We start from the raw sequence: 57,671 nt of genomic DNA, 5'->3' as shown, positions 1-57,671 counted from the left end.
TTCCTCGCCCTCTTCACCTTCAAGTTCTTCGCCTTCGACTTCCGAAGGCTCCTGAACCCGCTCCAGGCCGACCAGAGTTTCATCCTTGGCCAGTTTGATCAGCGTCACACCTTGAGTGTTACGGCCCAGGCTCGACACTTCGTCGACACGGGTACGTACCAAAGTGCCCTGATCGGAGATCAGCATGATTTCTTCGCCGTCGAGCACCTGCACCGCGCCGACCAGACGGCCGTTACGCTCGTTGCTGACCATGGCGATTACGCCCTGGCCGCCACGCTTGTACTCAGGGAACTCGGTGATCGCGGTGCGCTTGCCATAACCACGCTCGGAAGCGGTGAGGATCTGGCTGCCTTCTTCCGGGATCAGCATGGAAATCAGCTTCTGCCCTTCCGGCAGACGCATGCCGCGCACGCCGCGAGCGGTACGGCCCATGGCACGCACGTCGGACTCTTTGAAGCGCGTTACCTTGCCGCCGTCGGAGAACAGCATCACTTCGCGTTCGCCATCGGTAATGGCTGCGGAGATCAGCACGTCGCCTTCATCCAGCTCCAGCGCGATCAGACCGACACTGCGCTGACGGCTGAAGGATTCCAGCGGGGTCTTCTTCACGGTGCCGTTGGCGGTGGCCATGAAGATGTAGTGACCTTCGGTGTATTCCTCGACCGGCAGCATGGTGGTGATGTATTCACCGTCATCCAGCGGCAACAGGTTGACCAACGGACGACCACGGGCGGCGCGGGATGCTTCCGGAATTTCGTAGGTCTTGAGCCAGTACACCTTGCCCTTGCTCGAGAACAGCAGCAGCGTGGTGTGGCTGTTGGCGACCAGCAGGTGAGCAATGTAGTCCTCGTCCTTGACACCGGTGGCCGACTTGCCTTTACCGCCACGACGCTGAGCCTGATACGCAGCCAGTGGCTGGGTCTTGGCGTAGCCACCGTGGGAGATGGTCACGACGCGCTCTTCTTCCGGGATCATGTCGCCCAGGGTCAGGTCGAGACGGGCATCGAGAATTTCGGTGCGGCGCACGTCACCGTATTCGGCGCGGATCACTTCCAGCTCTTCGCGGATCACTTCCATCAGGCGCACGGCGCTGTTGAGGATGCGGATCAGCTCGCCGATCTGGTTGAGGATCTCTTGATACTCGGCCAGCAGCTTCTCGTGCTCCAGACCGGTCAGACGGTGCAGGCGCAGTTCGAGAATCGCTTGTGCCTGTTCTGGCGACAGGAAGTATTTGCCTTCGCGCAGGCCGTATTGCGGATCGAGGTTTTCCGGACGGCACGAATCGGCACCGGCGCGTTCAACCATCGCAACAACCGCCGAGGACTCCCAAGGCGTACTGATCAACGCTTCCTTGGCTTCGGACGGGGTTGGCGAGGCTTTGATCAGGGCGATCACCGGGTCGATGTTCGACAGCGCAACGGCCTGGCCTTCGAGAATATGACCACGCTCGCGCGCCTTGCGCAGTTCGAACACGGTACGGCGGGTAACCACTTCGCGACGGTGACGGACGAAGGCTTCCAGCAGATCCTTGAGGTTAAGGATGCGTGGACGGCCGTCGATCAGCGCAACGATGTTGATACCGAACACCGATTGCAGCTGGGTCTGGGCGTAGAGGTTGTTGAGGATCACCTCAGGCACTTCGCCGCGACGCAGCTCGATCACGACGCGCATACCGTCCTTGTCGGACTCGTCGCGCAGCTCGGTGATGCCTTCGAGCTTCTTCTCTTTGACCAGTTCGGCGATCTTCTCGATCAGACGCGCCTTGTTCAACTGGTACGGCAGTTCGGTGATCACGATCTGCTGGCGGCCACCGACCTTGTCGATGTCTTCGATGATCGAGCGGGCACGCATGTAAATGCGCCCGCGACCGGTGCGGTAGGCTTCGATGATGCCGGCGCGACCGTTGATGATCGCCGCGGTCGGGAAGTCCGGACCGGGGATGTATTGCATCAGCTCATCGACGCTCAGCTCGGGGTTGTCGATGAGGGCCAGGCAACCGTCGATGACTTCACCGAGGTTGTGCGGCGGGATGTTTGTCGCCATGCCCACGGCGATACCGCTGGAACCGTTGACCAGCAGGTTCGGTACGCGGGTCGGCATGACCGCCGGGATCAGTTCGGTGCCGTCGTAGTTCGGCACCCAGTCCACGGTTTCCTTGTGCAGGTCAGCCAGCAGCTCGTGCGCCAGCTTGGTCATGCGCACTTCGGTGTATCGCATGGCGGCAGCGTTGTCGCCGTCGACCGAACCGAAGTTGCCCTGGCCGTCGACCAGCAGGTAGCGCAGGGAGAAAGGCTGGGCCATACGTACGATGGTGTCGTACACGGCAGTGTCACCGTGCGGGTGATACTTACCGATCACGTCGCCGACGACACGGGCAGATTTCTTGTACGGCTTGTTGTAGTCGTTGCCCAGCTCGCTCATCGCGAACAGTACGCGACGGTGCACGGGCTTGAGGCCATCGCGCGCATCCGGCAGTGCACGGCCGACGATCACGCTCATTGCGTAGTCGAGGTAGGACTGTTTCAGCTCGTCTTCGATATTGACCGGGAGGATTTCTTTGGCCAGTTCGCCCATGAGAAGCCTGATTCCTTTTTCTGGTGAAACTTCGTCATATCCATGTGGGAGCAACGAAGCTCGTCGGGGCCGGCCGAGTGCCATGCGCCGACTTACGACAAATCAACATTGGATCGCGGATTTGCGCAGTAAAGACAGCTCCGTGGAGCCGCCTCGGAAAACGCCGGATGTTATCACAAGAGCCGCCACGCACCTATCCCCCAGATGCGCATGGAGCATAGTTAGTTGACCGATGACAGGCTTGAGGGGGACGACAGAGGCTCAGAGCTTCTTCGAATGTGAAAACCGGGGCTGAATTAGCGATGTTTATTGACAATAACCGCCTCTTTGCTGGCACACACACCTGTAGGAGCTGCCGAAGGCTGCGATCTTTTGATCTTCGCTCCTTAAAAGCAAAGTCAAAAGATCGCAGCCTTCGGCAGCTCCTACCCTGAGCATGCTGACCTTAATGCAGGCGCTTGCGGCACATCAGCTGGGCCATCTTCGCGGTGTCCGGGCGTTCAACGATGCCTTTCTCGGTGACGATCGCGTCGATCAGATCCGCGGGCGTCACGTCAAACACCGGGTTGAACGCTTCCACGTCGGCACCGACGCGTTTGCCGCCAACTTCCAGCAGTTCGGCGCCATCACGCTCTTCAATCGGGATGTCATCGCCACTGGCCAGATGCATGTCGATGGTCGAACTCGGCGCCACCACCATGAAGCGCACGCCGTGGTGCATGGCATTCACCGCCAATTGATAGGTGCCGATCTTGTTCGCCACGTCGCCATTGGCGGTAATGCGGTCAGCGCCGACGATCACCCAGGTCACGCCTTTGGTCTTCATGATGTGCGCAGCGGCGGAGTCGGCGTTCAGCGTCACCGGGATGCCTTCGTTGGCCAGTTCCCACGCGGTCAGGCGCGAGCCCTGCAGCCACGGCCGGGTTTCGTCGGCGTAGACGCGCTCAACCATGCCTTCTATATAAGCGGCGCGAATCACCCCCAGCGCGGTGCCGAAACCACCGGTGGCCAGCGCGCCGGTATTGCAGTGGGTGAGGATCGCCTGAGCATTGCCCTGATGCTTGCGGATCAGATCGACGCCCAGTTGCGCCATGGTCAGATTGGCTTCGCGATCGCTTTCATGAATGGCGATGGCTTCGGCTTCCAGGGCCGCCAGCGGGTCGGCATTGCTTTTAAGGCGATCGAGCCGATCGTGCATGCGCCCCAGCGCCCAGAACAGATTGACGGCGGTCGGACGGGAATCGGCCAGCAGGGCGAAATCCTCCTCCAGCGCCGCGTACCAGTCGCCGCCCTCGGCAATCCGCGCCCGCGCCGCGAGGACAATACCGTACGCCGCACTGATGCCGATGGCCGGCGCGCCACGCACGACCATCGAGCGAATAGCCTCGGCCACGCCGGCGGCGCTGGTGTAGGCGATCCAGGTTTCCTCGAACGGCAAAATACGCTGATCCAGCAGGTGCAGCGCGCCATCACGCCAATCGATGGCCTTCACTTTCTCCGCAGCCAACAGTCGATCGCGCATCCCACACCCCGCACTCATGAACAAAAGCCGCCGATTATAGCGATCCCCCCGCGAAGACGCTCGGGTATACTTCGCCATCCTTTACAAAAGCACTGGAACCGACCCACGATGCCGAAACCTGCCATTGCGCTCGACCTGTTATTGCTGCCGACCTGGCTGGTCCCCGTCGAACCTGCAGGCGTGGTGCTCAAGGAGCACGGCCTGGGCATCCGTGACGGTCGCATCGTGTTTATCGGCCCGCGCGCCGAAGCATTGAAGTGTAACGCCAGCGAAATTCGTGAGTTGCCCGACGTACTGCTCGCCCCCGGCCTGATCAACGCCCACGGCCACGCAGCGATGACGCTGTTCCGTGGCCTGGCCGACGACCTGCCGCTGATGACCTGGCTGGAAGACCATATCTGGCCGGCCGAGGGCAAATGGGTCGATGAAGACTTCGTCCGCGACGGCACCGATCTGGCGATCGCCGAGCAGATCAAGGGCGGCATCAGCTGCTTCTCGGACATGTACTTCTTCCCGAAAGTCGCCAGCGAGCGCGTGCACAACAGCGGCATCCGCGCGCAGATCGCCATTCCGATCCTCGATTTCCCGATCCCCGGTGCCAGCAGCGCCGACGAAGCCATTCGTCAGGGCGTCGAACTGTTCGGCGACCTCAAGCATCACGAGCGCATCAAAATCACCTTCGGCCCGCATGCACCCTACACCGTCGGCGATGAGAACCTGGAAAAAATCAGGGTGATCGCCGAGGAGCTGGACGCCTCGATCCACATGCATGTGCACGAAACCGCATTCGAAGTGCAGCAGGCCGTTGAGCAAACCGGTGAACGGCCACTGGCGCGCCTCGGTCGCCTTGGCCTGCTCGGCCCGCGCTTCCAGGCCGTGCACATGACCCAGATCAGCGATGACGACCTCACGCTGCTGGTAGAAAGCAACAGCAGCGTGATCCACTGCCCGGAATCCAACCTCAAATTGGCCAGCGGTTTCTGCCCGGTCGAGCGTTTGTGGCAGGCTGGGGTCAATGTGGCCGTCGGCACCGATGGCGCGGCGAGCAACAATGACCTCGACCTGCTCGGCGAAACCCGCACGGCAGCCCTGCTGGCCAAAGCCGTCGCCGGTTCCGCCACGGCGCTGGATGCCCATCGCGCCTTGCGCATGGCCACCTTGAATGGCGCGCGTGCACTGGGAATCGAGGCGCAAGTCGGCTCGCTGGAGATCGGCAAGGCCGCGGACATCGTCGCTTTCGACCTGTCCGGCCTGGCGCAGCAACCGGTCTATGACCCGGTATCGCAGCTGATCTATGCCACCGGTCGCGATTGCGTCAAACACCTGTGGGTGGCCGGCAAACAACTGCTCGACGATCGTCGCCTGACCCGCATGGACGAACAACAGTTGGGCGAAACCGCTCGCCACTGGGGCCAGCGCATCAGCGGCCACACCGAATCGTAAACACCGCGGCGCAATATCCGCGGCTACAGCCCTTTTCAGGTTTTTCGAGGAATTGAACATGAGCAACGTCGACCACGCCGAAATCGCCAAATTCGAGGCACTGGCCCATCGCTGGTGGGACCGTGAAAGCGAATTCAAGCCGCTGCACGATATCAACCCGTTGCGGGTCAACTGGATCGACGAACGGGTCAATCTGGCCGGCAAGAAAGTCCTCGACGTCGGCTGCGGCGGCGGCATTCTCAGCGAAGCCATGGCTCAGCGCGGCGCCACCGTGATGGGTATCGACATGGGCGAAGCGCCGCTGGCGGTCGCGCAACTGCATCAGCTGGAATCCGGGGTCAACGTCGAATACCGGCAGATCACCGCCGAAGCCTTGGCCGAAGAAATGCCCGAGCAGTTCGACGTAGTCACCTGTCTGGAAATGCTCGAGCACGTGCCGGATCCATCCTCGGTGATCCGCGCCTGTTTCCGCATGGTCAAGCCGGGCGGCCAGGTGTTCTTCTCGACCATCAACCGCAACCCGAAGGCGTATCTGTTCGCGATCATCGGCGCCGAATACATCATGAAGCTGCTGCCGCGCGGCACTCACGATTTCAAGAAATTCATCCGCCCTTCCGAGCTGGGTGCCTGGAGCCGCATGGCCGGCCTGACCGTCAAGGACATCATCGGTCTGACCTACAACCCGCTGACCAAGCATTACAAACTGGCCAGCGACGTTGACGTCAATTACATGATCCAGACCCTGCGCGAGGAATAAGCCGATGGCCATCAGAGCGGTACTTTTCGACATGGACGGCACCCTGCTCGACACAGCGCCGGACTTCATCGCCATCTGCCAGGCGATGCGCGCCGATCGCGGTTTGCCGCCGATCAATGACAAGCACATCCGCGACGAGATTTCCGGCGGCGCCAAGGCAATGGTCGCGGTAACTTTCTCGATGGACCCGGAATCGCCGGGTTTCGAAGAGCTGCGTCTGGAGTTTCTCGAGCGCTACCTGGTTGGTTGTGCGGTGCACAGCAAGCTGTTCGACGGCATGCCTGAGCTGCTGGCCGACATCGAGAAAGCCAACCTGATCTGGGGCGTGGTCACCAACAAACCGGTGCGCTTTGCCGAGCCGATCATGCAGCGCCTGGGCCTTGCCGAGCGCTCGGCGCTGCTGATCTGCCCGGATCACGTGAAGAACAGCAAGCCGGATCCGGAGCCGTTGATCCTTGCGTGCAAGATGCTTGATCTGGATCCGTCGACCGTGCTGTTTATCGGCGATGATCTGCGCGATATCGAATCGGGCCGCGATGCCGGCACCAAGACAGCTGCGGTGACCTACGGCTATATCCACCCGGACGATAACCCACGGCATTGGGGCGCGGATGTGGTGGTGGATCATCCGCTGGAGTTGCGCAAGGTGCTCGATAGCGCGCTTTGCAGTTGCTGATCAAAATCAAAAGATCGCAGCCTGCGGCAGCTCCTACAGGAGAATGCATGCCCATGCAGGAGCTGCCGAAGGCTCGGGCCGCGTTCGGACGATCTTTTAATGGATTGTGAGGTTTTTATGTTTGATTACACCGCTCGCCCCGAATTGCTCAAGGATCGGGTCATTCTGGTCACCGGTGCCGGGCGCGGTATCGGTGCGGCTGCGGCGAAGACCTATGCGGCCCACGGCGCAACCGTGTTGCTGCTGGGCAAGACCGAAGCCAACCTGACCGAGGTCTACGATCAGATCGAGGCCGCCGGCCATCCGCAACCGGCGGTGATCCCGTTCAACCTCGAGACCGCCCTGCCCCATCAGTACGATGAGCTGGCGGCGATGATCGAAAACGAGTTCGGTCATCTCGATGGCCTGCTGCACAACGCGTCGATCATCGGCCCGCGCACGCCGATCGAACAATTGTCGGGCGAGAATTTCATGCGCGTCATGCAGGTCAACGTCAATGCGATGTTCATGCTGACCAGCACCCTGCTGCCGCTGCTCAAGCTGTCCCAGGACGCCTCGGTGGTGTTCACTTCCAGCAGCGTCGGTCGCAAGGGCCGTGCCTATTGGGGCGCCTACGGTGTGTCGAAATTCGCCACCGAAGGCCTGATGCAAACCCTGGCCGATGAAGTCGAAGGCGTCGCGCCAGTGCGCTCCAACAGCATTAACCCGGGCGGTACGCGGACCAGCATGCGTGCGCAGGCGTATCCGGGGGAAAACCCGCTGAACAACCCGACACCGCAAGAGATCATGCCGGTGTATCTGTATCTGATGGGCCCCGACAGCGCGGGCGTTAACGGCCAGGCTTTCAACGCGCAATAACGCCATACGTCGCATTTGTTGCCGCGACAGATAGCTGTCGCGGCAAGCCATTGCCGCCTGCAAGTGTCATGAATCCGCCATTTCTCCAGCGCGGCGGCTCATGTCGAGTCCGCAACTCCTTGATTCGACAAGCATTAAATTAAATCGAACCGAATGGCACGGGTTTCGCTCTAAATTTGCTCAAAACATGCCGTGTGATGGCCATGGGGCAACGCCGATTTCGATAGCTGACTGATCGTCTTGCGGCAGACTAAACTTACGCCAAACGTCCTACGGGACTGATGGATCAGTACGACGCGCAGCCCATAGCCGCTCTCACCCAGCCTGTAAGACAGACTTACTGCTTAGGGGCTCACGCCATATGAAATCTCCTTCCCAGACCCATGCAATTGACTTTGACAGTGCAAAATTGCAGCGCCTGGGCTTCGGTCAATTACCGGCGCTGATCGAGCGCCCGACCAGCCTGGCACAACTGCGCCAGCAAATGAGCCTGCAACTGCAAACCAGCCTTGAGCCACAGCGCATCCTTGGCCTGTTCTTCCGTGAAGTCCAACGGCTGGTGCCGCTGGATGCTTTGAGCTATGTGCATCAGGCCAGCGATCTGCGCCTGGAGTTCGGCGCCCGCGGCCATCACTCGGTCAGCTATACCCTCAGCCACGAAGGCGAGCAGATGGGCGAGCTGGTCTTCCGACGCAATCAGCGTTTCAACGCGCAGGAACAGGGCGACCTCGAGTCGCTGCTGTCCTGCCTGTTGTATCCGATGCGCAATGCCCTGCTCTACCGCGCCGCGACCCAGAGTGCGCTGCGAGACCCACTGACCGGTGCGGGCAACCGCGTGGCCATGGAGCAGACCTTGCAACGCGAAATCGATATGTCTCGCCGCCATGTGCAGCCGCTGTCGGTACTGATGCTCGACATCGACCACTTCAAACGGGTCAATGACGAACACGGCCACGGCGCCGGCGATGACGTGCTCAGAGCCATTGCGGCGTCCATCAAGGCGCAGTTGCGCAACGTCGATATGGTGTTCCGTTATGGTGGCGAGGAGTTTCTGATTCTACTGTCCAACACCGGCCGGGAAGCGGCGGCGATGGTGGGCGAGCGTTTGCGTCAGGCCACGCAGTCAGAGGAGTATTTTGCCGATGGCCAGTTGATCGAGCTGACCGTAAGCCTGGGGTGCTCGACCTTGTTGCCGGGTGAGTCGGCTGACAGCTTGCTGCGCAGGGCCGACAGTGCGTTATATGTCGCCAAGCGCGAGGGGCGAAACCGACTGGCGATGGCCGGCTGATGCTTGCGCACAGCAACAAACAACTGTAGGAGTGAGCCTGCTCGCGATTCGGTGGGTCAGACAACGAATCCGTCGACTGATACACCGCTATCGCGTGCAGGCTCACTCCTACAGGATTACTCGTGGTTTCGCAGATCAGCTTTCGACTACGGTCCGGCGCTCGCGGTTGACCAGCAACCGCTCCGATGTCTCCAGCTGCATGCACCGTTCCAGGAACAGGTACATGTAGTCATAACTCTTGCAGATCGCTTGACGCAGTTCGGCCTGCAAGGCCTTGCTCGGATTCAGCCCGGCCAGGGTGCAGATGATTTCCAGCGCTTCCCACGGGTGGGCATCGTCGTACTGGGCATGCATCTTGAGCCACTTCATCGCGCGTTTTCGGTCCTCTTCGGGGAACGCCGCGGCATAGACCCCGGTCGAGCAGACCACCGCTGACCACTCTCCAGTCGCCCCCTCAATCGCATAGTTGGTCGCAGCAATTGCCACGATCAGCGGATCCGCCGAGCTGGTGTGCCAGCACCAATGACTGAGCGCGTGCAGCTCCGGCGGCACTTGCTGGGCCTGGAGATCTTCCAGGCTGACACCATGAGCGCGGCTCCAGTGCATCCAGTAGTCGGCGTGATTGAGTTCGACACGAATATTGCGCATCAGCCAGCGCCGCGCCATGTCCTCGCCGGGATGGCGGGCGAAGCGGGTCTTGGTGAGGTTCTGCGCCATATACAAGGCAAACTGCTCGACCACCGGCCAGCCCCCGATCAGGTACTGGCGCATGGTTTTCGCGCTGAGTTTGTTGTCACGCATGCGCTGGTAAAGTTCATGTTCGACTACCCGGCGCTTGCTCTCGCTGCAATCCCCGATGAGCTGTTGAGCCCAGACAGGATAACTTGCGGCTTCCATGAGGGGTCCGGTTCGGTTGAATGTGTCGATCACTGTTCGGCTCCTTTTGATTTGTGATGGCAAGGATCGGCGAGAGACTTCAACGGAACGTGCCAGGCGCTTTGAACAACAACGGCTGCGGCCTAGCAGGGCGACTTTGCAAACTGTCACAGGTAAACAACTGCGGACGCTCAATCACATAACCCTGAGCGTAATCCACACCGATTTCAAGCAACGCCTGTTCGATCTGGATAGTTTCAACAAACTCGGCAATCGTCTGCTTACCCATAACATGACCGATGTGATTGATCACTTCGACCATTGCCCGATTTATCGGGTCGTCCAACATATCCTTTACGAAACTCCCGTCGATCTTCAGGAAGTCTACAGGCAAATGTTTCAAGTAAGCGAATGAAGACATTCCGGCGCAAAAATCATCTAAGGAAAAGTGGCAACCTAAGCCCTTGAGTTCATTGATAAAACGAATTGCACTGCCAAGATTTGCAATTGCACTGGTTTCAGTAATTTCAAAACAAATCATTTCAGGCGGTATGGCGTAGTTAACAAACTGTTCTCGCAGAAAGTGCAAAAACGCGTCATCTCCTATAGTAATGCCTGACAGATTAATCGCACACATCGCCAAAGGAAGTTCATGTTTCTGCTCAATACACTGAGCAATAACCTTGAATACGTTCTGCACTACCCAGCGATCTAACTGAGTCATCAAACCATAACGTTCTGCTGCCGGAATGAAACTGTCGGGCAGAATCATTCGTCCGGACTCATCATGCAGTCGCAAGAGAATTTCGATGTGCCCGGCCTGCCCATCGTGGGGTTTGAGCGGTGCGATTTGCTGGGCATAAAGGCAAAAGCGGTTTTCCTCCAATGCCATGTGCAGACGCTGCACCCAGGCCATTTCGCCGAAGCGCACCGACAGCTCGGAGTCGTCCGCGTGGTAGACCTGAACCCGATTGCGGCCCTTCTCCTTGGCCATGTAGCAAGCCATGTCTGCCGCACGCAGCGAAGCTTCAAGGGAAGCAGGATTTTGCGCCACATGGACCAGGCCAATACTGACCGTGGTCAGGAACGGCCGCCCTTTCCAGACAAAATGCAGGTTCTGCACAGTCTGGCGCAGGCTTTCGGCGATTTTCTCCGCCATCTCCGGCGGGCAGTTCTCCAGCAGAATACCGAACTCGTCGCCGCCCAGCCGCGCGAGGGTGTCGCCCTCGCGCAAGCCCGATTGCAACAGTGTGCAGATATGCCGCAGCAACTCGTCGCCCGCCGCGTGGCCACAGGTGTCGTTGACCAGTTTGAACTGATCCAGATCAAGGAACATCAACGCATGCCGACCGGGCTGACGCGTCAGGTTGTGCAAAGCCTGCTCGAGGCGATATTCGAACTCGCGGCGGTTGGCCAGCCCCGTCAACGCATCGTGAGTCGCCTGCCAGGACAGATTGGCGATGTACTGCCGCTCCTGGGTCATGTCGTGCAGCACCAGCACAGTGCCGCTGACATTACCGGCATTGCGGATCGGCGCCCCGACCAGGGTCACCGACAAGGTGCTGCCGTCCAGGCGCTGGATCAGCTTGGAATGTTCACTGCCGCCGCTGAGCTTGCCGCTGAGAATGTGCTCGATCAACGTCAGCCCTTCGGTCTGGGCATTCTCGTCGAGCAGGTTGAACAGCGCCGACAATGGCAAGCCCGCCGCCTGCTCGGCCTTCCAGTGAGTCATGGCCTCGGCGGCCGGGTTCATGTAGTCGATGGCGCCGTTGACGTCGGTGGTGATCACGCCATCGCCAATCGACTGCAGCGTGATGTGCGCGCGATCCTTTTCCAGTTGCAGCGCCAGGGCAAACTCATGTCTTTGCCTGAGCAGTTTGTGGGTGCGCCACAGCGCCAGCGCGATCAGGCCCAGTGCCGTGGCGAGGTTGGTGAACAGCAAGATCCGCATGATCACCCGCGAACCTTCGCCCAGGGCATCGCTGAATCCCCTGGCAGCCGGGGTCACCGCGTCGTTGATGGCGAAGATCTGTGCCTTCCAGCGCCGCACATCGCCAGGGCTTGCCTGGTTCTGCGTGATACCCAGGTGCATCTCCTGCGCCACTTCATGCAGACGGTCCAGATAGGCATCGCCTACGGTCCAGCGGTCGATCGCGATTTGCAGGTAACTGAAATGGCGAAAATTGAGATACAGCCAGATCAGGCTGGAGACGTCGTCCGGGTGGTTGCCCCCTTTGAGAATGCCCTCGCGCGCCGCTTGCAGATCCGGTGGCTGGCGATCCAGCGCCAGACGCAACTCATGCCCGCCCTGAGGTACGGCAATCGCCGTCAGGTACTGACGGTAGATCGTCTCGTCACGGCTGTCAGCGTAGAGATTCAGATAATAGATGGCGTCCTTTTGTCCTTTGGACCAAAGGCTTTCGCCGGCCACGTAGCCACGAACGGCCGAAAGCACGTAAAGGCTTACGCCGCCCAGTAATGCCTGGAACACCACGACAGCAATAAAGGGCCAGACGATACCCAACAACCGTGGTGTTCCCAGAGTCTGCTTTTGCTTCATGAGATTCCTTGCATGAGCACTGCCCGCTCGCCATCCGGACGAATTCGCTATGACGAGACTAGGTGCGGTTCTCGTTCAAGGCAAGGCGCGGTTTTACACCGCACGCAGAACGTCTGACAGGTTCACAGGGGTTTCGATCAGTGCTGTTGCAAGTTGCCGTAAAGCTTGGCGTACAGACCGCCATCGGCGATCAGTTGGCGATGGTCGCCGTCCTCGGCGATCTGCCCGCCATCGAAGACCAGCACCCGGTCTGCCTGCTTCACTGCCGACAGGCGATGGGCAATGATCAGCGTGGTGCGACCATTGAGAAACTTCGCCATGGCCTGGTGCAGGTTGTACTCGGTGGCCGCATCGAGGGCCGAGGTGGCTTCGTCGAGAATCACCACTTTCGGTTCGGCGAGAATCATCCGCGCAATCGCCAGACGCTGGCGCTGACCACCGGAAAGGCGCACGCCGGAACGACCGACGATACTGTCGAGGCCATCGGGCAGCGCCCGAATGGTCGTTGCCATCTGCGCAATTTCCAATGCATGCCAGCACGCTTCGTCGCTGCGAATCCGGCCCATGGTCAGGTTGGCGCGTACGCTGTCGTTGAACAGCGCCGGATGCTGCAGCACCACCGCGACGTTCTCGCGCACCGTTTCCAGGCCAATTTCCTGCTGGGTCGAACCACCGAAGCGAATGGTCCCGGCCATTGGCGTGTACAGGCCCAACAGCAGTTGCACCAAGGTGCTTTTACCGCCGCCGCTGGCGCCGACAATCGCGACTTTTTCACCGGGCAGGATCGACAGGTTCATCTGGTCCAGCACCAGCTCATCGGCATAACCGAAGCTCAGGCCTTGCACCTCGATGCCGACAGTGTCGCGCCCCTTGAACGGGTCGACGCCGCCGGGATATTGCGGTTCGTCGGCGCGCGCCAGCAGTTCATTGATTCGCGCCAGCGCACCGCCCGCTGCGTAGTAGGCGTATTGCAGATTGAGCAGTTGTTCGACCGGGCCGATCATGAACCACAGATAACTGAACACCGCGAGCATCTGCCCGATCGACAGGTCGGAAAACAGCACCGTCAGCATTGCCGCCGCGCGGAAGATGTCGATGCCGAACTGGAACAGCAAGCCGCTGGCGCGGTTCGAGGCATCGGTTTTCCACTGCGAGTTGACCGCGTAGTTGCGTACCTCCTGCGCACGCAACCCGAGGCGCCCAAGGAAATATCCCTGGCGGTTACCGGCACGCACTTCCTGGATCGCATCGAGGGTTTCGCTCAACGCCTGAGTGAAGCGCGACGTGCTGTCGTTCTCGAGCTTCTTCAGGTGCTTGACCCGTTTGCCCAACTGCACCGTGGCGTAAATCACCAGTGGGTTGAACAGCAGAATCAGTAGCGCCAGCTTCCAGTGCATCCACATCAGAATGCTAGCGGTGCCGACCAGGGTCAGCATCGCCACGAGGAAGCGGCTGAGGGTTTCGCCGACGAACTTGTCGAGGGTATCCAGATCGGTGACCAGATGCGTGGTCACCGTACCGCTGCCCAGGCTCTCGTACTCACCCAGGGAAATGCGCTTGAGCCGCTCGATCAGGCGCACGCGGATGCGGTAGACGATGTCCTTGGCCAGCCGTGCAAACAGCCGCGACTGCATAACGCCAAAACACAGAGCGCTGCAACGCAGAGTCAGGGTAACCACCAGCATCAGGCCGATATAACCCGCGGCCTGCTGCCACATGCTCGGCAGAAAATGGTTCATGACTTTCAGCGCCGCGTCGCCATGGCCGAGCAGGACTTCGTCCACCAGCAACGGCAACAGCAACGGGATCGGCACGCTGCAGAGCGTGGCGAGTACGGCCACGCCGTTGGCGATCCACAGAGACTTTTTGTGATGCAGTGCCAGACGCCGGACTTCAGCCCAGCTCAGCCGGTCGACACGCGCTACGGCTGGCGTGTCTTCGGCCAGCTCAGACACAGGCGGCACGCTCCAGCCAGCGGCCGAGCAGTGGCGAGAGTTCGCTGAGCGGTTGATAGCCGTTGGTCAGCAGCGCCAGTTGGCCGTTGCGCTCGGCCAGCAGCGTCGGGAAGCCGGCAATGCCCAAGTCCTGCACCCACGTGAAATCGGCCTGGGTGGCTTTGTGCTGATCGGCATGATCGAACAACGCGGCGAATTCGATACGCGGCACGCCGGCCTGCTCCGCCAGTTCGACCAGCACGCTGGCCTGGGTGACATCGCGACCTTGCGCGTAAAACGCCTGCTGAATCAGACCGACCAGCGTCCACGCGCAATCCGGCGCCAGACTGCGCGCGGTAACAATGGCGCGGCAGGCAGGCTCGGTGTCGTAGACAAAACCGTCGGGCAACGCGCCGTCGAATCTGAACGGCTGGCCGGTGGCCTCTGCGACCGCTTGCCAATGTTCAAGAATATAGCGCCGCGTGGTCGGCTCCAGCGCCGAACCGCTGCCGGTGCGCAAACCGCCAACCACCAGATGCAACTCGACCCCGGCGGCCTGCGCCTGCTCGACCAGTGCCTTGGCCACCGGAGCAAACCCCCAGCACCACGAACACATCGGATCCATCACATAGAGCAGGCGCGCAGACATGGTTAAGCCTCGGTGGATGCTTGCTTATAGTTGTAGCCGATCGGGTGCGGCTGGTTGCGCGCCTTGGCCAGTTCGATCTGTTTTTGCCGATCGATGGCGCTGCGCCGGGTCTTCTCGCTGAGCTTGTCCCAGCAATGCGGGCAACTGATGCCGGGCACGTAATGCTCAGAGGCGCGATCTTCGACGCTGACCGGCGTGCGGCAGGCATGACATTGATCGTAGTCGCCTTCCGTCAGGTCGTGACGCACGGTCACGCGGTTGTCGAAGACAAAGCAGTCACCGCGCCACTTGGTCTGTTCCTGCGGCACCTCTTCGAGGTACTTCAGGATGCCGCCCTTGAGGTGGTAAACCTCTTCGAAACCCTCGCCCAGCATATAGCTCGAGGCTTTTTCACAGCGAATGCCGCCGGTGCAGAACATCGCGACCTTCTTGTGCACGGCCGGGTCGAAGTGTTCTTTGATGTAGTCGGGAAACTCGCGAAAACTGGTGGTTTTCGGATCGATGGCGCCTTCGAAGGTGCCGATCGCCACTTCGTAATCGTTGCGCGTGTCGATCAGCAGCACTTCCGGATCGCTGATCAGTGCGTTCCAGTCTTGCGGCTCGACGTAGGTGCCGACCTTCTTGTTCGGGTCAACGCCTTCGACGCCCAACGTCACGATTTCTTTCTTCAGCTTGACCTTGGTGCGGTAGAACGGCTGCTCGTCGCAGTACGATTCCTTGTGGTCGATGTCGACCATGCGTGGATCGTTTTTCAGCCAGGCGAGCAGGCCGTCGATCCCTTCGCGGGTGCCGGAAACCGTGCCGTTGATGCCTTCTTCGGCGATCAGCAGGGTGCCTTTGATGCCGTTGTCGACCATCGCTTGCAGCAGGGGCTCGCGCAGGTTGACGTAATCTTCGAGGGTGACGAACTTGTACAGTGCCGCCACGACAATCGGTTGTGTCATGGGTATTTCTCCAGGTGGCTACCCTCGCAAAGGGTGAACCGGATTCAAAAAAAACGCGCCGGCTAAGCGGCGCGTTGCGGATTCTAGCAAAAAAGATCGCAGCCTGCGGCAGCTCCTACAGGGGAACGCATTCCAAAGCAGGAGCTGCCGAAGGCTGCGATCTTTTGATCTTAATGTTTGCTACCGCCTGCACAGGTCGGCGACGCCGGAGCGCCATCGATCTCTGCCCATTCCTGCGGGGTGTAGGTATGCAGCGCCAACGCATGGAACTCGCCCATCAGCTCGCCAAGCGTGCCATAGACCTTCTGGTGGCGCTTGACCCGGTTCAGGCCTTCGAACTGTGCGCTGACCACCACAGCCTTGTAGTGGGTCTGTAACCCACGGCTGTGCATGTGGCTTTCGTCCAGCACTTGCAGGTGTTCAGGCTGTAACAGGCCCAGCGTCGATTCGATGCGTTGTTGCATGGTCATCACGAACTCCGCTTACTTCTTCTTGGCCGGCGCAGCAGCGCCTTTCGGGTCCAGCTCTTTGGTCATGTCGTCGAGCAGCTTGTTGACCACTGGCACCGCGCTTTCCAGTTTGCCTTGGGTCATCTGCGCCGATTGCTGCGTCAGCTGCGGCATTTTTTCCAGGACTTTCTTGCCCAGTGGCGACTGGTAGAAAGCCACCAGATCTTTCAGCTCGGATTCGCTGAAGTTGCTGGTGTAGAGCTTGACCATGTCGGGCTTGAGCTTGTTCCAGCCGATGGCCTGGTCGAGAGCGGCGTTGGCCTTGGCCTGGTAGGTTTCCAGGACGGCTTTCTTGGACTCAGGGGCTTTGGTCTGTTCAAAGCGCTGGGCGAACATTTGCTGCACTTGCATGTACACCGGGGTGCCCAGCTTGTCAGCGTGGGCCAGCGTCAGGAAAGCTTCGGCACTGGCGTTGTGGCTGGCGGTATCGGCAAGCACCTGGCCGCTGGCGCAAACCAGTGCAACCGCGGTACAGATGGCGCGAAGACGAGTCATCGAGTTTCCTTTTAAGCAAAGCGAGGTCAAACCCCAAGGGCGACCATTCTGCGCCTAACAATCGCTGTGGCTCAACCCCCGACCCTTGCCGCGCTTGATTGGCGGGGCTTTGCGGTCAACAATCGAGCCGATGGAACCACCCGGGCCGACGCCGGCCTAAATTGCGCCAACAGACCAACAGGAGTGAGCACGATGAGCCGTATCGAAACCGACAGCCTGGGCCAGATCGAAGTCCCGGACGACGCTTACTGGGGTGCTCAGACGCAACGCTCGCTGATCAACTTCGCCATTGGTCAGGAGCGCATGCCGCTTCCGGTACTGCATGCCCTGGCGCTGATCAAGAAAGCCGCGGCGCGAGTCAACGACCGCAACGGCGACCTGCCCGCCGACATCGCCCGCCTGATCGAACAGGCCGCCGATGAAGTCCTTGCCGGCGAGCATGACGACCAGTTCCCGCTGGTGGTCTGGCAGACCGGCAGCGGCACCCAGAGCAACATGAACGTCAACGAAGTGATCGCCGGTCGCGCCAATGAACTGGCCGGCAACCCGCGCGGCGGCAAGGCGCCGGTGCACCCCAACGATCACGTCAACCGCTCGCAAAGCTCCAATGACTGCTTCCCCACCGCCATGAGCATCGCCACCGCCAAAGCGGTGCAGGAACAACTGCTGCCGGCGATTGCCGAGCTGTCCGGCGGCCTGGCCGAACTGGCGGCGCGGCATATGAAACTGGTGAAAACCGGGCGCACGCACATGATGGACGCGACGCCGATCACCTTCGGTCAGGAACTGTCCGGGTTCATCGCGCAACTGGATTACGCCGAGCGCGCCATTCGCGCCGCGCTGCCGGCAGTTTGCGAACTGGCTCAGGGCGGCACCGCGGTCGGCACCGGGCTGAATTCGCCGCACGGTTTTGGCGAAGCGATTGCCGCAGAACTCGCGGCACTGTCCGGCCTGCCGTTCGTCACCGCGCCGAACAAATTTGCTGCACTGGCCGGTCACGAGCCGCTCGTCACCTTGTCCGGCGCCTTGAAAACCCTCGCCGTGGCGCTGATGAAAATCGCCAACGACCTGCGTCTGCTTGGCTCCGGTCCCCGCGCGGGTTTCGCCGAAGTGAAGCTGCCGGCCAACGAGCCGGGCAGCTCGATCATGCCCGGCAAGGTCAACCCGACCCAGTGCGAAGCGCTGTCGATGCTCGCCTGTCAGGTGCTCGGCAACGACGTGGCGATCGGTTTTGCCGCCAGTCAGGGTCACTTGCAATTGAACGTGTTCAAACCGGTGATCATCCATAACCTGCTGCAATCGATCCGCCTGCTGGGCGATGGCTGCAGCAACTTCCAGCAGCACTGCATCGCCGGGATGGAGCCGGACGCCGAAGTGATGGCCAAACACCTGGAACGCGGGCTGATGCTGGTGACGGCGCTGAACCCGCACATTGGTTACGACAAGTCGGCGGAGATCGCCAAGAAGGCCTACGGCGAAGGGCTGACCTTGCGTGAAGCGGCGTTGCAGCTGGGTTATCTGACCGATGAAGAGTTTGATGCGTGGGTGCGGCCGGAGAACATGATCGAGGCGGGTGCCAAGGGCTAAAAGCAAAAAGATCGCAGCCTTCGGCAGCTCCTACAGGGGAACCGCATTCCAACTGTAGGAGCTGCCGCAGGCTGCGATCTTTTGATCTTCAGGCCATGCGCATCCGCCGCGCTCTGAGCCCGGCAATCAACGAAGGCCCCAATGCCACCAGCGCCGAACCCAGCACCACCAGCACCGCCCCGCCATAGCCCAGCGCATTGATCTGCTCGGCATGCACGTAGTCCGGCCATACCCGCGCCGCGATCGCCACCGCTGCAAACGTCACCAGCGGCGTAATCGCCAGCGTCGCGCTGACCCTCGACGCTTCCCAGTGCGCCAGCGCCTCGGCAAACGCGCCATAGGCGATCAGCGTATTCATGCAGCACGCCAGCAGGAGCCAACCCTGCAGCGGGCTCAGTTGCAGCGCTTCGAGCGGATGCACCCAAGGCGTCAGCAACAACCCGCAGAACAGGTAGATCACCATCATCACCTGCAACGAATTCCACACCGTCAGCAATTGCTTCTGGCCCAGCGCATAGAAGGTCCAGACCGTTGACGCGAGCAATACCAGCAACACGCCTGCGGTGTAATCGGACAGCGAGGTCAGCAACTCGACCAGCCGTTGATTGAAGAACAGGCCAAAGCCGATCAGCAGCACCAGCAAGCCGATGCCCTGGCCGATGCTGAAACGCTCCTTGAACACGAACAGACTGGCGATCAACAACATGATCGGGCCCATCTGCACCACCAGTTGCGCGGTGCCGGGGCTGAGCAGGTTGAGGCCCATCAGGTACAGCACGTAATTGCCGACCAGGCCGAGCACAGCCATCAACACCAGCCAGCCGCCCCTTGGGCCGAGCACTTTGCGACTTGGCAGGCGTCTGACCGACGCCAGATAGATGAACAGACAGCCGCCAGAGACCATCAGGCGAAACCAGGTCACCGTGACCGGGTCCATCACCATCAGCACCTGCTTGAGTTTGATCGGCAGGATGCCCCACAGAAACGCAGTCAGCAGCGCCAGGAACAGTCCGTATACCCAACGCCCCGATGAAATGTGCATGCGAACCCCAAAAGCCTGCTGACAAGAGCGTTCATTCTAGGCTGGCAACTGCGCACAACACAGGCACAGTTGTGCAGAGGCCGCAAATGCAACTGTGCAGGTCGCAGCAAAGGATTGACGCGCCGCCGTTGATCGGCTGAACAGGCGCGACAAGTGCTTCAGGCTTAAGCTGGTTGCAGACTTTTCAACGCATTGATCAGGGAGACCGACATGTACGCCATGCGCGCCGAGGACAGCGCCCCCGCCACCCGTTTTCGCAGCGATCGCGTATGCCGGGTCAATGGCGAACTGTATTTCAGCACCCGGGAAAATACCCTTGAGGGGCCGTTTGACGAGAAGGTGATTGAGCGGGAGATTCAGGCATATATAGCGCGGATGCAGCGGCAGGATTCCAATCGGACAACCGGTTGATGCCATCGCGAGCAGGCTCACTCCTACATTTGGAACGCGTTCTCCTGTAGGAGTGAGCCTGCTCGCGATAGCGGTAGATCAATCAACGCATCTGTCAGGGCTTAGCGCACCGCCTCAAACAACCCGCTCGCCCCCATCCCGCCACCCACGCACATGGTGACGATGCCGTAACGCAGGTTACGTCGCTGCAGCTCACGCACCAGATGCCCGACCTGGCGCGACCCGGTCATGCCGAACGGATGGCCGATAGAGATCGAGCCGCCATTGACGTTGTATTTCTCGTTGTCGATTTCCAGCCGGTCCCGGCTGTACAGGCACTGCGAAGCGAACGCCTCGTTCAACTCCCACAGATCGATATCTGCCACCTGCAAGCCTTTGGCCTTGAGCAGTTTCGGCACCGAGAACACCGGGCCGATGCCCATTTCGTCCGGCTCGCAACCGGCCACGGTGAAACCGCGGAAGAACGCCTTCGGCTTGAGCCCCAGCTCCAATGCCTTGTCCAGGCTCATCACCAGCGTCATCGAGGCGCCGTCGGACAGTTGCGATGAATTGCCCGCCGTCACCGAACCGTCGTCGGCGAATACCGGTTTCAACCCGGCGAGACTTTCGTAAGTGGTGTCCGGGCGGTTGCAGTCGTCGCGCTCGACCACGCCGTCGACAATCTGCACTTCACCGCTGTTTTTGTCCTCGACGCGGTATTTCACCGCCATCGGCACGATTTCATCATCGAACAAACCGGCAGCCTGGGCCTGGGCGGTGCGCACCTGGCTTTGCAGCGCGTAGCGATCCTGCGCTTCGCGGCTGACGCCGTAACGCCGCGCCACCACTTCGGCGGTCTGGCCCATGGTGTAGTAGATGCCGGGAGTCTGTTGCTTGAGCAGCGGGTTGATCAGGTGATCGGTGTTGACGCTTTTCAGCGTGAGACTGATCGACTCGACCCCGCCGGCAACGATGATGTCGCTGCAACCGGAGGCGATCTGGTTGGCGGCAATTGCGATCGCTTGCAAGCCCGACGAGCAGAAACGGTTGAGGGTCATGCCGGCAACGCCAGTACCCAGACGCGAGAGCACCGCGACGTTGCGCCCGATGTTGTAGCCCTGTGCACCTTCGTTGGAGCCGGCGCCAACAATGCAGTCCTCGACGCTGGCCGGGTCGATGTCGTTGCGCGACAGCAGCGCATTGACGCAATGGGCCGCCATGTCATCGGGACGGGTCTGGTTGAACTTGCCGCGAAAGGATTTGGCCAGGCCGGTCCGCACGCTGTCGACGATCACCACTTCACGCATGGCATACCTCATTGTTGTTGTCGGTTGAGAGTGGACTGAGCATAAGTCCACCTTCTTGCCGACCGCGAGGATCATTCACCCGGCGTATGCGCGGCCATCGCTTCAGTCCTTGTGCTTCTTGGCCTTCTTGTCGGATTTCTCGAAGGCGTCTTCCAGTGCGCGGTTGATCGTGCGCAGCACCTTGACCCGCGCCCAACGCTTGTCATTGGCCTCGACCAGCGTCCAGGGCGCGATTTCGGTGCTGGTGCGGTCAACCATGTCGCCGACCGCCGCGCGATAGGCGTCCCACTTTTCCCGGTTGCGCCAGTCGTCTTCGGTAATCTTGAAACGCTTGAAGGAAATCTCTTCGCGCTGCTGAAAGCGCTCCATCTGCGTGTCCTTGTCGATGGCCAGCCAGAACTTGACGACGATGACTCCGGCATCGGCCAGTTGCTCTTCGAAGTCGTTGATTTCGCCGTAGGCGCGCAGCCAGTCGGCCGGTGTGCAAAAGCCTTCGATGCGCTCGACCAGCACCCGCCCGTACCACGAACGATCAAACACGGTGAACTTGCCCCGCGCCGGAATGTGCCGCCAGAACCGCCACAGATACGGTTGCGCGCGCTCTTCTTCGGTTGGCGCGGCAATCGGCACGATGCTGTACTGGCGCGGGTCGAGCGCGGCCGCGACCCGGCGAATTGCCCCGCCCTTGCCGGCCGCGTCGTTGCCTTCGAACACTGCGACCAGCGCATGGCGACGCATGCGTTTATCGCGCATCAGCCCGGACAGGCGCGCTTGCTCGGTGATCAGTTGTTCTTCGTAATCTTTCTTGTCCAGACGCTGGTTGAGGTCGAGGCTGTCGAGCAGGTTCAACTGGTCGACCGGCGTGCCCAGCGGCGCGGCACTGACCTCACGGGGATTGACCTCGGCACGCTTGAGCGCACTTTGCAGGCCTTCGAGGAGAATCTTGCCCACCGCCAGGCTGCGGTAGTTGGCATCGGCGCCTTCGATGATGTGCCACGGCGCGTAATCACGGCTGGTGCGGCGCAATACGCGCTCGCCGTATTTGACGAATTTGTCGTAGGTCTGCGACTGCTGCCAGTCCAGCGGACTGATGCGCCAGCTGTGCAACGGATCGTCGGCCAGTGATTTGAGCCGCACTTTCATCTGTTTTTTGGACAGGTGAAACCAGAATTTGAAGATCAGTGCGCCTTCATCGCAGAGCATTTTTTCCAGACGCTCGGCACCGGCGATGGCCTGATCCAGACGCGGATCCTTGAACAGCCCATGCACCCTGCCCTGCAACATCTGGCTGTACCAGTTGCCGAAGAAAATCCCCATACGGCCCTTGGCCGGCAGCATTCGCCAGTAACGCCAGGCGGGTGGCCGCGCCAGTTCCTCATCGGTTTGCTGATCGAAGGTACGCACTTCGATCAGGCGCGGATCCATCCATTCGTTGAGCAGCTTGACCGTCTCGCCCTTGCCTGCCCCTTCGATGCCGTTGATCAGGATGATCACCGGAAAGCGCTTTTGCTGCTGCAACTCGAACTGCGCTTCAAGCAAGGCTTCGCGCAATGCGGGAACAGCCGCATCAAAGGTGTCTTTGTCGATGGCGTGACCGATTTCAGCGGATTCAAACATGGGGACGGCTCCTTCCAGGGTTCAGCAAGACTAGCGGATGATTGCAGCACCTGAACAGCTCGCAGCCTTCGGCAGCTCCTACATTTGCAATGCGTTTCCCTGTAGGAGCTGCCAAAGGCTGCGAGCTTTTGGACTTTTTCCTGACACGCCCGAATTCTGCGTTGCGCTGGATCAGGCGCCCCGCACGCGATCGGCTAGAATGGCCGCCTTGTGATTGCCGAGCCCGCCATGAAAGCCGAAATGCCCCACGCCCAACTCGACTGGGACGACCACGGACGCCCGCGTTCGCGGGTGTTCGATGACGTGTACTTTTCCGACCAGTCAGGGCTGGAGGAAACCCGCTATGTGTTCCTGGAACAGAACCGACTCGCTGAGCGTTTCGCCGCGCTGCCGGCTGGCGGACGCCTGGTCATTGGTGAGACCGGCTTCGGCACCGGGCTGAATTTTCTTTGCGCCTGGCAGCTGTTCGAGCTACACGCCGTGGCCGGCGCACGCTTGCATTTTGTCAGCGTCGAGAAGTACCCGCTGGCGCCTGCGGACCTGCAACGAGCCCTGGCCCTGTGGCCGGAACTCAAGACCCTGGCCGATCAATTGCTCAAGCAATACGTGGCGATCCATCAAGGCTTTCAGCGCATCACTCTGGCCAACGGTCGTGTCACGCTGACCTTGCTGATTGGCGATGCACTGGAGCAACTGCCGCAACTCGATGCGCAGATCGACGCGTGGTTTCTCGACGGCTTTGCCCCGGCGAAAAACCCGGAGATGTGGACGGCGCGACTGTTCGCCGAACTCGCACGTCTGGCCGCGCCGGGCTCGACTATAAGCACGTTCACCAGCACCGGTTGGGTACGGCGTCTGCTCAATGCTGCCGGGTTCAAGATGAAGCGCACGCCGGGCATCGGCCACAAATGGGAGATACTGCGTGGCGAGTTTCTCGGCTGGCCCGCCGAGGTGCCTGCGCCGGTCCCGGCCAAACCCTGGTTCGCCCGCCCTGCGGCCCTGCACGCCGAGCGCCGGGCGTTGGTGATCGGCGCCGGGCTGGCCGGCTGCGCGACGGCATCCAGCCTCGCGGCTCGCGGCTGGCAAGTGAGCCTGCTGGAGCGCCATGATGCAGTGGCGCAGGAAGCCTCGGGCAATCCGCAAGGCGTGCTGTATCTGAAGTTGTCTGCCCATGGCACGGCGTTGTCACAATTGATCGTCAGCGGCTTCGGTTACACCCGGCGCTTGCTGGAAACCCTGCAGCGGGGCACCGACTGGGATGATTGCGGCGTGCTGCAACTGGCGTTCAATGCCAGGGAAGCCGAGCGTCATGCGCAACTGGCGGCGGCGTTCCCCGAAGATCTTCTGCTGTGGCTGGACCAGCCTCAAGCGCAGGCGCGCGCCGGTGTCGGTGTCGCCCATGGCGGTCTGTTCTATCCCGAGGGTGGCTGGGTTCATCCGCCGGCGCTGTGTCAGGCCCAGGCCGCCCACGCCAACATTGAGTTGCTCAGCCATCACCAAGCGCTGGAACTGCGTAAAGTCGCTGACCAGTGGCAAGCCTTCGCTGGCGCGCGCCTGCTCGCCAGCGCGCCGGTTGTCGTACTGGCCGGCGCTGCCGAGATCAAACACTTTGCCCAGAGCGCCGAGTTGCCGCTCAAACGCATTCGCGGACAGATCACGCGCCTGGCCGAAACCGCAGAAAGTCGTGCATTGGCCACCGTGGTGTGCGCCGAAGGTTACGTCGCCCCGGCGCGCGTGGGCGAACATACGTTGGGCGCCAGTTTCGCCTTCAACAGCGACGATCTGACGCCGACGATTGCCGAGCATGAAGGCAACCTCGCCATGCTCGAAGAGATTTCCAGCGATCTGGTCGCACGCCTGAACATCAGCGAGCAGTCCCTCGACAGCCTTCAGGGCCGCGCCGCGTTCCGTTGCACCAGTCCGGATTACCTGCCGATTGTCGGCCCGCTCGCCGACCGCGCAGCCTTTGTCCAGACCTACGCGGCATTGAGCAAGGACGCCCGACAAGTGCCTGACCTCCCCTGTCCGTGGCTCGATGGTTTGTACGTCAACAGCGGCCACGGCTCGCGCGGGTTGATCACCGCGCCACTGTCGGGCGAACTGCTGGCCGCGTGGCTGGACAACGAGCCGTTGCCGCTGCCACGCAGCGTGGCCGAAGCCTGTCACCCCAACCGCTTTGCGTTGCGTCAGTTGATTCGCGGCAAGTGAACATCACACCTGCGGCATCGCGCAGAGGCCCAGGTCCATCAGGCGGATCGACTCGTCCGTCAGGCGCTCGAACAGTGCGTCTTGCGCCTGCTCCTTTTCAAGTTTGAGGGCGTCCCATTGACTCACATAGTCAGCACTGGCCAATGTATCCGCCTTCTCCTCCAGCGCGCTCATGCGCGGTGCAAACGATTGGTCAATCAGCGAGAACTTGCGCGCAAACGTGCGTTTCAGGTAGTCGCGCCAGAACGTTTGCTGCTGCATGAATTTCAGCCACTGGGGGGAGAGTTCAGCCGTATTGATCCGCAGTTTCGCCGTATCCAGATCAGCGGCGGTTACGCCACTCTGCGGTTCGAACAGCATGTTCTGCGGCTGGCCGGGCAGGTCCAGCTCCTGCGCCAGCCCGATGCGATAAGCCAGGTTCACCTCTAACGGATCGGATTTCGCAACCTTGGCATGTTCGTGGGCAATCGTGTTCAATTGGTCCAGCCGGAACAGCCCGCGACCGAGGTTGAGCAGTGGTTTGGCAGTGACATTGCCGCCGGCTCCCCTGGTGACACGATCAACGTGCACGGCCACTTCAAGATGACTGAAATTGACCGCTGCGGTGTCATCGCAATTGACCTCGTTGGCGGCCAGGTCGAGCAACTGATCACAGAGCTCGCCATCAGCCTCTGCCGCCTTCAATACCACCCAGACCCGTCGCTGCACGTCAGCTCTGACCTTCGTCGCGTCGACGGTATCGCCCAGTTGGGCTAGCAAATGAAACAAGCCTTCGGCACGCTTATCGTCACGAAACGCCTCCCAGATTCGCGTCTGCGTTGCCCATTCTTCACCGGTGTTCTTGGTGAGCCATAGCGAGCGTGCAGTTTGTTCGTTGAGCCGGGGAATGTCCTCTTCGAGATACCCCATTCCTATACCGACATTGTTGCGATAGTTGGCCAGATACGTTTTGCTGGTTTCAGTAAAGGGATTGAGCCCCAGGTCGAGCGCCTGTGTGAATCGTCGCGGTTTCTGAAACAGCCAACGGGGCAGCTCCTTGATTTTGTTTTTGCGCATATCCATCCATTCGATATGGGCGCAATTGTTCAGACCTTCAGGTAATTCGGTTATGCCCGTATCACGCAGCAGTAACTGACGCAGGTTGCTCATTCGACTCACATCCGGGGTGGCGCCCAACGGGTTGTGGTTCAGATTCAGATACCACAGCGTGCGCAGGCTGTTGAGCTTCGCCAGTGTGTGCTCGGTCAACTTCAGCTGATTGCCCTCCAGGCTCAAGAATTTGAGCCGGGGCATATGCGACAGCACCTCAGGCAGTCGGGTGATGACATTTTCGTCGAGTTCCAGCGACTCGAGCTGTTTGAAGGATTTGAGGAAGTACACCACATCATCGCCTTGCGCCATTTTGCGCATCGACAGGTGCTGCACGTGCGCGAAGCTCAGGTCAGATGAAAAGGTCGGCAGCTTGCCGATGCGCATGCCATTGAGGTTGAGGGTACAGACCGATTTGCCTTGTTCGTCCTTGATCCAGTGAAACCGTCGAAAGCTCTCCTCGATCCTCTCGGCGACCATCTTGCGGCTCTGCCGAGCTTCGGCCGGATCGCCTCCCATCGCCTTCAAAGCAACGTCATCCTCGCTCCAGATAAAAAGAACATCACGCAGGATTTTCAAATCCTGACGCAAGGCTTTGAGCCGGGTCGCCCGGCTCAGCGGATCATTGCCCAGCTCATCGAGCAATTGACTGGCCTGCGCGTCGTCCAGGCGTGGGTAGAGTTTGCGCACTGTGCGCAGCAACCTGCGAGGATGGTTCGTCGCGGGGGCCTGATCGCCTTGCACACAGGCCGGCTCGACGACCAGCGGTTCCGGCGTGCCGCCGAGCAATGTTCGCGCCGCGGCCGGGCGATCGTCGAGGGCCGCATCGAGCAGCTTTGTGCGCAAGCGTTGCGCGCTGGCCGGCCCGGCATCGGCAAACCCGGCCATTGTCCGCTGGCGTGACGGTATCGCCTTGAGGATGGCGCAATACAAGGCACCGGGTTGCGACTCCACCTTGCCAAGGGATTTTTTGTCGCCGCCAAACGCTTCATAACCATGCGTGGACTTCACCAGATAGCCGGTATTTTCGGCGGTCGCCGACGTATCGCCGATGGCTTGCAGTAGCGGCCCGGTCACTGCCTTGTCGCGCACCTCCAGACGCAGTTGTTTATCCCAGCCGCTCAAACGCGGCAGCAAGTCAATGGCCAGCTTGTCAGTATCGGCATTCGCCAGCCACGGCCAGTGCAAGCCTGTCAACGCGCGATCGAGCCGCACCTGGGCGGCGCTCGCCCGCACTCGCTGCCCCAGCCGCAACGGCACGCGCCCGGTCGTGCGCAGGTGCAGCCGCTCGACACTCGGCGCGCGATCGATCAGCCGTTGTCCAAGGCGCGCCGGGATGTCGGCGAAGACCTGGCGCAATTTCAGCAGTTCCTGAGCCTCGCTCTGGTCGTACCGTTGATACATGCGCTCGAACGCCGCACGGTAATCGGACTGCAACGCCGCACCCACCTTCTTGGCCAGCGCGGCCTCTTGCGTGCCTTGCGCAGGTTTGCCGCCAAGCAGGGCATCGACTTCCTGCGAGTCCAGGCCATCGATCACCGTTTGCAGCAACCGGCCCCGGGCCAATTGCTCACGGGTCACTACCAGGCTGAGTGTTTCGTCGAGTGTGCGGGTCGTCGGGTAAGTCGCTTCGACGACGCCGTCCTCCCCGGTGACCTCGATGTATCGATCGGTCGGCCAGCCGGGCAGTCCCGGCAAGGCGTGCATTTGCTCCTCGGTAGCCTGGCCGGAATGGGTCTTGCCTTTTAGCAGCTCGCTCGTCAGCTCGCGTAACTGGCGCCCGATGCGTACACGCTCGACGGTTTCGCGCAGTCGCACGGGAAGTTTCAGATTGTCGTTGAACGTGTCGAGCAACGCCTGCTGCGAGGTGTCGCTGAGCCGGCGCATCATGTCCAGGTCACTGTCGACAAATTCGTGCAAGTGCGGATCGATGCGCTTGAGTGCATAGGCGCTACTGCCCCACTCTTCGGGTTCTTCTGCAGGAAGTCGCCAGCCACCTTCGACATGGCGGCTCAGTTCGGGAGCATAAGCCTGGGCACGTTCGGGGTGATCCAGGTGCAAGCGCCTGGCGTCGGGATCAAAGCGGCCGGCCAGCAGACGATTGTCCACACGAGCGATGGTCTTGTTACCAATCCTGTACAACTCTTTGGAGCTGGCATCGATGGTGAAACCGCCAGGGAGGATATGCTCATACCGGGTGAGATCGTTTTTCCACAGGCGCGGCTTGCCGGCCCGATTGAGCACTGCACTGAACTGTCCGAAAAATTCCGGGTGCGCGCGCAGCAATTTGCTGCCCAGTGTGCCCAGCACTTTTTGACCGCCGGCAAAGACGCCCATCAAGGCGATATTCTCGACCACGCTGAGCAGATGCGACAGGGCTTGCTGGTGATCATCACGCTGCCAGTCCTCAACGCCCTCGTACACTTCGCCCAGCAATTGCCCCACCGCCACGCCCATCATCAGTTGCCCCAGCACCGGCACGAACAACCCGGCCACCGAGGCAATGCTCACGCCGCGCTGCACGAAGTCCAGCAGGCGCTTGCGGCGCGTCTCTTCATCGATATCGGCAGTCGGTACCGCCAGTTTACGGGCGTCAATCTGCAGTTTGCCGACATGGCTTTGCACCATGAAGTCGAACAGCGGCACGCTGATCGGCCACTGTCTGACAACGCCGAGATCGTCCTTTTCAGCGAATGTCTTGAAGAAATCGGCCTTGTCATCTTCGTCGAGACTGCGGGCGAAGTAGTCCTGATAAACCGGAGTTTTCAGTTGTTGCGCGAGGTAGCGCTTGAACGCATTGAAACTGGGGTATTCGTAGACCGCCCGCGCAGGTTCACCGGGCATGTACACCATGCATCCGTCCTCAGGATGCTTCTCCACGGAGCGTTTGGAGAATACGACGACGCCCCACACGCAGCTGTCGAGGATCTTGATGCCCTGCATGATCAGCGGGATTTTGTCATAGCGCAGGCTGTGCGCCGGCGCCACGCCGTCGGCCATCATCAGATCCTGCAGCATGCGCAAGCCTGCCGCGGTGATATCGCCCTTGAGCGCGGCCAGATGCGCATCCAGTTCCAACAGCGATTGTTTCAATACAGTGATATTGCGGGTCATGGCACTGGTCGCCACGACTTTGCCGCTCTCGTCACGCAGACCGAACACTTGTTGCAGATGCTCCTGGTATTTCTTGCCCAGATCAAGCTGGCGGCAAAACGCGGCGAACGCCGCCGGAGTCAAGCCGCTGACGCCCTGCGGCGCGCTTTTCACACTCACCAGACTGCCCTCGGGAAACGCGTCAGCCTGCTCTTCGTCTTCGGTGAAGTTCTGCATGGCCGCCTCCAAGAGGGTTTGCGAGGCATGTTTGACGAGGTCAATCCCGGCCTCATCGGTCGGAGTCGCGTCGCAGCCACAATCAACTCCCGGCAGACTGACCACATCCACTTCTACGTCATAAAGCGCCGGCCATTGTTTGCTCAGCGCGGCGTTGAGCTCGCTGATGCAGAAGTCGTGCAACGGTTTCAGCCGGGTTCGATCCTTATCGACCTCAAGCTGCCGGGCGTGCAGTTCACGGTTGATTTCATCCAGCCTGGCCAGGCTGGTGGCCGACGCCTTGAGCAAATACGCCGGAAGGCTTTTTTCCAGGGTCTGGGCGGTATCGAGGTCGCCGGTCGCGTCGAACAGGGTGCTCAGGATGGTTCCTTGGGCCTGAGCGGATTTGTTGTCTTGGGCGAGCATGGCAATAGTCCTTTATTGCGATTGAGCCTTTGACGTTAGCGCTGTGGCAGAGCAGTTAACAACGCAAAATCCTGGGGTGATTCAAGGCCAATCAAGCACTTTTTGTCATGCATAAAATAGCCCTGCACCACCCGGCGAACATAAGTCCTGCCAGTGAAGGGTTTACTTCGAAAAACGTCCCGACAGGCGCAAACCGTGCGCCTTTCAGCGACTGCTCATCACTGTCGGGCAGCAGGCGGCCTGGCTTGCTTATAACTTATCGATCTAAAACTCCACTTACCGAGGCGGGTCAGTTTCTGAGTACCGGCACTTTTCGCGCGGTACGGCTTGACCCCTCCCCAACGGAAAACCGGTAAGGACCCTATGTGCGGATTAGCTGGCGAGCTACGTTTTGATCAACAACCTGCAGACCTTGCAGCGATCGAGAGAATCACCCATCACCTTGCCCCTCGCGGTCCCGACGCGTGGGGCTTCCATGCCCAAGGGCCAATTGCCCTGGGCCATCGTCGCCTGAAAATCATGGACCTGTCGGATGGCTCGGCGCAGCCGATGATCGACAGTCATCTGGGCCTGTCCCTGGCCTTCAACGGCGCCATTTACAACTTCCCTGAACTGCGCGAAGAGCTTGAAGCGCTGGGCTATGCCTTCCATTCCGGTGGCGACACTGAAGTGCTGCTCAAGGGCTACCACGCCTGGGGCGAGGCGCTGCTGCCGAAGCTCAACGGCATGTTCGCCTTTGCCATTTGGGAGCGCGATGCCCAGCGTCTGTTCATCGCCCGCGATCGTCTCGGCGTGAAGCCGTTGTACTTGTCGCGCACCGGCCAGCGTTTGCGTTTCGCTTCGGCACTGCCGGCGCTGCTCAAGGGCGGCGACATCAACCCGATCCTCGATCCGGTGGCGCTCAATCATTACCTGAATTTCCATGCGGTGGTTCCCGCGCCGCGGACGCTGTTGGCTGGTATCGAAAAACTGCCGCCAGCGACTTGGTTGCGCGTCGAAGCCGATGGTCGCACCGAGCAGAAAACCTGGTGGACCCTGCCCTACGGCCCACACGAAGACGAGAAAAACCTCAACCTCGAAGACTGGGTCGATCGCGTGCTCGACAGCACTCGCGAAGCGGTGGCGATTCGTCAGCGTGCAGCGGTGGATGTCGGCGTGTTGCTTTCGGGCGGTGTCGATTCGAGCATGCTGGTCGGCCTGTTGCGCGAAGTCGGTGTAGAGAATCTGTCGACCTTCTCCATCGGTTTCCAGGACGCCGGTGGCGAGCGCGGCGACGAATTCCAGTATTCCGACCTGATCGCCAAGCACTACGGCACGCGCCACCACCAATTGCGCATCGACGAAAAAGAAATCATCGAGCAACTGCCCGCCGCGTTCCGCGCGATGAGCGAGCCGATGGTCAGCCATGACTGCATTGCCTTCTATCTGTTGTCCCGCGAAGTGGCCAGGCACTGCAAAGTGGTGCAGAGCGGCCAGGGTGCCGACGAGTTGTTCGCCGGTTATCACTGGTATCCGCAAGTCGACGGCGCGGCCGATCCGTATGCGGCCTACCGCGAAGCGTTTTTCGACCGCAGCTACGACGATTATGCGGCGACAGTCCAGCCGAAATGGCTGGTCGACCACGATGCGGCCGGCGACTTCGTCAAGCAACACTTTGCCCGGCCCGGCGCCGATGCCGCCGTGGACAAAGCCCTGCGTCTGGACAGCACGGTGATGCTGGTCGACGACCCGGTCAAACGCGTCGACAACATGACCATGGCCTGGGGTCTGGAAGCGCGTACACCGTTTCTCGACTATCGGCTGGTCGAACTGTCAGCCCGCGTACCGGGCAAATTCAAGCTGCCCGATGGTGGCAAACAAGTGCTCAAGGAAGCCGCGCGTCGAGTCATCCCAAGCGAAGTGATTGACCGCAAGAAAGGTTATTTCCCGGTGCCGGGTCTCAAGCATTTGCAGGGCGACACGCTCAATTGGGTGCGTGAGCTGCTGCTTGATCCGAGTCAGGATCGCGGCCTGTTCAACCCGAGCATGCTCGACAAGCTTTTGACTGATCCGCAAGGCCAGCTGACCCCGTTGCGCGGTTCGAAACTGTGGCAACTGGCGGCCCTGAACCTGTGGCTCAGTGAACAAGGAATCTGATTGATGAAACCCCATGCCACGTCCATCAACCAACGCCTGTTGCGTGGTCAGTCCCCCTCGTACGAACGCTTGCAGGCGCGGCTGGCCGAGGATGGCAGCGAGCCTGCCACCGCACCGATTGCCGTGCATTGCGGCTGGGGCCGCCTGTTGATCGGTCACACGTTTCCCGACCCGGCCTCGCTCGCGCAGGAGCTGCTCAATGAGCAGCCCGGTGAGCGCGATATCGCCCTGTACGTCGCCGCCCCGCAGCAGATTCTCGGCCTGGAACCGACCCAGCTGTTTCTCGACCCCTCTGACACCCTGCGCCTGTGGTTCAGCGATTACCGTCAGGCCACCCGGGTTTTTCGCGGCTTTCGCATTCGCCGTGCGCAGAGCGAGACCGACTGGCAAGGCATCAACCGTCTGTATCAGGCGCGCGGCATGCTGCCGATCGACCCGGAACTGCTCACGCCACATCATCAGGGCGGTCCGGTGTACTGGCTGGCTGAAGATGAGGACAGCGGCGCGGTGATTGGCAGTGTCATGGGCCTCAATCATCAGAACGCATTCAACGACCCCGAACACGGCAGCAGCCTGTGGTGCCTGGCCGTCGACCCGCACTGCTCGCGCCCGGGCGTTGGGGAAGTGCTGGTGCGGCATCTGGTGGAGCATTTCATGAGTCGCGGCCTGGCGTATCTGGATCTGTCGGTGTTGCATGACAACCGCCAGGCGAAAAACCTCTACGCCAAACTGGGTTTTCGCAACCTGCCGACCTTCGCGATCAAGCGCAAGAACGGCATCAACCAGCCGCTGTTTCTCGGCCCGGGGCCGGAGGCGCAGTTCAACCCCTACGCGCGGATCATCGTCGAAGAAGCGCATCGACGCGGTATCGACGTGCAGGTGGATGACGCTGACGCCGGGTTGTTCACTCTCAGCCATGGCGGTCGGCGTGTACGTTGCCGCGAATCGCTGAGCGACCTGACCAGTGCCATCAGCATGACCTTGTGCCAGGACAAAAGCCTGACCCACAAAGTCCTGAAAGCCGCTGGGCTGAAACTGCCGGCGCAGCAACTGGCCGGCAATGCCGACGACAATCTGGCCTTCCTCGACGAGCATCAACGGGTGGTGGTCAAACCCCTTGACGGTGAACAGGGCCAAGGCGTAGCGGTGGATTTGCGTACTATCGAAGAGGTGCAGCAAGCCATTGAAACCGCCCGGCAATTTGATAGCCGCGTGCTGCTGGAAAGCTTTCACGAGGGCCTCGATCTGCGCATCGTGGTGATCGGTTTTGAAGTGGTCGCGGCGGCGATCCGGCGTCCCGCGGAAGTGGTCGGCGACGGCCAGCATTCGATCGGTGCGCTGATCGAAGCGCAGAGCCGTCGTCGGCAAGCGGCCACCAGCGGCGAAAGCAAGATTCCGCTGGACCACGAAACCCAGCGCACTCTGCATGCTGCCGGTTATGACTACAGCAGCATCCTGCCGGCCGGCGAGCATCTGTTCGTGCGGCGCACAGCCAATCTGCACACCGGCGGTACCCTGGAAGACGTGACGGCGATTCTCCATCCGACTCTGGTCGACGCGGCGGTGCGTGCGGCGCGAGCGCTGGACATTCCAATGGTCGGCCTCGATCTGATGGTGCCGGCGGCGGATCAACCCGAGTACGTATTCATCGAAGCCAACGAACGCGCCGGCCTGGCCAATCACGAACCGCAGCCGACGGCGGAGCGCTTTGTCGATCTGTTGTTTCCGCATAGTCAGCCGGCTGTCTCTTGATTATGCAGCGCCTCCACTGACGCCTTCGCGAGCAAGCTCGCTCCCACAGGGGAATGCATTCCAAATGTGGGAGCGAGCTTGCTCGCGAAGGGGTTGCATCAGGCGCCACAAATCTTTCTCTCATCGAAACCATCGGTGTGCTCAACCCATCAGGAGTTTCCATGACCATGACTACACAAATCCCTGAGCCGGATCTGGCTTACCTACAAAAAGTCCTGCTGGAAATGCTCGCCATTCCCAGCCCTACCGGCTTCACCGACACCATCGTGCGCTACGTCGCCGAGCGTCTGGAAGAGCTGGGCATTCCGTTCGAAATGACCCGGCGCGGCACCATTCGCGCCACATTGAAGGGCAAAAAAAGCAGCCCTGACCGCGCCGTCTCTGCGCACCTGGACACCATCGGCGCCGCCGTGCGCGCGGTCAAAGACAACGGTCGCCTGACCCTCGCCCCGGTCGGTTGCTGGTCGAGCCGCTTTGCCGAGGGCAGCCGGGTCAGCCTGTTTACCGATACCGGGGTGATTCGCGGCAGTGTGTTGCCACTGATGGCCTCAGGGCATGCGTTCAATACCCAAGTTGATGAGATGCCGATCAGTTGGGATCACGTCGAGCTGCGTCTGGACGCCTACTGCGCGACCAAGGCCGACTGCGAATCGCTGGGCATCAGTGTCGGTGACGTGGTGGCCTTCGATCCGCTGCCGGAGTTCACCGAAAGCGGCCATATCAGTGCGCGCCATCTCGATGACAAGGCAGGTGTCGCTGCCCTGCTCGCCGCACTCAAGGCAATCGTCGACAGCGGCCAGGAACTGAACATTGACTGTCATCCGCTGTTCACCATCACCGAGGAAACCGGTAGTGGCGCGGCGGCAGCATTGCCGTGGGACGTCAGCGAATTTGTCGGCATCGACATCGCGCCCGTAGCGCCCGGCCAGCATTCCAGCGAACACGCGGTAAGCGTGGCGATGCAGGATTCCGGCGGGCCTTACGACTATCACCTGTCGCGGCATCTGTTGCGTCTGGCCGGTGAGCACGAGCTGCCGGTGCGCCGCGACATGTTCCGCTATTACTTCAGCGACGCGCACTCGGCGGTCACCGCCGGCCACGACATTCGCACCGCCCTGCTCGCCTTCGGCTGTGATGCGACCCACGGCTACGAACGCACGCACATCGACAGCCTGGCGGCGCTCAGTCGATTGCTCGGCGCGTACATCCTGAGCCCGCCGGTATTCGCCAGCGACGCGGCGCCGGCCAAAGCCTCACTGGATCGCTTCAGCCATCAGATCGAACATGACACGCAGATGGAAAGCGAAACACGAGTGCCGCCGGTGGACAGTCTGGTGGGGCAGCGCTCAGACAGTTAAATCTTCGGTGATTACATAACCGCCTTTGCGAGCAGGCTCGCTCCCACAGGGGATCGCATTCAAATGTGGGAGCGAGCCTGCTCGCGAATTGGCCGGCACAACCAACACAGGACTGGCAGGCAAAACCCATTCCCCGTAGCATCCCGACATTGATTTGACCGAGGTGCCCATGCTCATTCCCCACGACCAGCTCGAAGTCGACACCCTCACTCGCCTGATCGAGGATTTCGTTACCCGCGATGGTACCGACAACGGTGACGACACGCCGCTGGAAACCCGCGTGCTGCGCGTACGCCAGGCACTGACCAAGGGCCAGGCTTTGATCGTGTTCGACCCGGAAAGCGAACAATGCCAGTTGATGCTCAAGCACGACGTCCCCAAGCATCTGTTCGACTGAAAGCGTCAGCCAGCCTTCGCGGCAGCTTCCTTGCGCTTGATCCGCTCATAGACCTCCGCACGGTGCACATGGACCTTCTTCGGCGCCTCGACGCCGAAGCGCACGCTGGAGCCGTTCACTGACAGAACACGCAGGGTGATGTCGTCACCGATTGAGATCAACTCACCGACCACACGGCTGAGTACAAGCATGGGATTCATCCTTCAGGACTGGCAAACCCTGAAGATGCGCGGCTTACAGCCGCTTCACAATGCATGACGTGCAAATCAGTCTTGCCCTACAGCCTCCCACACCTCAAGCCTTCAGACACTTCGCACAAAATCATCAGGCGGTGGAAAAGCGCGGTCCGAACAGAATCACACTGGCGCCGATCACGCACAGCGCCATGCCGATCCAGTCCGAGCCCAACGGGCGCACCCGTTCGACCACTGCCAGCCAGCCGATCGAGGCGACGATGTAGATTCCGCCATAAGCGGCATAGGCGCGGCCTGCGTAAGCTGCTTCGACACGGGTGAGCAACAGTGCGAACACCGTCAGGCTGAGCAAGGCCGGGATGACCCATAAAGCACTCTTGCCCTGACGCAGCCACATATAGAAGGCAAAACAGCCGGCGATTTCAAACAGCGCCGCAAGGAAGAACCACAGGTAATTGAGCATGGAGGCGTCTCGACAGGGTGACCATGGCGGCCACCCTAACGACGCGGCGGGCAACGAACAAGATCAAGCGTGGTTTTGTTTGGCCTTGACGCGCATTTTCTCGGCCATTGAAGTCATTTCGTCGTAGAGCAATTGCGGATTCTTCTGCTTCAACGCCCAGGCCATACGTCCTTGTTCGTGAGGCAGGATCATGAATTCGCCAGCGGCGACCTGCTGATAGATGTAGTCAGCGATATCCGCTGCACTGATCGGCGAACTTTCCAGCAACTTGCCGACCTGCGCTTTCATCGCCGGGGTCGGGCCACGGAAAGAATCGAGCAAGTTGGTCTGGAAGAATGACGGGCACACCACATGCACGGCCACTTCCTGCTGCGCCAGTTCTACCAGCAGGCTTTCCGACAACGCCACCACGCCAGCCTTGGCTACGTTGTAGTTACTCATCGCCGGGCCTTGCATCAGAGCGGCCATGGACGCGATGTTGATGATCTTGCCTTTGCTCTGTTCGAGCAGCGGCAGGAACGCCTTGCAACCTTTGACCACACCCATCAGGTTGATCGCTATCTGCCAGTCCCAGTCTTCCAGCGACAGTTCGCTGAAGAACCCGCCCGAAGCGACGCCGGCATTGTTGACGATAATATCGACGCCGCCGAACTTCTCTTCGCAGGCCTGGGCGAACGCCGTAAGCTGGCTGTAATCGCGCACATCGCAACGCTGGATGAAACCTTCGCCGCCCGCCTCGCGCACCAGTTTCAGGGTTTCCTGCAACCCGGGCTCACTGACATCGGACAAAGCCAGGCGCCAGCCCTCGCGAGCCCAACGCAGCGCGATTTCGCGACCCAGGCCTGAGCCTGCACCAGTGATCATCATGCGATTTTGCATAGCCGACAGCCTTGTTGTTCCGGGAAAGATGCGCCGAGTGTAGCGAAGCTTCCACCGCCGCCCACGCTCCATCCAACTGCTGAATGCAGGATCAAAAGATCGCTGCCGTCATCGTTTTCAGGTTGGTCTCGCGTAGGAGCTGACAAGCGCAACGAGGCTGCGATCTTTTCGCTGGAAAGGAAATAACAAAGCAATCCAAATACATTAAAAAAACATTGAATTTTTTTTCATTCGCGCAAGTCGGAACATGTAAGCCGGCTGGAATAAGTTGCTCTCCAGCTGCCCACTGAGCATCAAGACTCTTCCAGACTCTGAACAAGGAAATCACCCATGGGCACAATTCTAATCATTATCCTGATCCTGTTGCTGATCGGTGGCCTGCCGGTCTTCCCACACTCCAGAAGTTGGGGTTATGGTCCATCGGGCATCATCGGTGTGGTCCTGGTCGTGCTGTTGGTACTGTTGTTACTCGGCAAGATATGACGATATGAAGCCGTAAAAAAAGAGGCCCTTTCAAAGGGCCTCTTTTTTATTGCGTGGACTTTCTGTTCTACAGGTGATCAGTCCGGCTTGCCATGAATCACACCGGCGGTGTTGTCGAGCAGACTCTTGGTCGCGGTTTGCAAAAATGCCTCGAGCTTGAGTTTCAGTTCAGCGGTACGCGGCGCGTTCGGCACGACTTCCGCGTGAGGATTGGCACCGAGTTGGTATTGCCAGATTTTCGGGCCCATGTCCTTGTCTCGCGGCAGCACCAGAATCTGGTCAGCCGTGACGATCGCCGTGGTCTGCTCGCTGCCCGACGGCTTGATCACACCGAAGCCGGTGTCGCCTTGCGGCAGATTAAGCAGATCGCGGCCCCAGCACTGGTGACGCACTTCACCACCGAGACGGCCCATGATGGTCGGCACGATGTCGATCTGTGTGCCCACGGTGTGGTCTCGGGTACCGAACTTCTGCTGAATGCCCGGGGCGATCATCAGCATCGGCACGTTGAAGCGGCCAAGGTCCATTTCGGTGATCTGGCGCTCGTTGCCGAAGCCGTGGTCGCCGACGATGACGAACAGGGTTTCGTTGAAGTACTTCTCTTTGCGCGCCTTCTCGAAGAACTGGCCGAGTGCCCAGTCGGAGTAACGCATGGCGGTCAGGTGTTCATTGAGGCTGCCACGATCAGTGACAGGCTCGACCGGCAACGGCGTTGGCAGCGCGTACGGCGTGTGGTTGGACAGGGTTTGCAGGAGTGCGTAGAACGGCTTGCCGTTTTCCCGCGCCTTGAGCTCCTGCAGGCCACGATCGAACATGTCCTGGTCGGACACGCCCCAGGTCGGATCGGAGAACACCGGATTGACGAAGTCGTTACGGCCAACGAAGTTGGTCATGCCCTGGTTGCTGAAGAAGCCCGACTGGTTGTCCCAGGCGAAGTCGCCGTTGTAGACATAGACGTCGTCGTAGTCGCGGGCGCTGAGCAGTTGCGGCAGACCAGACAACTTGTGACTGCCTTCCGGGGTCTGCATCAGGTATTCGAAACCCGGCAGGTTGGGGAAGCAGGCCATCGTCGCGAACATGCCCTGGTGGGTGTGAGTGCCATTGGAGAAGAAACGGTCGAACAGCAGACCTTCCTTCGACAGCTTGTCTAGGTACGGGGTGATATTGCCCGGCGCGCCCAGTGCACCGACCGAGTGACCGGCCATGCTTTCCATCAGGATCACCACGACATTCTTGATCGGCAGGGTCTTGTCGGCCGGCGGCAGATAGTCACGGCGTACAGCGGCGATATCGGCATCGACCAGCTTGTCGTCAGGCATCAGCAGCATGTCGCGCACCACCTGCTGCGCCTGCTCCTGCGGCAGAGTGGCTTTCCAGATGTTGTCGCGGTCTTCACCCATGCGCGCCTTGGCAGCGGCGATCAGCGACAGCGTGCCGTTGAGACCAAGCTGGTTGGCGAAGTTGGAGTCGGTGGTGTAGACATCGCCCCAACGCATCGGCGGGCCTTGACGCAGGGTGCCGCGAGCGGCGACGACGCAAATCAGCAGGCAGACCACGAATACCGCCAGGCGGGTGTACCACGGCGCAACCTGACGGGAGCTGACGCTGCCGCCACTGAACGGCCCGCGTGGGCGGGTGGCACGGTCGGCGCCTTTGAACGCGAGGGTCAGGATGACGGTGCCGATAACCCACGCCAGCAGGTAACGGACTACCGGAAAACCGTACCAGAGCATGCTCATCACGGTTTTCGGATCTTCTTTTACATACTGGAACACCAGGCCGTTGAGGCGCTGGTGAAACTCGCGGTAGAAGTCCATCTCCATCAGACCGAGGAACAGCGCAATGCTCGACGCGACGGTCAACCACAGGCGAAAGAAACCGCGCGCGGCCATGGCCCGGGCACTGAACAGCGCCAGCACCAGTGGAATGCTCAGGTACACCACCAGGCGCAAGTCGAAACGCAGGCCATTGGCGAACGCTTCGAGGAAGGTCGCGGCCGGGGTGTCAAGGATCATTTCGCGGTTGTAGACCAGCAGCGCGAGGCGCAGCGCGGAAAACATCACCATCATGACCAGTGCGCACAGCAGCGTGTAGGCCAGATGCGATTTGACGGTCGGTTGCAGCAGGCGAGCAGAAGATCGCTGCTGATTCAGGGCGTCCGGGTTTGCCATGTCGTTTTAGGACCCATTGGAAGTTGAAGTTGCAAAAATACAGCGGCGCCGGCCCTCTATTGGTCAGTCCAGACCCCGGGGCGTGCGCGGTGCGCAAATGTTGCACGATCGTTCACACCATTGCCATTGATTACTGCCCTGCTCCGCCAGACTTTCATTCAAGGAGCTGGCAGTGCTACAGCGGGCAATAAGCGCGGGCGAATTGTCTTGAACGCTTTGTGAAAATTTCGTGCAACGCATATCTGGAAACACAATATACAAACAAAACAAAACGCCCCGAACCGGTCGGGGCGTTTTGCGTGCACTTGAAGATTATTTCTCGGCGCGTTCTTTAAGCGCTTTCAGGGTATTGAACGGCGCATCAACGACAAACTTGTTGGCAACCATCGCCGGCACGCTGCCACCCGGCTCGGTGTGGACTTGATAGGTCACTTCAACCTGATCGCCTTTAGGCACGAACTTCCAGAAGCCCTTGACCTGCTGAACCCGTACGAAACCCTTTTCTTCCGGCAGATAAGTCGGCACGCCCTCAAGGTTGCGGGTCAGGCTGCCATCGGCGCCTTCAACAGTGGTGACCTTCAACACCGAATCACGCGGAGTCACCGGCCACGGCGTGTTGAATTGAGAATAGGTCCAGCTCTGGTCGCCTTCGTGCTTGAGCAGTTTCTGGCTCTTGCATTCGTAGATCCAGGCGCAGGCGCCGGAGACGTCTTCCTGCAAGGCGCGCAGTTTGGCGATGGTGGTTTTCATCAGCGCAACGCCCTGATAGGACTTGTAATCCGAACCGGGAACTTCGCTCAGGGAAACCTTGATGCCGCCTTCGTTCCTGGCGACTTTCCAGTCTTCGGCCTGAGCGGCCGATGTAGCCAGGACGGCGGTCAAACCACACAACACAGCGATACGGTGCAGCGAACCCATAGTCTTGTTCCTTATTGTTGAAGTTCCGTTCGTGAATACATCAGGCCGCCGTCATCTGTTCCCACCAGCCAATCAATCTGATCGCTTCTTCCGAGCTGCTGCCGCAGATCTCGACATCCGCAGCAAACCCCGAGCAGACAGCCGGACGTTCCGGGCGGCCGAAAAGGTTGCACAGGTTATCGACCGAGAGTTGCACGCAACGTTCGCCGGCGGGTTTGCCAGCGGGCATGCCGGGGATCGGCGAACTGATGGAGGGGGCAATGCAGCAAGCGCCACAGCCTTCACGGCATTTCATGACGAACAGATCCTCGCGACGGGCGATGTAATGAGACGAGGAACAGAGTAACCGCTAAAACGGCTGTTTCAAATTGCCTGCGCCGTGTTTCCTGCGATTAGTGAAAGTGACCGACCAGTCTCCGACAAAGCGTCTGTTCAGCGGTTCAGAGCTGGCGGGAATTCACTGCTTGAATTCGAAATCCAGCGCCGCGCCTTCCACATCGCGGCGCGCTTCGTTGCGAAGTTGCAACTGCATTTCGTTACTCAGCAAGCGGCCGTTGAGCTGAAAGCCGTTGTCTTTCTCGCCAAACATCTGCGGCAGGATTGCCTCGCGTTTGGGCAGCTCCACCGTCCCCTTGGGCTTCAACTCCTCAACCATATCCTTGGGCAGGCTGAGATCGAGTTTCGCCGACGGCAATTTGGTCTTCGCCAATTCACTGGCGGATTTCGATTTAGACGCAACCGGGCGGCGCTTCTTCACCGTGGCGTTTTTTTTGGCTTGGGCTTTTTTTGCTGGAGTCGCGGGTTTAACAGCATTCTTCGTCGCGCTCGTCGTTGCCGGTTTTTCCTGGGCCGCAGCCGCCAGAACACCCGGTGCCTGACCGATCATCAGCAAACCCAGCAATACCCACACGGCAGCAGCAATCGCTTTCATGGACCCAACGAGTCTAACGGCAGAGGGCCATATGCTGGCCTGTTGCGCGCCACATGACAAGCTTGACCTGTCCCTCGTTCAGAATCCGCCAACGGTTTCCTGACACAGTTGGGTAGCCAAAAGCCCCAGCGTCATCAGCGCCCGTTCCGCCTCGCGGTTCCACGGAATCCCGCAATTGAGACGGATACAGTGGTTGAACTGCTCGGTGTTGCTGAAGATCAGTCCCGGCGCAATGCTGATGCCTTGTTGCAACGCACGAACATGCAGTTCCTGAGTGTTCACCCGTCCCGGCAAGCTCACCCAAAGGATGAAACCGCCTGTAGGCCGGGACATTTGCGTGCCTTCGGGGAAGTGCTGCTGCACCGCCAATTGAAACGCACTGAGGTTTTTCCGGTATTCCTGGCGGATGTACCGTAAATGCCGGTCATAGCCGCCGTTTTCCAGATAAGCGGCAATCGCCATCTGCGTGACGCTGCACGCCGAATGGGTACTGAAAGTCTGCAAGCGCTGGATTTCCTGCTGATACTTGCCGGCAATCATCCAGCCGATGCGTACCCCCGGCGACAAGGTCTTGGAGAAACTCGAGCAGTAGATCACCCGATCCAGCCGGTCGTAGGCCTTCAGCGCCTTGGTGCGGCCCTGCTCGAACATCAGTTCGCCGTAAATATCGTCTTCGACTATCTGAATGTCGAAATCCGAGGCCAGCCGCAGCAACTGTTTCTGCCGCTCTTCCGGCATGGTGCCGCCCAGAGGATTGCTTAAACGCGTGGTCAGCACCAAGGCCTTGATCGACCATTGGTTGGCGGCCAGTTGCAGGGCTTCCAGGCTCATGCCGGTGGCGGGGTCACTGGGGATTTCAATGACTTTCAGGCCAAGCAGATCAGCCAGTTGCAGCAAGCCGTAATAGGTCGGTGATTCGGCGGCAATCAGATCGCCTGGCCGGGTCAGAACGCGCAATGACATCTGCAGGGCATCGACACAGCCGTGGGTGATCACCACTTCCGACGGATCGACCACCACGCCAGCGTCACGCATACGGATCGCGACTTGCCGACGCAGCGGTTCGAAACCGGGGCTGAACATATAGCTGAACGCCCGTGGGCTATGGAAGCGGGTGACTTTGGCCAATTGCTGATGCAGCGCACGCACTGGCAAATAATCAACGCTCGGCACAGCGGCGCCCAACGGAAACACGCCTTCGCGACGGGATTCCACCAATACCTGTTGAATGATGCTGCTGCGCGTGACCAGCCCCGGCCGTTCGACCCGGGCGATGTCCGGCGTAGGCGCCGTCAGCGCGGGCGTCTGGTGTACGTAATAGCCGGACTGCGGCCGGGCGCGGATCAGGCCCTGGTCTTCGAGATTGGCATACGCCTGCAATACCGTCGCATGGCTGACGTTGAGCTGTGAACTCATCTTGCGCACCGAAGGCACGCGCTCCCCCGGTTGATAGACACCGCGGCGGATGTCCTCGGCCAGTTGCTGAGCAATACGTTGGTAGAGCAAGAGATTGGTCATGACGCAGCACTCGATTTCACGGGCGTTTTATTCTTGTGTGAAACAATACCGGAACAGTTTAGAAGTGTACTGGGACAGTTGCCAGATTACTCGACCGTACAGTGGGGTGTCTGCCCCATCTGTACGGTTTTGCGCGTTAATCGACAGACGTAAAAAAACCCGGCACTGCATGACAGGCCGGGCTTGCAGGAACCGTGTAGGAGCTTGTAGGAGCCTGTAGGAGCTGACGAGTGCAACGAGGCTGCGATCTTTTGGTTTTTTGCTTTTGAAGATCAAAAGATCGCAGCCTCGTTGCACTCGTCAGCTCCTACAAGCTCCTACAAGCTCCTACATTGCTACGGGATTGGCTCAGCGGGCGGCGCCGAGCTGGCCTTTTTCATCCGAGAACACGATTTCCACGCGGCGGTTCTGCGCCCTGCCGCGTTCAGAGGCGTTGGCGTCCACCGGGAATTGATCGCCGTACCCCTCGACCTGAATGCGTTTTTCATCGATGCCCAGATCGACCAGCACATCGGCCACCGATTGCGCACGGTCACGAGACAGTTTGAGGTTTTCCTGTTTGCCACCGGTGCTGTCGGTATAACCCTCGATGCGCACCACACGCTTGGGGTTCAGCTGCAGGAACTGGACGATCTTCAGCACGACCCGGTTGGCGGAGTTTTTCAGCTCCGCTTCACCGGTGTCGAACAGCACATCGCCAAGGGTCATGACCAGGCCGCGATCCGTCTGCGTAGTCGCTAGCGCAACAATCTGCTCCTCCAGCCACTTGCCTTGCTGCTGGACACTGAGCAGTTTCGACTCGCGCAGGGCCAGTTGCAGCCGTTGCCGCTCAAGTTCGAGCTTGGCTGCGCGTTCTTCATTGAGCACCTGATTGGTGTGCTCGCGGGCAATTTCGCTGTAGCGCTGGCTCAGGTAGGCGTAATGCACCACGTCGGCACCGCTGCCCCAATAGGTCGACAGCCGATCGGCGCGGGCCAGGGATTCGCCGGCGCGGATCACGTCTTTCGGCGCGATGCGCAGCACGTTGGAATCTTCCTTGACCTTTTGAAAATCAGCCCCGGCCTGTTGCAGCGCCGCCTCGCTATGCTGCCCGGCACAGCCGTAAAGGCTTGCGCAACCAGCGAGGACCAAGATGCCGACAGCGTTGGACTTGAGGCTCATTGCGCTTCCCCCAACTGCAGTTGCTTGCGCAGGCGGACGATGCGGGAATTGAGCACATTCAACTGATCTTCACTTTTTTTCGTCAGCACTTTGGCTTCGGCCAGACGCGCATCCAGTTCAGCCTGCTCGGCACGCATCCGCGCATTGCGATAGGACTCGTCAGCCATGTTGCCTTTGGCGCGGTTGTATTTGGTTTCGGCCAGTTGCATTTCCGGCACTTCGTCAGCGGTGGCACCGACAGCCTTGGCCTGCACGATGGCTTGTTCGGTCAAACGCATTTGTTCACTGGGTGCCGGATCGGTTGCGCACCCGGCCAGGGCCAGAACGGCCACAGCCGCGAAAAGAGGTCGAATACTCACAAAGAATCCCTACTGTTTTGGGGCACTGACAGGTTGTGGCTGCTGTTGCTGTTGCGCCTTCCAGCGCTCGATGTTGCGTTGCAGCGCGGCTTCCGTCAGTCCGGACGCGGGCAATTCTGTCATCTTTTTGGCGAGCTGTCCGCGCAACCACGGATCGTTGCAGGCCGAGTTATGGGAAACCGCGAGGAACAGGCCCGGTCGGTCGATGGGTTGTTCGAACGCCAGCAGATCATTGCTCATGCCCAGTGCCTGCGCGGCGGCCAACCCCGAGTAGCGGCCGGCGAGTACATATTCCACCTCGCCCAACAGCAGTTTCTGTAGGGCCTGAGTCAGATTGGCTGTCCGGGTCAGGGTCAGATTCTGCTCGGAAAAAGCGCCAAATGCCTGGGTCATCCGAGACTTTTCCGACACCGCGCCGGTGTGGCCTTGCAGGTCGCTCGCCTCACCGTAAGTCAGTGTCGAGCCCTTGCGCGTCCACACCAGATAGTCGTTTTCCAGCAGTGGCGGATGAATGTAGTCAAGGTTTTCCAGTTCATTCACGCTCAGCGGCGCGTCGGCCAGCATGTCCATGCGGCCGCTGCGCACTTCATCGAGCGCTTGCGCGCGTTTGCCGGCGTAGAGCATATCGACTTTGATGCCGAGATCCTGTGCCACTTGCTGCAACAGATCGGCACTGGCACCGATCAATCGCTTGGGATTCTGCGGATCTTGCCACAGGTACGGCGGCGCATCCGGGCTGCCGGTGACGACCAGCCGCTCGCATTTGCCAGCCGCCGCGGCCACACCTGGCAACAAGGCCAATCCCAACAACCATCCGTAGCGCAGATCCATGGCAAAACGCTCCCGCTCAAATTCGAAACAAAAAAAAGCCCGACCAACTGGCCGGGCTCTTTATAAGTGAAGCTGGCGGTTTAAACCAGCTTCTCCAGCTCAGGTACCGCTTCGAACAGATCCGCCACGAGGCCGTAGTCGGCCACCTGGAAGATCGGCGCTTCTTCGTCCTTGTTGATCGCGACGATCACTTTGGAGTCTTTCATACCGGCCAGGTGCTGGATCGCGCCGGAGATACCGACGGCAATGTAAAGCTGTGGCGCAACGATCTTGCCGGTCTGACCGACCTGCATATCGTTCGGTACGAAACCTGCGTCGACCGCAGCGCGCGAGGCACCAACGGCAGCGCCGAGCTTGTCGGCCAGGGCGTACAGGTGTTTGAAGTTGTCGCCATTCTGCATGCCGCGACCGCCGGAAACGACGATCTTGGCAGCAGTAAGCTCAGGACGATCGGACTTGGCCAGCTCTTCGCTGACGAAGCTCGATGTAGCGGCGTCGTGCGCAGCGCCAACAGCTTCAACGGCAGCCGAACCACCTTCAGCGGCAACCGGATCGAAACCGGTGGCACGCACGGTGATCACTTTGATCGCAGCAGTCGATTGCACGGTAGCGATGGCGTTACCGGCGTAGATCGGACGCTTGAAAGTGTCAGCGCTCTCTACCGAGATGATCTCGGAGATCTGGTCAACGTCCAGCGCAGCAGCAACGCGCGGCAGGATGTTTTTGCCGTTGGAGGTCGCGGCAGCGAGAATGTGGCTATAGCCAGCGCCGAGCTCGGCTACCAGCGGCGCTACGTTTTCTGGCAGCTGATGCGCGTAAGCGGCGTTGTCAGCATTGAGCACTTTGCTCACACCAGCGATTTTCGCCGCGGCTTCGGCCACCGGGCCTGCGCCTTGACCGGCCACCAGCACGTGAATGTCGCCGCCGATTTTGGCCGCAGCGGCCACGGTGTTCAGCGTGGCCGGAGCCAGCACTTTGTTGTCGTGTTCTGCAATAACCAAGATAGTCATTTAGATTACCTTCGCTTCGTTCTTGAGTTTTTCAACCAGTTCAGCCACCGACTTGACCTTGATGCCCGCGCTGCGTGCAGCCGGCGCTTCGACTTTCAGAGTCTTGTTGGTGGAGGCGGTGGAAACGCCCAAAGCGTCCGGAGTCAGCGTCTCGAGAGGCTTCTTCTTGGCTTTCATGATGTTTGGCAGGGACGCGTAGCGCGGCTCGTTCAAACGCAGGTCGGTGGTGACGATGGCCGGCAGTTTCAGCGAAACGGTCTGCGCGCCGCCGTCGATTTCGCGGGTCACGGCAACACTGTCACCGGAGACTTCGACTTTCGAGGCGAAGGTGCCTTGGCCGTAGCCGCTCAGTGCAGCAAGCATCTGACCGGTCTGGTTGTTGTCGCTGTCGATCGCCTGTTTGCCGAGGATCACCAGTTGCGGCTGCTCCTTGTCGACTACAGCCTTGAGCAGCTTGGCCACGGCCAGCGAGGTCAGCTCTTCAGCGGATTCGACGAGGATGGCGCGGTCGGCACCCAGAGCCAGTGCGGTACGCAGTTGCTCCTGAGCGGTGGTCGGGCCGATGGAGACGACGACGATTTCAGTCGCAACGCCCTTCTCTTTCAGGCGTACGGCTTCTTCCACGGCGATTTCGCAGAATGGGTTCATCGACATCTTGACGTTGGCGAGGTCGACGCCGGAATTGTCCGCCTTGACGCGGACCTTGACGTTGTAATCCACAACGCGTTTGACAGCTACAAGAACCTTCATGGATTCCTCGTTACTCTCCGGTGAAAAGAAAGTCGCCTAGGCGAACCTGGCGGATGATGCTCATCGGGCGACAAGGGCACCTCTAAAAACGCCGGCTTGAATGTGAGGTAATTCACTTGGCGAAGGAAGGTGACCGTTCGTCAGAGGTGACTGTCGGGTCATTCATTCTCTCGCTGTGTAAACTGCGCGCCGGACTTGCGCTGCGCATCACCGTCTACTGCCTGTGCCCTGTCTTTAGAGGTGCTCTTGAAACCGCCAGTCTGCCTACGGCGAGCGCAAAACCGCCCGTATCTTGACCGGAACGCCCATTCCGGTCAATACGCCAAAATGCCCTGTCATAAGCCGCGCTTCTTTGATTTATCAGGGCTGGAGGCGATTCAAACAAACGTTTGTATTGGACGCTGAGAGTGGTGTAGATATAATGCGCCGCCTAGAGAGAAAGGTGGATTCGCCAATATTCCCTTTGACGTTAACGTAAAGGCAATAAGGATGCGACATCAAACCTCCCAATTAGAAAAAAAAACTGTTGAGCCTTGAGTAGGAGATAGCCTGTGGAACGCGAATTTATGGAGTTCGACGTCGTCATCGTCGGAGCCGGGCCCGCCGGGCTGTCTGCCGCTTGCCGCCTGAAACAGAGAGCCGCTGACGCCGGTCAGGAAATCAGCGTCTGCGTCGTGGAAAAAGGCTCCGAGGTCGGTGCCCACATCCTCTCCGGCGCGGTGTTCGAACCCCGAGCCCTCGACGAACTCTTCCCTGACTGGAAAGCCCTCGGCGCCCCGCTCAACACCCCGGTCAAAGGCGACGACATCTACGTGCTGACCGGTGCCGACGCCAGCCAGAAAGTCCCGGGGGCATTTGTTCCCAAGACCATGCACAACGAAGGCAACTACATCATCTCCCTGGGCAACCTGTGCCGCTGGATGGCACAGCAGGCCGAGAACCTGGGCGTCGAAATCTACCCGGGCTTCGCGGCTCAGGAAGCGCTGATCGATGAAAGCGGCGTGGTGCGCGGGATTCTCACCGGCGACCTGGGCGTTGACCGCGAAGGCAATCCGAAAGAAGGCCTGTACACCCCCGGCATGGAACTGCGCGGCAAGTACACGCTGTTCGCCGAAGGCTGCCGTGGTCACATCGGCAAGCAACTGATCAACCGCTTTAACCTCGACAGTGAGGCCGACGCCCAGCATTACGGCATCGGTCTGAAGGAAATCTGGGAAGTCGATCCGGCCAAACACCAGCCAGGCCTGGTGGTGCACACCGCCGGTTGGCCGCTGGACATCATGGGCACTGAAAACACCGGCGGCTCGTTCCTTTACCACTTGGAAAACAATCAGGTCGTGGTCGGGCTGATCGTGGATCTGTCCTACGCCAACCCGTACCTGTCGCCGTTCGATGAATTCCAGCGCCTCAAGCACCACCCGGTCCTCAAGCAATACCTGGAAGGCGGCAAGCGCATCAGTTACGGCGCTCGGGCCATCTGCAAGGGCGGACTGAATTCGCTGCCGAAGATGGTCTTCCCCGGTGGGGCGCTGATCGGTTGCGACCTGGGCACGTTGAACTTTGCCAAGATCAAGGGCAGCCACACCGCCATGAAGTCCGGCATGCTCGCCGCTGAAGCAGTGGCGGATGCGTTGTTTGCCGGCAACGAGGGTGGCGATGCGCTGAACGGCTACGTTGAAGGTTTCAAAGCCAGCTGGCTGCACGAAGAGCTGTTCGCCAGCCGCAACTTTGGCGCGGCGGTTCACAAGTTCGGCGCCATCTTCGGGGGCGCCTTCAACTTTATCGATCAGAACCTGTTCGGCGGCAAGATCCCCTTCACCCTGCACGACACCAAACCTGACTATGCGTGCATGAAGCTGGCGGCCGACTCGAAGAAGATCGACTACCCGAAACCCGACGGCAAGTTGAGCTTCGACAAGCTAAGTTCGGTGTTCATCTCTGGCACCAACCACGAAGAAGAACAGCCCTGCCACTTGAAGCTGAAGGACCCGAGCATCCCGATCAGCGTCAACCTGCCCAAGTACGACGAGCCTGCGCAGCGGTACTGCCCGGCCGGGGTTTACGAGGTTGTGACCCAGGAAGACGGCGCGAAACGCTTCCAGATCAACGCGCAGAACTGCGTCCACTGCAAAACCTGCGACATCAAGGATCCATCGCAGAACATCACGTGGGTAGCACCGGAAGGCGCAGGCGGGCCGACCTATCCCAATATGTAAGGGAAGCGGCAAGCTTCAAGCTTTGAGCTGCAAGCTTCCCGGCTGAATCCGGTCCTACTGACACTGCGCGTGTTCAGTGGGACCGGCTTTAGCCGGGAAGACGCCAGCGGCCTTAGCGTAAAATTAAAGGTGTGCACACTGGCCTCTTTCCGGCTGAAACCGGTCCTACTGCCGGGAAGCTTGTAAGTTTCAACAACCACCCTCACGCTGATATTTTCAGCCGCTCGCCCTCCTCCCCCGGATTGCGCTCGAAGTAGCGTTTGTACTCGCGACTGAATTGCGAGGTGCTCTGATACCCGACCTTGTGCGCAACCTGCGCCACCCCCATGCCTTCGCCGATGAGCATCTGTTGAGCCTTGAGCAGCCGCACGCGCTTCAAGTACTGAACGGGTGACAGCAGCGTGCTGCGTTTGAAATGCTCATGGAAGGTTGAAGCGCTCATGTTGGCGCAGCGGGCGAGATCCTCGACGCTCAATGCCTCGTCGTAATGGTCGCGCAGGTAGTGCAACGCTGCCGCGATACGGGCGAAGTGACCGGTCTGCTCGACCAACGCCCGCAGCACCCCGGCTTGCGGACCGCGCAATGCGGCATACACCACTTCCCTGACCCGGGCCTGGCCCATCACTTGCGCGTCGAGTGGATCGTGCAGACAGCGCAGCAACCGCTCCACGCTCTCGCGCATCGGCGCATCCAGCTCGGCGGAGGTCATGGACTCCGGCGTCTGCGCCTTGACCTTGACGTTCGGCGCCTCGCCCATGGCCTGAACAAGCTCACCCAATAGAGCCCGATCAATTGATACGGCAACGCCATACATCGGCGCTTCGGCCGTCGCGAAGGTTTCGCACATGAACGGTACCGACAACGCCTGCACCAGATAATGACCGGCGCCGTATTCCAGGGTTCGCGGGCCAAGGCGCGCGAGCTTGCTGCCCTGAGCAATGATCACCAGGCTCGGTTCATAGATCTGCGGGCTGCTCGCGACGTAATAATCCCAGGACATCGCCTGCACGCCCGGCACTCGGGTGTCGACGAAACCCGGGCGCGGCGCCAGCGGTTTGATAAGGGAGACCAACTCGGCGTTGGCGTCGGAATGGGAGAGAGGAGACATGGGCAGCCGTACGGAGGATTTGACACCGCCATCATCGCAGATCAGCGGCGCGAAGCCCTACTCGATCGATCAAATCCGGAGGATCAGGCATGACAGGCGGAGGAATGACCATGGCCGACGATGCGCTGCGTGAGGAGAATGGACCGCCTCAACTGTCATCGTTTTGCGAGGTTCTTTATGTACACAGCCATCGGTTACGCCGCCCAGTCCGCCACCACCCCCCTCGCCCCCATGACGTTCAGCCGCCGCAGCCCGCGGCCGGACGACGTGGCCATCGAGATCCTCTACTGCGGCGTCTGCCACTCCGACATCCACCAGGCGCGCAACGAGTGGGGCATCGCCGTGTACCCCCTCATGCCGGGCCATGAGATCGTCGGCAAGGTCACCGAAGTCGGCGCCAACGTCAGCAAGCACAAAGTCGGTGATCTGGTCGGCGTCGGCTGCATGGTCGATTCCTGCCGTCAGTGCGAAGCCTGCGCCCGCGACCTCGAGCAGTATTGCCTCGAAGGCGCGACCATGACCTACGCCACTCCGGACCGCGTCGACGGCAGCAACACCATGGGTGGCTATTCCAACAGCATCGTGGTCAGCGAGCACTTCGTCGTGCGTATCCCGGAGAAACTCGACCTGGCCGCTGCCGCGCCGATCCTGTGTGCCGGCATCACCACCTATTCGCCGCTCAAGCATTACGGCGTCAAGGCTGGCGACAAAGTGGGTGTGCTGGGCATGGGCGGTCTGGGCCACATGGGGATCAAGTTCGCCAAGGCCATGGGCGCGGAAGTGACGCTGTTCACCCGCTCGGCGAGCAAGGCCGAAGAAGGTCGTCGTCAGGGTGCCGACCACGTCATCGTCTCGACGGATGCCGAGCAGATGAAAGCCGCTGCTGGCCATTTCGACTTCCTGCTGGACACCATTCCTGTGCAGCACGACCTGAACCCCTACCTCGAAACCCTGCGATTTGACGGCGTGCACATTCTCGTCGGCCTGATCGAACCCGTGGACCCGGCGCTGCATGCTGCCAATCTGGTGATGAAGCGTCGCGTGCTGGCGGGCTCACTGATCGGTGGCATCGCCGAAACCCAGGAGGTGCTGGATTTCTGCGCCGAGCACGGCATCACCTGCGACATCGAGATGCTCGATATCAAGCACATCAACGAGGCCTACAGCCGTATGATCGCCGGTGACGTGAAATACCGTTTCGTGATTGATATGGCCACGTTGAAGGCCTGATCCACGGGTTCGCCCCGCGCGCAATGCGGGGCGAACGGCGACACCCCTACCGCGAGCGTTCAAGCCACTCCGGCTGGAGCGCCGATTCAGCATGAGGCGCCTCATCCGGCTCGGGCGCAGCGCTGGCCTCGGCGACCCCGTGGGCCAATGGTGCAACCTCGCTGGGTGCATGCTTCCGTCCCTTGACCACCGTCACCGTAGGCGTGGCGACCACCGCATTAGCCATGGCTTTCAGTGCTGTGGCTTCCCTCGTGGCGCGGCGAGCCGCAGGCGAAGGCTTCACGGCAGACTTGGCGGTCACCTCCGTTTGTGCGGCTGGCGAGGTAGCTCCGCTGATTTCGAGTTGGCCGAGCTCGCGCTGGCGCAGCATTTCGCTGGCAGCTTCACGCACCTCGCCCACGCCCTGCAATAACGCCAGGCTTACGTGGACGTCGTGCTTGAAGTCGCGGATGTAGTGCCGGGTTTCATCAGCCTGGCGCTGCATGTCAACCAAAGCTGTCTCCAGCAGTGAAATAGTGGCCCGCAGCTTCATCTGTTTTTTGCGTTTTCCGGCTGGCGTGGAGTCGAGACGGTCCCGCTGCTTGCCAAGCTTCTTCTCCACCTTGCTGCGTTTCTTTTCGAGCTTGGCGAGCTTCTTTTCAGCCCCGGCGAGGGCTTGCCCACAGGCGTGCTCAAAATGCTCCAGCAAGATTGTGGCCAGTTCCTGAAGCAGCTGCAGTGGTGTGAGCTCAGTTTTTTGTTTATTCGCCATACCAGCCTCTCCTTCCCGAATCGCATGTGCCCTGGCCGGTCGGCCAATGGCGTCTGAACAGTTAAGACCGCGGGCCGGGATTATGGTTGGGTCGATCACGAGCCCCTTTATCGATCGCTTCACCAGCAGGCGCTTTCCAGGATTTCAACAGGGGTGGTTGCCGTCGATTGCTCCAAGAGTTCGCCCGTTATCCCCTGCTCTGCGCATCTACACGCTAGCCACCCAACTCCGCAGACAACCGTGCCGCGGCGTCCTTGATCACCGGCACCAGCTCGGCCATCTTTTCCAATGGCATGTACGGCACGGTGCTGGCGATGCTGATGCCAGCGACGATCTGCTTGCTGGCGTCACGCACGGGCGCGGCCACGCAACGGATCGACGGTTCGTTGTCTTCCAGATCGAACGCATAACCGCCCTGCACGTACTCGCGCATGCGCGCCTGCACCTGCTCCCAGGTCTGCTCTTCATGGGCCGGCCACAGCGGATTTTTGCCGGTGGTTGGCACGCTGATCTCATACAGCCGTTGCCATTCGCTTTCCGGGCTGTCCAGCAGCAGCGCCTTGCCGATGCCGGTGCGCGCCAGCGGCATGCGATGGCCCACCCGCGAACGCATCTCCGGACCATTGCGGCCGGGATTCTTGTGCAGGTACAGCACCTCGTCGCCATCGCGCATCGCCAGGTGCACAGTGTCGCCGGTGAGCGCCGACAATTCGTCGAGAAAGGGTTTGGCCAGCACCAGCAGCGGCACTTCTTCCTGGGCCTGGAACCCCAGTTCGATCAACCTGGGCCCGAGGAGATAACCGGTTTGCGGCACCACTCGCAGGTAGCGTTCCTCCACCAGACAACTGGCAAGCCGGTGCGTGGTGCTGCGGGTGGTGCCGATGAGCCGGGCGATTTCCTTGAGGTCGCGAGCGCCGCTGGCGACCGCATGAATCACGCCCAGGCCGCGAATCAGCGTTTGCGTGCCGGTGGGTGCAGGGTCTTTGCCAGTGACGGCGGTGTCGGATGCATCTTGCATGGCGCGCCTTATCGAATCAGAAAACCGGCGACATTATCGTCGCCAGCCTTGAAGCCTGCCAGCGCTGCGCAGAATTTGCTCGGCGTCGGCGCAGGGTCATACTCACTCGATGCGCTCGACCTTGCCCACCAACAGCATGTAGGACAACGCGCCGTACGCACGCTCGAAGACCATTGCATTTCCCCCAAGATTCATCTTGGTAGCACGCTTCGCAGGGCAGATAATTAAGCAGTTTCGCTGACGAAGGATTCCACAGGCATGAGGCAAAAGGTTCTGAGACTTTCGCAAAATCACCATGGCCGTGACTTTGTCGTAGGTGACATTCACTTCAAAACCACCGACTTGTACAAAGGGCTGCGCAAACTCGGCTTTGACAGCAAGACTGACCGAGTCATCGGCGTCGGCGACCTCATTGATCGCGGCCCGGGCGTGCTTGATGGGCTTAAGCTTTTAGGCGAGCCATGGTTCTTCACCGTAATGGGCAACCATGAACAGATACTGATTCAGGCCTACCGTGAAAACCCGGACGCTCGTTATGGCTCTCATGGGGCTGGTTGGTGGGCAACCGTCGCCGATGAGTCGAAAGAGATGATCATCGTCAAGCTTGAGACCCTCCCTACCCTCATCGAGATCGAATCACCCCTTGGGGTCGTGGGCGTTATACACGGGGATGTACCGAGAGGCTTGTCCTGGCAGCGGTTCGTCAACGATATCGACAACGCGCAAGTCGAAGAAATAGCCCTCTGGGGGCGAGAGCGGATCAAAAAACATTACCGTCAAGGCGTCGCCGGCGTATGGCGTGTTTGCACGGGTCACACATGGATTCCAGCGCCGTTACGCCTCGGGAACGTGCTCGCGCTGGATTGCACCGGAGGCGGTGACGGGCCTTTGGGGATTTACTGCGTCCAGGACGACACCCTCTATGTCGACGGTCTTTCCGTGGCGCTTGACCAAGCTGAAGTTTTCACGGAGTTGCTTAACGATCTAGAGCGCACGCAGGCAGAACTCAACAACACGTTGAGGGCTGGCACGCTAATCGAATCCCAACGCCTGAGTCGTAAGGCTGAAGGTTTAGCGGGTCGTGCGAATACTGCCTGGCTTGCACTGCAGCCTGAGGTCGAAGCGTCTCAGAAGCTCTTGAATGAGCTCCACGGGCTCAGCCTGCTTGGCGGGGAGCGGAGGGTCATGAAGCTCGAAGAATTACGGTCTGGATACGAAGGAACGCACATTGAAGGATTACTGAACAGGCTGTTCCCCTAGACGCGAGAGCTATTGCTTCCCGACAGTATCCGGGGGCAAGACTGATGACTTGGAACAGGTGATGGGTCATCGATGGCTGACCTTGCACGCCACAACTCGTTGAACATGGTGGCGCGTCTTGTGATTGCTCGGTCAGCATAACAATGGGGCGCTACCCCATAATCCAGGGTGTACTTGCCATTCGCTTGCGGTGTATTCGCTGGTTGCATACGAGGTATCGTTTGCTGTGACCAGCACTGCGGGAAATTGCGCGAACGTAATCATTGCGCCAAGGGAGTCTTTGGCACTTTTGCACTTAAAGACCATTTCTGTAAATTCAAAAGTGCCGCGGGGTAAGCGCGAAGTCCCTCGAGCCACAAGTCTATCTTGCGTCGTGGCTAAGTAGCGGCTCAGCTCAAGTTTCCGCGATCTATTACTTGAATACCTCTCTATTACTCATCCCGCGTAGACATGAGACTGCGGAGGTCGCCAAACCCGCAAGCTAAGCCGACTAAAGACGCGCCACCTTCTAGACACTGGAACTAAAATGCCACTATTCCACATTGCACCTTAGTTGTGCCTGCTCCGTCTAGATGCCTCATCACAGCGCCTTGTGGCCTATTACCCGAGTGATTTCATGCCATTGGCTTTGTATCAAATTTGAAACAAATAAGTTGCCATCCCCTGCGCAGCGGACTATTTTCTTACGGCGCTCACTAGGGAGCTAACAAATAAAAAAGGTGTGCAGGGATGCGAAGGTTCAAGCCGTCCAATGCTGTCCGTTATTCCGTTAAACCCGCAACCACTACCGCACTTTGCGCGTTGTCTTTTACCTTTGGCTGCTCGGCTTATGCCGACTATGCGGAACAGGGGAAGTTAGGTGACGCGGCCAGTTGGCGCTCGGAAGAATTTCAGAGTGACTGGGGATTGGGCCGTATCCAGGCTGATCAGGCCTATGCTGCCGGTATCACCGGCAACGGCGTAAAAATCGGCGCGATGGACTCGGGATTCGACCCCTCTCATCCCGAAGCCAGCCCATCCCGCTACCATGCGGTAACGGCCAACGGCACCTACGTAAATGGTTCGCCCTTTAGCATCACGGGTGCCATCAACCCTAATAACGACACCCACGGCACGCACGTGACCGGGACCATGGGCGCGGCCCGGGATGGCGTTGGCATGCATGGCGTGGCGTACAACGCGCAAATCTATGTGGCCAACACCAACCAGAGCGACAGCTTCCTGTTTGGCCCGAGCCCGGATCCGCAGTACTTCAAGGCGGCCTATGGCGCGCTGGCCGATGCCGGTGTGCGGGCGATCAACAACAGTTGGGGTAGCCAGCCGCCGGATGTGACCTACGCGACGTTGAAAGGCGTGCAGGCTGCCTATGCCCAGCATTACAACCGGGGCACTTGGCTGGATGAAGCGGCTAACGTGTCGCGCAGGGGCGTGATCAACGTCTTCAGTGCTGGCAATACCGGCTATGCCAACGCCAGTGTGCGTTCTGCGCTGCCGTATTTCGAGCCAGACCTGGAAGGCCACTGGCTGGCGGTGTCTGGCCTGGATAGCGCCAATGCCCAGCGCTACAACCAGTGCGGCATTGCCAAATATTGGTGCATCACCACGCCCGGGAGGCTGATCAACAGCACCGTGCCTGGCGGCGGCTATGCGCTCAAGTCCGGTACGTCCATGGCCGCGCCCCATGCAACGGGCGCATTGGCGCTGGTGATGGAGCGCTACCCGTACATGAACAACGAGCAGGCCTTGCAGGTGCTGCTCACCACCGCGACCCAGCTCGATGGTTCGGTCACCCAGGCGCCCAATGGCACTGTGGGCTGGGGTGTGGTCAACCTAGAGCGGGCCATGCGCGGCCCAGGGCAGTTGCTGGGGACCTTCAACGCCAACCTGAGCGCCGGCCAAACCGATGTCTGGAGTAACGGTATCTCTGATCAGGCGTTGATCCAGCGTCAGGCCGAGGACACTGCTGAACAGACCGCCTGGCAGCAAACCCTGGTCAGCAGAGGTTGGCAGAACGGCGTGGCCAGCACCGCCAGCCAACAGGACCAGACCGACTACGCCGTGGGCAGCGCCCGTGCAGCGGCAGCGGCTCAGCGCCAGTATCAAGGCAGCCTGATCAAGTCCGGCGCGGGCCGACTGATCCTTGAAGGGAACAATACCTATCGCGGCGATACCCAGGTCAACGGGGGTGTACTGTCGGTCAATGGCTCCCTGGCGTCCGCCGTGCAGGTCAATGCGGGTGGCACCCTGGGCGGCAATGGCCAGGTCGGTAACCTCACCGCGTTGAACGGCGGGCAGGTTGCGCCGGGCAACTCCATCGGCACCTTGCGGGTGAACGGTGACTTAACCTTCGCGCCGGGCTCAACCTACGCGGTAGAGCTTTCGCCAACGGCCAGTGACCGCATTGTGGCCACCGGCAGTGCCACGGTGTCGGGGGCCAACATGACCCTGGCCCTGGACCCAACGCCGCTGGCCTTGAATGCCACGCCTGGCCAGACCCTGCTTGGCCGCCAGTACAACGTGTTGCAAGCCGCCAATGGTGTGAACGGGCAGTTCGCTGCGGTCACCTCCCACTACGCTTTCCTCGGCGGGCGCCTGGACTACGCCGCTAACGGCGTTGCGCTGAATATCGAACGCACGGCGGCTTTCGACAGCGTGGCGCAAACCCCTAACCAGGCAGCCGTGGCCTCGGCCGCCGAGCAATTGGGAGCGGGCAACCC

The 57,671-nt window shown here is 60.2% G+C and carries 46 protein-coding genes (1 of these 46 running past the window's edge); 17 read left to right on the top strand and 29 right to left on the bottom strand.

All coding sequences use genetic code 11. From position 1 onward, the window contains the following. Together gyrA and mtnA are read right to left on the bottom strand one after the other, a co-directional pair. Positions 1 to 2,574, bottom strand: the 5' portion of a protein-coding gene (gene gyrA / locus VNV36_RS19525) for a DNA gyrase subunit A (protein ID WP_325719600.1). 81 nt of this gene lie to the left of the window's left edge; only the first 2,574 of its 2,655 coding nucleotides appear in the window; its start codon is at positions 2,572 to 2,574; the stop codon falls past the left edge of the window. A 445-nt stretch (positions 2,575 to 3,019) separates the two neighbouring features. Next, positions 3,020 to 4,096: an S-methyl-5-thioribose-1-phosphate isomerase gene (mtnA, locus tag VNV36_RS19520; RefSeq protein ID WP_325719598.1), complete on the bottom strand. Its 1,077-nt coding sequence runs from the start codon at positions 4,094 to 4,096 to the stop codon at positions 3,020 to 3,022. A gap of 108 nt (positions 4,097 to 4,204) precedes the next feature. Between mtnA and VNV36_RS19515 the strand changes: the two genes are divergently transcribed. The 5 genes from VNV36_RS19515 to VNV36_RS19495 all read left to right on the top strand — a co-directional run bounded on the left by VNV36_RS19515 (position 4,205) and on the right by VNV36_RS19495 (position 9,118). Then, positions 4,205 to 5,539, top strand: coding sequence for a TRZ/ATZ family hydrolase (locus tag VNV36_RS19515; RefSeq protein WP_325719595.1), 1,335 nt, complete (start codon positions 4,205 to 4,207; stop codon positions 5,537 to 5,539). A gap of 58 nt (positions 5,540 to 5,597) precedes the next feature. Beyond that, positions 5,598 to 6,296: a bifunctional 2-polyprenyl-6-hydroxyphenol methylase/3-demethylubiquinol 3-O-methyltransferase UbiG gene (gene ubiG / locus VNV36_RS19510; RefSeq protein WP_325719593.1), complete on the top strand. Its 699-nt coding sequence runs from the start codon at positions 5,598 to 5,600 to the stop codon at positions 6,294 to 6,296. 4 nt (positions 6,297 to 6,300) lie between these two features. After that, entirely contained in the window at positions 6,301 to 6,972 is a 672-nt protein-coding gene (gene mupP, locus VNV36_RS19505; protein ID WP_325719591.1) for an N-acetylmuramic acid 6-phosphate phosphatase MupP, read from the top strand. Positions 6,973 to 7,089: 117 nt separating this feature from the next. Next, positions 7,090 to 7,830, top strand: coding sequence for a YciK family oxidoreductase (locus tag VNV36_RS19500; protein ID WP_325719589.1), 741 nt, complete (start codon positions 7,090 to 7,092; stop codon positions 7,828 to 7,830). Between the two features lie 361 nt (positions 7,831 to 8,191). Next, positions 8,192 to 9,118 (top strand): GGDEF domain-containing protein, encoded by a 927-nt coding sequence (locus VNV36_RS19495; RefSeq protein ID WP_325719587.1) that lies wholly within the window; start codon positions 8,192 to 8,194, stop codon positions 9,116 to 9,118. Positions 9,119 to 9,253: 135 nt separating this feature from the next. Here VNV36_RS19495 and VNV36_RS19490 read toward each other — a convergent pair whose 3' ends face one another. The 7 genes from VNV36_RS19490 to VNV36_RS19460 form a co-directional block, all read right to left on the bottom strand. Then, the gene (locus VNV36_RS19490) at positions 9,254 to 10,015 is read right to left on the bottom strand and encodes an iron-containing redox enzyme family protein (RefSeq protein WP_414705529.1); all 762 of its coding nucleotides are present in this window, start codon (positions 10,013 to 10,015) and stop codon (positions 9,254 to 9,256) included. Positions 10,016 to 10,094: 79 nt separating this feature from the next. Beyond that, positions 10,095 to 12,554, bottom strand: a complete 2,460-nt coding sequence (locus VNV36_RS19485; protein ID WP_325719583.1) for an EAL domain-containing protein — start codon at positions 12,552 to 12,554, stop codon at positions 10,095 to 10,097. 137 nt (positions 12,555 to 12,691) lie between these two features. Then, a complete protein-coding gene (locus VNV36_RS19480) occupies positions 12,692 to 14,509 on the bottom strand; it encodes an ABC transporter ATP-binding protein (protein WP_325719581.1) in 1,818 nt (605 codons plus the stop codon). Continuing rightward, positions 14,502 to 15,104, bottom strand: a complete 603-nt coding sequence (locus VNV36_RS19475; RefSeq protein WP_325719616.1) for a DsbA family protein — start codon at positions 15,102 to 15,104, stop codon at positions 14,502 to 14,504. The genes VNV36_RS19480 and VNV36_RS19475 overlap by 8 nt, the downstream gene beginning before the upstream one ends. 35 nt (positions 15,105 to 15,139) lie before the next feature. Continuing rightward, positions 15,140 to 16,081 carry an oxygen-dependent tRNA uridine(34) hydroxylase TrhO gene (trhO, locus tag VNV36_RS19470; protein WP_325719579.1) on the bottom strand — a complete coding sequence of 314 codons (942 nt, stop codon included), beginning with the start codon at positions 16,079 to 16,081 and terminating at the stop codon, positions 15,140 to 15,142. Between the two features lie 170 nt (positions 16,082 to 16,251). Further along, entirely contained in the window at positions 16,252 to 16,551 is a 300-nt protein-coding gene (locus VNV36_RS19465) for a BolA family protein (protein ID WP_325719577.1), read from the bottom strand. A 12-nt stretch (positions 16,552 to 16,563) separates the two neighbouring features. Continuing rightward, complete coding sequence (locus VNV36_RS19460; protein ID WP_039760068.1) at positions 16,564 to 17,085, bottom strand: DUF2059 domain-containing protein; 522 nt, start codon at positions 17,083 to 17,085, stop codon at positions 16,564 to 16,566. A gap of 192 nt (positions 17,086 to 17,277) precedes the next feature. Between VNV36_RS19460 and VNV36_RS19455 the strand changes: the two genes are divergently transcribed. Then, positions 17,278 to 18,672, top strand: a complete 1,395-nt coding sequence (locus VNV36_RS19455; RefSeq protein WP_325719573.1) for a class II fumarate hydratase — start codon at positions 17,278 to 17,280, stop codon at positions 18,670 to 18,672. Positions 18,673 to 18,760: 88 nt separating this feature from the next. Here the strand turns inward: VNV36_RS19455 and VNV36_RS19450 are convergent, their stop codons facing one another. Next, positions 18,761 to 19,714, bottom strand: coding sequence for a DMT family transporter (locus tag VNV36_RS19450; protein ID WP_325719571.1), 954 nt, complete (start codon positions 19,712 to 19,714; stop codon positions 18,761 to 18,763). A 210-nt stretch (positions 19,715 to 19,924) separates the two neighbouring features. Between VNV36_RS19450 and VNV36_RS19445 the strand changes: the two genes are divergently transcribed. Continuing rightward, on the top strand, positions 19,925 to 20,125 hold the full coding sequence (locus VNV36_RS19445) for a DUF6316 family protein (RefSeq protein ID WP_325719569.1): 201 nt from the start codon (positions 19,925 to 19,927) through the stop codon (positions 20,123 to 20,125). Positions 20,126 to 20,226: 101 nt separating this feature from the next. Here VNV36_RS19445 and VNV36_RS19440 read toward each other — a convergent pair whose 3' ends face one another. Then, complete coding sequence (locus tag VNV36_RS19440; RefSeq protein WP_325719566.1) at positions 20,227 to 21,411, bottom strand: thiolase family protein; 1,185 nt, start codon at positions 21,409 to 21,411, stop codon at positions 20,227 to 20,229. A gap of 102 nt (positions 21,412 to 21,513) precedes the next feature. Then, positions 21,514 to 23,028, bottom strand: coding sequence for a polyphosphate:AMP phosphotransferase (pap, locus tag VNV36_RS19435; RefSeq protein ID WP_325719564.1), 1,515 nt, complete (start codon positions 23,026 to 23,028; stop codon positions 21,514 to 21,516). 228 nt (positions 23,029 to 23,256) lie between these two features. Here pap and mnmC point away from each other — a divergent pair, with 228 nt between their 5' ends. After that, the gene (mnmC, locus tag VNV36_RS19430) at positions 23,257 to 25,236 is read left to right on the top strand and encodes a bifunctional tRNA (5-methylaminomethyl-2-thiouridine)(34)-methyltransferase MnmC2/FAD-dependent 5-carboxymethylaminomethyl-2-thiouridine(34) oxidoreductase MnmC1 (protein WP_325719561.1); all 1,980 of its coding nucleotides are present in this window, start codon (positions 23,257 to 23,259) and stop codon (positions 25,234 to 25,236) included. A 3-nt stretch (positions 25,237 to 25,239) separates the two neighbouring features. On the opposite strand, the gene VNV36_RS19425 is transcribed toward mnmC, so the two are convergent. Continuing rightward, a complete protein-coding gene (locus tag VNV36_RS19425) occupies positions 25,240 to 30,060 on the bottom strand; it encodes an NEL-type E3 ubiquitin ligase domain-containing protein (protein ID WP_325719560.1) in 4,821 nt (1,606 codons plus the stop codon). Positions 30,061 to 30,423: 363 nt separating this feature from the next. Between VNV36_RS19425 and VNV36_RS19420 the strand changes: the two genes are divergently transcribed. From VNV36_RS19420 to VNV36_RS19405, 4 genes are all read left to right on the top strand, one after another. Further along, positions 30,424 to 32,196, top strand: coding sequence for an N-acetylglutaminylglutamine amidotransferase (locus VNV36_RS19420; protein WP_325719558.1), 1,773 nt, complete (start codon positions 30,424 to 30,426; stop codon positions 32,194 to 32,196). A gap of 3 nt (positions 32,197 to 32,199) precedes the next feature. Next, on the top strand, positions 32,200 to 33,948 hold the full coding sequence (gene ngg, locus VNV36_RS19415; RefSeq protein WP_325719555.1) for an N-acetylglutaminylglutamine synthetase: 1,749 nt from the start codon (positions 32,200 to 32,202) through the stop codon (positions 33,946 to 33,948). A gap of 167 nt (positions 33,949 to 34,115) precedes the next feature. Then, positions 34,116 to 35,306, top strand: coding sequence for an osmoprotectant NAGGN system M42 family peptidase (locus VNV36_RS19410; RefSeq protein WP_325719613.1), 1,191 nt, complete (start codon positions 34,116 to 34,118; stop codon positions 35,304 to 35,306). A 169-nt stretch (positions 35,307 to 35,475) separates the two neighbouring features. Beyond that, positions 35,476 to 35,703, top strand: coding sequence for a YheU family protein (locus VNV36_RS19405; protein ID WP_003199186.1), 228 nt, complete (start codon positions 35,476 to 35,478; stop codon positions 35,701 to 35,703). A 5-nt stretch (positions 35,704 to 35,708) separates the two neighbouring features. On the opposite strand, the gene csrA is transcribed toward VNV36_RS19405, so the two are convergent. The 3 genes from csrA to VNV36_RS19390 form a co-directional block, all read right to left on the bottom strand. Then, the gene (gene csrA, locus VNV36_RS19400) at positions 35,709 to 35,894 is read right to left on the bottom strand and encodes a carbon storage regulator CsrA (protein ID WP_325719553.1); all 186 of its coding nucleotides are present in this window, start codon (positions 35,892 to 35,894) and stop codon (positions 35,709 to 35,711) included. A 133-nt stretch (positions 35,895 to 36,027) separates the two neighbouring features. Further along, positions 36,028 to 36,360, bottom strand: coding sequence for a YnfA family protein (locus tag VNV36_RS19395; protein ID WP_325719551.1), 333 nt, complete (start codon positions 36,358 to 36,360; stop codon positions 36,028 to 36,030). Positions 36,361 to 36,423: 63 nt separating this feature from the next. Then, complete coding sequence (locus VNV36_RS19390; protein ID WP_325719550.1) at positions 36,424 to 37,239, bottom strand: SDR family oxidoreductase; 816 nt, start codon at positions 37,237 to 37,239, stop codon at positions 36,424 to 36,426. A 330-nt stretch (positions 37,240 to 37,569) separates the two neighbouring features. Here VNV36_RS19390 and VNV36_RS19385 point away from each other — a divergent pair, with 330 nt between their 5' ends. Continuing rightward, positions 37,570 to 37,722 (top strand): DUF3309 family protein, encoded by a 153-nt coding sequence (locus VNV36_RS19385; RefSeq protein ID WP_003183939.1) that lies wholly within the window; start codon positions 37,570 to 37,572, stop codon positions 37,720 to 37,722. 77 nt (positions 37,723 to 37,799) lie between these two features. Here VNV36_RS19385 and VNV36_RS19380 read toward each other — a convergent pair whose 3' ends face one another. From VNV36_RS19380 to VNV36_RS19335, 10 genes are all read right to left on the bottom strand, one after another. Then, a complete protein-coding gene (locus VNV36_RS19380) occupies positions 37,800 to 39,893 on the bottom strand; it encodes an LTA synthase family protein (RefSeq protein WP_325719548.1) in 2,094 nt (697 codons plus the stop codon). A gap of 312 nt (positions 39,894 to 40,205) precedes the next feature. Continuing rightward, complete coding sequence (locus VNV36_RS19375) at positions 40,206 to 40,811, bottom strand: START domain-containing protein (RefSeq protein WP_325719545.1); 606 nt, start codon at positions 40,809 to 40,811, stop codon at positions 40,206 to 40,208. A gap of 40 nt (positions 40,812 to 40,851) precedes the next feature. Then, on the bottom strand, positions 40,852 to 41,106 hold the full coding sequence (locus tag VNV36_RS19370) for a YkgJ family cysteine cluster protein (protein ID WP_325719543.1): 255 nt from the start codon (positions 41,104 to 41,106) through the stop codon (positions 40,852 to 40,854). 162 nt (positions 41,107 to 41,268) lie between these two features. Then, positions 41,269 to 41,742, bottom strand: coding sequence for a translation initiation factor 2 (locus VNV36_RS19365; protein ID WP_325719611.1), 474 nt, complete (start codon positions 41,740 to 41,742; stop codon positions 41,269 to 41,271). A 78-nt stretch (positions 41,743 to 41,820) separates the two neighbouring features. Then, a complete protein-coding gene (locus VNV36_RS19360) occupies positions 41,821 to 43,260 on the bottom strand; it encodes an aminotransferase-like domain-containing protein (RefSeq protein ID WP_325719541.1) in 1,440 nt (479 codons plus the stop codon). A 348-nt stretch (positions 43,261 to 43,608) separates the two neighbouring features. Further along, positions 43,609 to 44,421 (bottom strand): OmpA family protein, encoded by an 813-nt coding sequence (locus tag VNV36_RS19355; RefSeq protein ID WP_325719540.1) that lies wholly within the window; start codon positions 44,419 to 44,421, stop codon positions 43,609 to 43,611. Next, on the bottom strand, positions 44,418 to 44,780 hold the full coding sequence (locus VNV36_RS19350) for a DUF4398 domain-containing protein (protein WP_325719538.1): 363 nt from the start codon (positions 44,778 to 44,780) through the stop codon (positions 44,418 to 44,420). Before VNV36_RS19350 ends, VNV36_RS19355 begins: the two co-directional genes overlap by 4 nt. Positions 44,781 to 44,789: 9 nt before the next feature. Next, positions 44,790 to 45,611, bottom strand: a complete 822-nt coding sequence (locus VNV36_RS19345; protein ID WP_325719535.1) for a substrate-binding periplasmic protein — start codon at positions 45,609 to 45,611, stop codon at positions 44,790 to 44,792. Between the two features lie 80 nt (positions 45,612 to 45,691). Continuing rightward, positions 45,692 to 46,621, bottom strand: a complete 930-nt coding sequence (locus tag VNV36_RS19340; protein ID WP_325719533.1) for an electron transfer flavoprotein subunit alpha/FixB family protein — start codon at positions 46,619 to 46,621, stop codon at positions 45,692 to 45,694. Then, positions 46,622 to 47,371, bottom strand: coding sequence for an electron transfer flavoprotein subunit beta/FixA family protein (locus tag VNV36_RS19335; protein WP_325719531.1), 750 nt, complete (start codon positions 47,369 to 47,371; stop codon positions 46,622 to 46,624). 551 nt (positions 47,372 to 47,922) lie between these two features. Between VNV36_RS19335 and VNV36_RS19330 the strand changes: the two genes are divergently transcribed. Continuing rightward, complete coding sequence (locus VNV36_RS19330) at positions 47,923 to 49,587, top strand: electron transfer flavoprotein-ubiquinone oxidoreductase (RefSeq protein ID WP_325719529.1); 1,665 nt, start codon at positions 47,923 to 47,925, stop codon at positions 49,585 to 49,587. 202 nt (positions 49,588 to 49,789) lie between these two features. Here VNV36_RS19330 and VNV36_RS19325 read toward each other — a convergent pair whose 3' ends face one another. Continuing rightward, positions 49,790 to 50,695, bottom strand: coding sequence for an AraC family transcriptional regulator (locus tag VNV36_RS19325; RefSeq protein ID WP_325719528.1), 906 nt, complete (start codon positions 50,693 to 50,695; stop codon positions 49,790 to 49,792). A 177-nt stretch (positions 50,696 to 50,872) separates the two neighbouring features. Here VNV36_RS19325 and VNV36_RS19320 point away from each other — a divergent pair, with 177 nt between their 5' ends. Then, on the top strand, positions 50,873 to 51,925 hold the full coding sequence (locus VNV36_RS19320) for an NAD(P)-dependent alcohol dehydrogenase (RefSeq protein WP_172611782.1): 1,053 nt from the start codon (positions 50,873 to 50,875) through the stop codon (positions 51,923 to 51,925). Positions 51,926 to 51,971: 46 nt separating this feature from the next. On the opposite strand, the gene VNV36_RS19315 is transcribed toward VNV36_RS19320, so the two are convergent. Both VNV36_RS19315 and VNV36_RS19310 read right to left on the bottom strand, forming a co-directional pair. Next, positions 51,972 to 52,676 (bottom strand): AlgP family protein, encoded by a 705-nt coding sequence (locus VNV36_RS19315; RefSeq protein ID WP_172611781.1) that lies wholly within the window; start codon positions 52,674 to 52,676, stop codon positions 51,972 to 51,974. A gap of 214 nt (positions 52,677 to 52,890) precedes the next feature. After that, the gene (locus VNV36_RS19310) at positions 52,891 to 53,694 is read right to left on the bottom strand and encodes an IclR family transcriptional regulator (protein WP_325719522.1); all 804 of its coding nucleotides are present in this window, start codon (positions 53,692 to 53,694) and stop codon (positions 52,891 to 52,893) included. 258 nt (positions 53,695 to 53,952) lie between these two features. Here VNV36_RS19310 and VNV36_RS19305 point away from each other — a divergent pair, with 258 nt between their 5' ends. Together VNV36_RS19305 and VNV36_RS19300 are read left to right on the top strand one after the other, a co-directional pair. Next, a complete protein-coding gene (locus VNV36_RS19305; protein ID WP_325719520.1) occupies positions 53,953 to 54,954 on the top strand; it encodes a metallophosphoesterase in 1,002 nt (333 codons plus the stop codon). Between the two features lie 729 nt (positions 54,955 to 55,683). Continuing rightward, a partial coding sequence (locus VNV36_RS19300) for a S8 family serine peptidase (protein ID WP_325719518.1) occupies positions 55,684 to 57,671 on the top strand: 1,988 nt, incomplete at its 3' end.

The organism is Pseudomonas sp., assembly GCF_035554175.1.
In the GTDB taxonomy this organism is placed as follows: Bacteria; Pseudomonadota; Gammaproteobacteria; order Pseudomonadales; family Pseudomonadaceae; genus Aquipseudomonas.
Note: the sequence above shows the minus strand (reverse complement) of the source record. Positions and strands in the feature narration are given on the sequence as shown.

What these genes read in the sequence shown, in the direction of transcription:
- mtnA (WP_325719598.1), bottom strand. Translation starts at nt 4,096, where the DNA reads ATGCGCGATCGACTGTTGGCTGCGGAGAAAGTGAAGGCCATCGATTGG.
- VNV36_RS19515 (WP_325719595.1), top strand. Translation starts at nt 4,205, where the DNA reads ATGCCGAAACCTGCCATTGCGCTCGACCTGTTATTGCTGCCGACCTGG.
- ubiG (WP_325719593.1), top strand. Translation starts at nt 5,598, where the DNA reads ATGAGCAACGTCGACCACGCCGAAATCGCCAAATTCGAGGCACTGGCC.
- mupP (WP_325719591.1), top strand. Translation starts at nt 6,301, where the DNA reads ATGGCCATCAGAGCGGTACTTTTCGACATGGACGGCACCCTGCTCGAC.
- VNV36_RS19500 (WP_325719589.1), top strand. Translation starts at nt 7,090, where the DNA reads ATGTTTGATTACACCGCTCGCCCCGAATTGCTCAAGGATCGGGTCATT.
- VNV36_RS19495 (WP_325719587.1), top strand. Translation starts at nt 8,192, where the DNA reads ATGAAATCTCCTTCCCAGACCCATGCAATTGACTTTGACAGTGCAAAA.
- VNV36_RS19490 (WP_414705529.1), bottom strand. Translation starts at nt 10,015, where the DNA reads ATGGAAGCCGCAAGTTATCCTGTCTGGGCTCAACAGCTCATCGGGGAT.
- VNV36_RS19485 (WP_325719583.1), bottom strand. Translation starts at nt 12,554, where the DNA reads ATGAAGCAAAAGCAGACTCTGGGAACACCACGGTTGTTGGGTATCGTC.
- VNV36_RS19475 (WP_325719616.1), bottom strand. Translation starts at nt 15,104, where the DNA reads ATGTGTTCGTGGTGCTGGGGGTTTGCTCCGGTGGCCAAGGCACTGGTC.
- trhO (WP_325719579.1), bottom strand. Translation starts at nt 16,081, where the DNA reads ATGACACAACCGATTGTCGTGGCGGCACTGTACAAGTTCGTCACCCTC.
- VNV36_RS19465 (WP_325719577.1), bottom strand. Translation starts at nt 16,551, where the DNA reads ATGACCATGCAACAACGCATCGAATCGACGCTGGGCCTGTTACAGCCT.
- VNV36_RS19460 (WP_039760068.1), bottom strand. Translation starts at nt 17,085, where the DNA reads ATGACTCGTCTTCGCGCCATCTGTACCGCGGTTGCACTGGTTTGCGCC.
- VNV36_RS19455 (WP_325719573.1), top strand. Translation starts at nt 17,278, where the DNA reads ATGAGCCGTATCGAAACCGACAGCCTGGGCCAGATCGAAGTCCCGGAC.
- VNV36_RS19450 (WP_325719571.1), bottom strand. Translation starts at nt 19,714, where the DNA reads ATGCACATTTCATCGGGGCGTTGGGTATACGGACTGTTCCTGGCGCTG.
- VNV36_RS19445 (WP_325719569.1), top strand. Translation starts at nt 19,925, where the DNA reads ATGTACGCCATGCGCGCCGAGGACAGCGCCCCCGCCACCCGTTTTCGC.
- VNV36_RS19440 (WP_325719566.1), bottom strand. Translation starts at nt 21,411, where the DNA reads ATGCGTGAAGTGGTGATCGTCGACAGCGTGCGGACCGGCCTGGCCAAA.
- pap (WP_325719564.1), bottom strand. Translation starts at nt 23,028, where the DNA reads ATGTTTGAATCCGCTGAAATCGGTCACGCCATCGACAAAGACACCTTT.
- mnmC (WP_325719561.1), top strand. Translation starts at nt 23,257, where the DNA reads ATGAAAGCCGAAATGCCCCACGCCCAACTCGACTGGGACGACCACGGA.
- VNV36_RS19425 (WP_325719560.1), bottom strand. Translation starts at nt 30,060, where the DNA reads ATGCTCGCCCAAGACAACAAATCCGCTCAGGCCCAAGGAACCATCCTG.
- VNV36_RS19420 (WP_325719558.1), top strand. Translation starts at nt 30,424, where the DNA reads ATGTGCGGATTAGCTGGCGAGCTACGTTTTGATCAACAACCTGCAGAC.
- ngg (WP_325719555.1), top strand. Translation starts at nt 32,200, where the DNA reads ATGAAACCCCATGCCACGTCCATCAACCAACGCCTGTTGCGTGGTCAG.
- VNV36_RS19410 (WP_325719613.1), top strand. Translation starts at nt 34,116, where the DNA reads ATGACTACACAAATCCCTGAGCCGGATCTGGCTTACCTACAAAAAGTC.
- VNV36_RS19405 (WP_003199186.1), top strand. Translation starts at nt 35,476, where the DNA reads ATGCTCATTCCCCACGACCAGCTCGAAGTCGACACCCTCACTCGCCTG.
- csrA (WP_325719553.1), bottom strand. Translation starts at nt 35,894, where the DNA reads ATGCTTGTACTCAGCCGTGTGGTCGGTGAGTTGATCTCAATCGGTGAC.
- VNV36_RS19395 (WP_325719551.1), bottom strand. Translation starts at nt 36,360, where the DNA reads ATGCTCAATTACCTGTGGTTCTTCCTTGCGGCGCTGTTTGAAATCGCC.
- VNV36_RS19390 (WP_325719550.1), bottom strand. Translation starts at nt 37,239, where the DNA reads ATGCAAAATCGCATGATGATCACTGGTGCAGGCTCAGGCCTGGGTCGC.
- VNV36_RS19385 (WP_003183939.1), top strand. Translation starts at nt 37,570, where the DNA reads ATGGGCACAATTCTAATCATTATCCTGATCCTGTTGCTGATCGGTGGC.
- VNV36_RS19380 (WP_325719548.1), bottom strand. Translation starts at nt 39,893, where the DNA reads ATGGCAAACCCGGACGCCCTGAATCAGCAGCGATCTTCTGCTCGCCTG.
- VNV36_RS19375 (WP_325719545.1), bottom strand. Translation starts at nt 40,811, where the DNA reads ATGGGTTCGCTGCACCGTATCGCTGTGTTGTGTGGTTTGACCGCCGTC.
- VNV36_RS19370 (WP_325719543.1), bottom strand. Translation starts at nt 41,106, where the DNA reads ATGAAATGCCGTGAAGGCTGTGGCGCTTGCTGCATTGCCCCCTCCATC.
- VNV36_RS19365 (WP_325719611.1), bottom strand. Translation starts at nt 41,742, where the DNA reads ATGAAAGCGATTGCTGCTGCCGTGTGGGTATTGCTGGGTTTGCTGATG.
- VNV36_RS19360 (WP_325719541.1), bottom strand. Translation starts at nt 43,260, where the DNA reads ATGACCAATCTCTTGCTCTACCAACGTATTGCTCAGCAACTGGCCGAG.
- VNV36_RS19355 (WP_325719540.1), bottom strand. Translation starts at nt 44,421, where the DNA reads ATGAGCCTCAAGTCCAACGCTGTCGGCATCTTGGTCCTCGCTGGTTGC.
- VNV36_RS19345 (WP_325719535.1), bottom strand. Translation starts at nt 45,611, where the DNA reads ATGGATCTGCGCTACGGATGGTTGTTGGGATTGGCCTTGTTGCCAGGT.
- VNV36_RS19340 (WP_325719533.1), bottom strand. Translation starts at nt 46,621, where the DNA reads ATGACTATCTTGGTTATTGCAGAACACGACAACAAAGTGCTGGCTCCG.
- VNV36_RS19335 (WP_325719531.1), bottom strand. Translation starts at nt 47,371, where the DNA reads ATGAAGGTTCTTGTAGCTGTCAAACGCGTTGTGGATTACAACGTCAAG.
- VNV36_RS19325 (WP_325719528.1), bottom strand. Translation starts at nt 50,695, where the DNA reads ATGTCTCCTCTCTCCCATTCCGACGCCAACGCCGAGTTGGTCTCCCTT.
- VNV36_RS19320 (WP_172611782.1), top strand. Translation starts at nt 50,873, where the DNA reads ATGTACACAGCCATCGGTTACGCCGCCCAGTCCGCCACCACCCCCCTC.
- VNV36_RS19315 (WP_172611781.1), bottom strand. Translation starts at nt 52,676, where the DNA reads ATGGCGAATAAACAAAAAACTGAGCTCACACCACTGCAGCTGCTTCAG.
- VNV36_RS19310 (WP_325719522.1), bottom strand. Translation starts at nt 53,694, where the DNA reads ATGCAAGATGCATCCGACACCGCCGTCACTGGCAAAGACCCTGCACCC.
- VNV36_RS19305 (WP_325719520.1), top strand. Translation starts at nt 53,953, where the DNA reads ATGAGGCAAAAGGTTCTGAGACTTTCGCAAAATCACCATGGCCGTGAC.